Source organism: Massilia orientalis, from assembly GCF_030411975.2.
In the GTDB taxonomy this organism is placed as follows: Bacteria; Pseudomonadota; Gammaproteobacteria; order Burkholderiales; family Burkholderiaceae_D; genus Telluria; species Telluria orientalis.
Window position 1 is genome coordinate 57,118 of the sequence record NZ_JASNRB020000001.1, and the last position, 57,538, is coordinate 114,655.

The window sequence follows — 57,538 nt, forward strand, 5'->3', positions numbered from 1 at the left end:
CGCTGGCCGCCTGGCGCGCGGAACTGCCGATGGCGCCGCTGCCGGACGATCTCGTGGGGCCGATGGCCGCGCGCATCGCCGCGGGCGCCCGCGCGCAAGGACTCGCGTGGCGCAAGCTGGACAAGATGATCCGCCCGGCCGCGTGCCGCACCGGATGCTGGCGCTGCGTCTACGGGTGCCCGTTCGGGGCGAAGTGGTCGGCCCGCGAGCTGGTCGACGACGCCTGCAGGCACGTCGCGCGACTGGTCACCGATGCGCACGTCACGCGCGTGCTGGTGGAAGATGGCCGCGCCGTGGGCGTCGAAGCGAAAGTCGGCGGGCGGATGGAGACCTTCCGCGCCGGCCTCGTCGTGCTGGCCGCGGGCGGCATCGGCAGCCCGCGCATCCTGCGTACCTCAGGCCTGCTGGCAGGGCCCGTGCCGTTCTTCAGCGACCCCGTCGTGGCCGTGATGGGCACGGTGGACGGCATCGAAGGCGGCGGCGCCGAGGTGCCGATGGCGGCCGGGCATTACGATCCGGAGGCCGGCATCAGCCTGGCCGACCTCACGCTGCCCCGCCCCATGTACCAGGCGTTCGCGGCGCAGGCGGGCCGGGTCGACCGGTTGTTGGCACACGACCGCACGCTGACGATCATGGTCAAGATCCGCGACGAGATCAAGGGCAACGTCGGCCCGCGCTGGGTCGACAAGACGCTGGCGCCGGGCGACCGGCGCCGCTTCGATGCCGGGATCGCGCAGGCGCGCGCCATCCTGGAAGCCGCCGGCGCGCGGCACATCTTCGCCAGCCACCACTTCGCCGCGCATCCAGGCGGCACGGTGCGCATCGGACAGGCGCTGGACGCGGACCTCGCGACGGCGACGCCCGGCCTGTACGTGTGCGATGCGTCCGTCATCCCCGAACCGTGGGGCCTGCCGCCCACCCTCACCCTGCTGTGCCTGGGCTGGCGGCTGGGCCGTCACCTGGCGCGGGTCAGCGCTTCACGGGCAGCGTCGCCGTCAGCTTGATGTCGGCAGACGACTCGCCCACCATCAGCTTCACGGGCACCGGCTCGACCTCGAACCGGCCCGCCTGCGTGTTCCAGTACGCGAGGCGTTGCGCCGCGAGCGGGATGCGCACCGTGCGCGTCTCGCCCGGCTTCACGTTCACGCGCCGGAAGCCGACCAGCGCCTGGCGCGGCCGCTCGACCTGAGACTTCGGCCACGCGGCGTACAGCTCGACGACGCTGTCGCCCGCCACCTTGCCCGTGTTGGTCACGTCCACGTCGACGTCGACCGTGCCGTCGGCCGCCAGCGCGGGCGCGCTCGTGCGCAGCTTCCCATACTTGAAGGTCGTATAGGACAGCCCGTGCCCGAACGGGAACAGCGGCTGGCCCTTGAAGTACATATAGGTGCGGCCGTGGCGGATGTCGTAGTCCATCATCGGCGGCAGCTGCGATTCCGCCGCCGGCCACGTCGCCACGAGCTTGCCGCCGGGGTTGTAGTCGCCGAACAGCACCTGCGCGAGCGCCGTGCCCTGGTCCTGCGACGCATGCGCCATCTGCACGATCGCGGGCACGTGCTCCTTCGCCCAGCCGATCGTGTACGGGAAGCTCGACACGAGCACCATCACCGTGCGCGGATTCGCCGCCAGCACCTGTTTTACCAGGCCTTCCTGCGCGAGCGCCAGGGTCTCGCGGTCGCGCCCCTCGCGGCCGTCGCCCGGGTCGGCGCAGGGCTTCGTGCCGGCGTCGGTCCACTCGTGCGCCATGTTCGGACCGCAGGTCGGGTCGTTGCCGACGACGACGATGGCCACGTCCGCGTCGCGCGCCGCCTTCACGGCCGCGCCCTTCGCATTGTCCGGCGCGTAGTCGACCTTCACGCCCGGCCCGACGGCCGCCTTGATGCCGGCCAGCGCCGTCACCGTGTACGGCGCGGTACCGCCATACCAGTCCCAGTGCACGCTGTCCGCATGCGGCCCGATCACGGCGATGCGCTTGACGCGCGACTTCGCGAGCGGCAGCGCGCGGCCGTCGTTCTTCATCAGGACGATGGATTCCAGCGCCATCTTCAACGACACCGCCTTGTGCGCCGCGCTGTCCCACGGCGCCGGCCCGTCCTTGATCGCGGCATACGGATTGCCGGCCGGCGGGTCGATCAGGCCCAGTTTGATCGTGGTGCGGAACTTGCGCGCGAGCGCCTCGTCGAGATCGGCCACCGTGATGGTGCCCTCCTTCAGCGCGGCGCGCAGCTCGTCCTGGTATTTGTCGAGGTACTGGTTGATGCCGGCCTTCAGGCCCGCGACGGCCGCCGCCTTCTGGTCCGGATACCGTTTATACAGTTTCACCAGGTTGCCGATGGCGCCGCCGTCGCTCGAGATCACGTCCGCGTTCCACTTCCCGATCACGAGGCTGCGCAGCACCGGGTGCACGCCCATCGGCGTCCCGTTCCACGCGTTGTACGACGCCATCAGGGCGCGCGCGCCGCCGTCCTCGAACGCCATGCGGAACGGCGCCGCATAGTATTCGTGGAACTGGCGGTCGTCGAAATCGGACGTCGAGTTGCCGCGGCCGTTCTCGTTGCTGTTGGCGAGGAAGTGCTTGAGGAGCGCCGCGCCGCGCCAGTATGTCGGGTCGTCTCCCTGGATGCCGCGCGTGAACGCCGTCGCCATCGTCCCGACGAGGAATGCGTCCTCGCCATAGACTTCCTCGCTGCGGCCCCAGCGCGGGTCGCGCGCGAGATCGGCCTGCGGGCCCCATTGCATCAGCATCGGGTGCCTGTACTTGCCGCTTTGCGTGATGTAGCGGGCTTCCGTCGACTGCACGGCGCCGGCCTGGCGCACGAGCTCCGGGTCCCAGCTCGCGCCCATGCCGGGCGGCTGCGGGAATTGCGTCGTCGGGATGGGCTCGCGCTGGCGCTTCGATTCGCCGCGCTGCACGAGGCCGTGGATGCCTTCCGTGCTGCCGAAGCTGGGGATGCCGAGGCGCGCGACGCCGGAATCGGTCGACAGTGCGGCGATCTTTTCGTCGGGCGTCATCAGCGCCAGGATGTTGGCGATGCGTTGTTGCGGGGCCAGGTTCGGGTCCTGGAACGGGTAGGTCGCCGCGTGGGCGGTCCCGGCGCACAGTGCGGCGGCGAGGGCCGCGGCGCGGAGGATGTTCGTCTGCATGCTGTCTCCTTGTGTAAACGTTTTTTGTTAGCGCGAACATCCAAATCATACCCCGGATTGAAACCGTTTTCACAACACCGGGCCGCAAGTTCGTGTCCGGCGCTAAAAGTTTCTTGCGCGCCGTAAAGACATCAGTACAATCGATGTGCATACAAACAGGAGACAGCATGACTTATGAACGCATCGTGGTCCTCGGCGGCGGCACGGCCGGCTGGATGGCCGCGACGGCCCTCGCGACGGGCCTGAAGGGCACGACGGTGGAACTGGTGGAATCGGAGGACATCGGCACGGTCGGCGTCGGCGAGGCGACGTTCCCTTCGATCCGCAACTACCACCAGATCCTCGGCATCCCCGAAGCGGACTTCCTGCGCGCGACGAACGGCACGTACAAGCTGGGCATCCGGTTCCGCGACTGGCGCGTGAAGGGCGAGGACTATTACCACACGTTCGGCGACTTCGGCATGCTGAACGGCCCCGAGTCGCTGTGGGGCCAGTACCGCCGGCACCCGCGCGCCAACCTGCCCACGTTCGGCGAGCAATGCCTGCCGACCGTGATGGCGATGAACGACCGCTTCTGCGCGCCCGGCAAGGACGCCGCGAATTTCAACTACGCTTACCACTTCGACGCGAACCTGTACGCCCGCTTCCTGCGCGACATCGCGCTGAAGCGCGGCGTGCGCCGCACCGAGGGCAAGGTCGTCGACGTGGCGCGCCGGCCGGACGGCGGCATCGCGTCGCTGAAGCTGGACGACGACCGCGTCGTCAAGGGCGACCTGTTCATCGACTGTTCCGGGTTCGCCTCGCTGCTGCTGGGCCGCACGCTGGGCGAACCGTTCGTCGACTTTTCGCACTGGCTGCCCGTCGACCGGGCATGGGCCGTGCCGTCCGCCCCCGTGGGCGACACCCTGACGCCGTACACGCGCGCGACGGCGCTGGACGCCGGCTGGGCATGGCGCATTCCCCTGCAGGACCGCACGGGCAACGGCCACGTGTTTTCGACCCGCTTCATCGACAAAGAAAAGGCCCGCGACCAGCTGCTGCAGCAGCTCGACGGCGAAGCGCTGGCGGAGCCGCGCCTGCTGCGCTTCACGACGGGGCACCGCGCGAAATTCTGGTCGCACAACGTCGTCGGCATCGGCCTCGCGACGGGCTTCCTGGAACCGCTCGAATCGACCAGCATCTACCTGGTGCAAGTGGGCGTCGGCCGTTTGATGACCCTCCTTCAGCGGGGCGGCCCCGTCGCGCTCGAGCTCGTCGACACGTACAACACGGGCCTCACGCGCCAGTTCGAACGCATCCGCGACTTCATCCTGATGCACTACTGCCTGACCGCGCGCCGCGACACCCCGTTCTGGCAAGCCATGGCGGCCGCGGAGCTGCCCGAGACGCTGGCCTACAAGCTGCACGCATGGCGCGAAACGGGCGTGCTGCACCAGTACGACGAGGAAGGCTTCGACGGCCACAGCTGGCTCGCGATCCACGCGGGCATGCAGAACTGGCCGGCGCGCAGCGATCCGACCCTCAAGCTGATTCCCGAGGAACAGTCGCTCGACTGGGTGCGCGAGCGCGCGAGCCAGCTTGCGACCGCCGTCGCGACGGTGCCGACGCATCGGGAGTATCTGGCAAAAATCCTGGGTCGCTAACGTGTAAATGTCGTTCCCGCCATGCTGGACCACGGAATCCGGTACATTCGACGGACCGACTTCGCGAACTCGGTATGGGTTCCCGCGTTCGCGGGAACGACGGTCAGGCTGCAGCCAGCTTCTCCATCCACGCACACAACATATCCGCCAGCCCATCCGCGTACGCCACGATCTCCCCCTCCGTCCGCGGTCGCTCCGAAAACTGCTTGCCGACCGCCGACAGCGTATCGGTGAGCAGGTCCGCCGCCAGCGCCCGCGGGGCGTCCGGCGCCCCCGGCAGCGCCTCCGCCAGGTACGTCCGCACGGCCTCTTCCCCCGACTGCCGCACGGCGCGCGCCTCGGGCGCATCGCGGTACAGCGGCGCCGCGTCGTTCAGCGCCACGCGCATCGCCGCCTCCTCGCATTCCGACCGCACGAACGCGTGCACCAGTAACCGCAACCGGTCCAGCGGCGGCCGCGCCGTATCCGCGAGGATGGCGGACAGCATGGCCGTCGTGCGGCGCCATTCGTCGCTCTGCAGGCGGAACAGGATCGCGGCCTTGTTCGGGAAGTACTGGTACAGCGACCCGACGCTGACGCCCGCCTTTTCCGCCACGCGCGACGTCGTGAAGCGCTGCGCCCCCTCCGCCGCCAGAACCTGAACAGCCGCCTCCAGCACGGCGGCCACGAGCTCATTGGAGCGGGCCTGTTTCGGTGCCTTGCGAGAGGCGATCTGGGGGCGGCGGCGTTCGGTCATCGGGGGCGTTGGGAATGCGAATGGAAAACCTGAAGGATTCTTCGCATAATAACCGGACCCATTCACCACCACAAGGAACCACGATGACCACCCTCGCCACCGATCCCGTCGCCCCGCTGCTCGCGCGCCTGTTTGCCGAGGCCGATGCCGAATCGCCGCTGGCCGCCTGCCGCGACCTGGCGGAAGCGGAACTGCAGCGCCTCATGCGCAGCAAGACGGATTACCGCGACCTGTACGGCCGCCTGAAGGACCTCGCCCTGCCCGTCTCGCGCGGCACCGGCGTCCTGCTCTACATGCTGGCCCGCTCGAGCCGGGCCCGGACGATCGTCGAATTCGGCACGTCGTTCGGCATCTCGACCATCCACCTGGCCGCCGCGCTGCGCGACAATGGCGGCGGGCGGCTGGTCACGAGCGAATTCGAGCCGGCGAAAGTCGCGCGGGCGCGCGCCAACCTGGCTGCCGCGGGCCTGCTCGATCTCGTCGAGATCCGCACGGGCGATGCGCTGCACACGCTCGCCGGCGGCCTGCCGGACGCGATCGACCTCGTGCTGCTGGACGGCGCCAAGGCCTTGTATCCCGACGTCCTCGCGCTGCTGGAACCGCGTCTGCGCCCGGGCGCGGCGATCGTCGCGGACAATGCCGACCACAGCCCGGACTACCTCGCCCGCGTGCGCGCGCCGGCGTCCGGTTACCTGTCGATGCCGTTCGCCGACGACGTCGAACTCTCCGTATGGACCGCCCGCTGACGCGGTCGCGCCGAATACAATACGCCGAGGCGTATAGTGCCTATGCATAGGATGCATGGTTCGCCGCGCGCCTTCGGCTCTAAGCTTCTCTACTCATAACGATGAGACAACCCGGTGCCGCGTCCAAGCAACGCGCGCCGGGGCCGATAACATAGAGGAGCAGCAGCCATGTCACAGCCTCAACTCCAGCGCGTCGAGCGCGCGGAGACTTTCACGTCCCCACCTGCCGCCAGCGGCAAAATCGACCGGTACTTCCAGATCTCGGCGCGCGGCAGCACGCAGCGGACGGAGGTGGTGGCCGGCGTCACCACCTTCCTCGCGATGGTGTATTCCGTGTTCGTCGTGCCGGGCATGCTGGGCCAGGCCGGCTTCGACGTCAGCGCGGTGTACGTGGCCGTGTGCCTGACCGCGGCCTTCGGTTCGTTGTTGATGGGATTCTGGGCGCGGCTGCCGATCGCCGTCGGCTGCGCGATCTCGCTGACCGCCTTCACCGCGTTCGGCCTCGTGCTGGGCAAGGGCCTGACGCCGGCGATCGCGCTGGGCGCCGTGTTCCTGATGGGCGTGATTTTCACGGCGATCTCCATCACCGGCGTACGCTCGTGGATCCTGCAGAACCTGCCGTCCGGCGTCGCGCACGGCACGGGCGTCGGCATCGGCCTGTTCCTGCTGATGATCGCGTCCAGCGAAGTCGGACTCGTCGTCAAGAACGCGGGCGCCGGCCTGCCCGTCGCGCTGGGCCAGATCACGTCGTTCCCGGTCCTGATGAGCATCCTGGGCCTGGCCGCGATCTTCGGCCTGGAACAGCGCAAGGTCCCGGGCGGGATCCTGCTCGTCGTGATCGCGATTTCCGCCCTCGGCCTGGCCTTCGATCCGAAAGTGCACTTCACAGGCATCTTCTCGTGGCCGCAACTGAGCAGCCCGGGCCACGCTTCGCTGATCGGCGCGATGGACGTCAAGGGCGCGCTCAGCATGGCCGTGCTGCCCAGCGTGCTGGCCCTCGTGATGACCGCCGTGTTCGACGCCACCGGCACCATCCGCGCCGTCGCCGGCCAGGCCGGCCAGGTCGATGCGCGCGGCTACATCCACAACGGCGGCAAGGCCCTGACGGCCGATTCGGTCAGCTCCCTGTTCTCGAGCCTCGTGGGCGGCGCACCGGCGGCGGCCTACATCGAATCGGGCGTCGGCACCGCGGCCGGCGCGCGCACCGGCCTCACCGCCGTCGTCGTCGGCCTGCTGTTCCTCGGCCTGATCTTCTTCTCGCCGCTGGCCGGCCTGGTGCCCTCGTATGCCACCGCACCGGCGCTGATGTACGTCGGCCTGCTGATGCTGAGCAGCGTGGCGCACATGAACATGGACGACAAGCTCGATGCGCTGGCCGGCCTCGTATGCGCCGTGTTCATCCTCCTCTCATGCAACATCGTCACCGGCATCATGCTGGGCTTCTGCACCCTCGTGATCGGCCGCGTGCTGGCCGGCGAATGGCGCAAGCTGAACTTCGGCACCGTCAGCATCGCCCTCGCGCTGGCCGTGTTCTACGCGGGCGGCTGGGCCATCTGACTCTCCCTCTCCCGGCGGCCGTTCGTCCCCATCCGCGGGATCCGGACGGTCGCCGCGCGGTCAACCGCGGCAGGCCTTCCACCGTTCTCTCCCTGTGATCCTCGATGCGCCCGAATCCGGCCCAGCCGTATCGTACGCCGCAACTTTACGAGATTGTGTAACCTAAGTGACAACTTCTTACTAGGAGAACATCATGAAAGCCACCACCATTTCGAGCATCATGCTTGCTGTCGCCGTGCTGGTCACGGGTTGCCACAAGGCCGAGGACAAGAACGGCATGGGCCCGGCCCAGGAAGCCGGCAAGGCCATCGACGACGCGGGCGCCAAGGCCGCTGCCGAGTCGAAGGAAGCCGCCGCCAACGCCAACGCCGCCGCCCAACAGGCCGGCGAGAATGCGAAGGAAGCCGCCCACGAGGCCAACCAGAACGTCAAGGAAGCGGCCGACCGCGCCGGCGACAAGATGCAGCAGGCCGGCGCCGAAGTGCGCCAGGAATCGCATGAAGCCGCGCAGAACGTGAAGGAAGGCGCGAAGGACGCGACGGCCGCCACGGGCCGCGGCCTGGAACGCGCCGGCGAGAAGCTGCAGCAGGCCGGCAAGTAACGCATTGAACCGGGGTCCGTTCGCGAAGACAGGTATACTTGCTGGATGCGTATCCAGCTCTTCTCCGACCTTCACCTAGAACGCGACCCCGGGTTCCAGCCGACCATCTTCGCCGACACGGACGTCGTCGTCCTCGCCGGCGACATCGGCTCGTACCAGGCCCGCTCGCGCCTGGACACCGACGACTTCGGCCTCGGCCGTTTCGCCCCGGCCACGACGGGCGCCGCGGCGCGCGTCCTGTACGTCCCCGGCAACCACGAATTCGACGGCCTCGATTTCGCCGCCACGCACGCGCGCCTGCGCGCGACCTGCGCCGCGCTGGACATCACGTGGCTCGACCGCGAGATCGTCGCCCTCGGCGACGTCCGCTTCATCGGCACGACCCTGTGGGCCGACTTCGACGCCCTGGCAGGCTCCGAAACCGACATCGGGCGCCAGCTCAAGCAGCGCGACAAAGCGTTCCGCGCCGCGAACTACTACCTGTCCGGGAACACGACGCTCGTGGATGGCGTGCCGCTGCTGGCGGAAGGCCAGCGGGAACTGTCATTCGCCTGCCAGGCCTGGCTGCGCGACGCACTGGCGACACCGTTCGACGGCACCACGATCGCGGTCACCCACTATGCCCCGACCCTGCGCAGCGCCGACCCGCGCTACGGCATCAAGCCCGGCACGGCGGGGTTCTGCAATGCGCTGGACGACCTGCTGCCGTTCGCGGACGTGTGGATGCACGGCCACCTGCATTGCGCGAACGACTATGTGGTCGAAGGCACGGGCTGGCGCTGCCGCGTGGTCGCGAATCCGCTCGGGTATGCGAACAAGGGCGAGCAGGCGGCGTTCCGCGAAGATCTCGTGATCGAGGTCTGATCAGCGCACACCCTGGTACATCAACCCGCTGTCGTTCAGCCCGAACCTGAACTTGCGGTTCATGGCGATGATCTCGGCGCCCGCCAGCAACGTGGGCCCGTACCCGTGCGCCGCCTTCACGCTCGTCGGCCGGTACGCATAGAACGCGGGATCGAACGCCATGCCCGTGCCCACGCAAATGCCTTCTACCTGCCCGTTCGGCTGCACCTTGCTCGCGACCGCGTTCCACGCGAGGTTCGCCATCGGCCCATAGGCCTGCGCGTCGACATAGCCCCGGTTCACGGCGCGCGCGATGGCGTACGCGTAGATCGCGGTGGCGGACGTTTCCTGGTACGTGTCGTTGCGGTCGATGAGCTGGTGCCAGAAGCCGTCCTTCGTCTGGTAGCCGGCGAGTCCCTTGACGTGCGCGCGCAGCTGGTCCAATACCGCCTTGTAGTCCTTGTGCGTCTTCGGCAGCACTTCCAGCACCTCGACCATCGCCATCACGGCCCAGCCGTTCGCGCGCGCCCAGTGCATCTCCGGGTGGTCGCGCAAGCCTTCGACATAGCCGTGCATGTAGATGCCGAGGTTCTTGTTGAACATGCGCTTCGAGAACTGCAGCACCTGGCGCGCCGCGTCGTCGTAGTAACGCGCATCGCCCGTCGCCTTGCCGAGGTACGCGATGGTGGGCACGCCCATGAACATGTCGTCCAGCCACAGCGTATCGGGCAGCGGGCGCATTTTCACGCCGCCGCGGCCGTCCGGACCGCCGCGCGCCAGGGTGCCGTCCTTCAGCCGGTATTCCTTCTTCGTGACGAAGTCGCCGCAGATCGGGATCATCTGCGAATAGTCCACCGGCGACCCCTCGAGCTTCGCCTTCAGGAAGCTCTGGCACAACGCACCGGCGTCGTCCAGCGCGTGCGGATTCAGGAAGCTCTTGATGGGCGCGGCGGCATGCTCGCGGTCGGCCAGCACGAGCGGCAGATACGTCTTCGTCAGCCGGGACAGCAGTTCGTGGCGCTTGAGCGCGTAGTCGGTGTAGCGGCGGTCGCCCGTCGCGGCACCGGCGGCCAGCATGCCCGAGTAGGTGACGCCCCATTCATAGCTCGTCAGGCGGAAGTCGCCCGGCTTCAGCACGGCGTTCGCGTTCGGCGTGGACAGGTCCGTGATGGGCGCGCCGGTGCGCTGGTCGATCACCTCGGCCGGCGTGACCTTGTCCAGGTAGTCGAACACGCGGTCCAGCACGGCCTTGACCTCGGCCGCATCCATCGCGCGGTAAGGCGTCGGGTAATGCACGTCCAGCGCGTGCAGCATGGCGTCGGCCGCTGCCGGCCCCTTTTCCTGCGGGGCCGGCGCCTGTTGGGCCGACGCGTGCAGCGCGCAGGCGGCCAGCACCCCCGCCACGCAGGGCTTCAAACGGTTCTTCAAGCATGTCTCCTGTCAGTCGAGTCGTTGTATTTTCAGGTCGTCCACCGCCTGGCGCGACCACGTCGTGCGCAGCCCGAACCAGCCGGACGTCAATGGATGCGGGTCGCGATACGTGAACCACGTATTGCCGTCCACGCGCACGCGCGTGCAGCCCTCGTACACCGCGATCTCGATGCGGTAGTCGTGGTCCGGTTCCAGCAAATGCGCGCCGTCGGTGTACTCGGCGACCAGTTCGCGCCGGCCCCCGCCATAGCGGCGCAGGCGCGTCGTCGTGTTGTGGTTGCCGCCGATGCCCACGTAGTACAGCGACAGGTCGTCGTAGTCCTCGAACTTGCCGCTGCGCCTAAAGGGGTCGGCGCGCCGCGGATCGCGCGCCATCCAGAACACGTTCAGGTCGGACAGGCGGTCGTTCTTCCCGCCGTCGACGAGCACGCGGCGCGTAAAGCTGATCAGGACATTGCCGTACAGCGGACGATCCAGCCACACGGTGGCGCCGCCGTCGACGTCCATCACGAGCCGCCCGTCCCGGTTCTCGACGGCGTTGCCCGGCGTGCGCGCATACTCGGCCACCCAGCCTGCCAGCGGCTTGCGGAAATCGTCCTGGAACAGCACCGCGCCGGGCCGGCCCCATGCGGTGCAGTCGTCGGCATGCGCGGCGCCGCACAGCGCCATCCACAAGATCAGTGCGGACCTCATTGGGCGGCCAGCGCGCGGTCGGCGAAATATGCGCCCAGCGGATTGCCCGGCAGCGCCTTCAGGCCGGCCACGACGCGCTCCGCGTTGAACTCGGCGCCCGCCGCATTCGTGTGCGTGCGCGCGTCGGCGAACAGCGTGTCCACCTTGGCCGCGCCGATCCGCCTGTAGCCGTCGGCCACGAGCAGCGTGAGGTCCATGAACAGCGCGCCGTCGGCCTCGGCGACCTCGCGGTCCCAGTCGGCGAACGTCGCGAAGTCGCGGCCTTCCTGCCACCGGTCGCGGTGGGGCACGGGGGACACGAGGACCACGGTGGCGCCCTTCGCCTTCGCATCCGCCACGTAGCGCGCCATGTACCAGCCAAAGCTGTGCACCTGCTCCTTCGTGCCGTCCGGACGCGTGTCCTCGACGGTCTCCGCACCGGTGCCCGGCGCCGACGCGCGGTTCTTCATCGCCGGGTCGCCGATGCGGCCGCCGTCGTTGTGGCCGAACTGGATCAGCACGACGTCGCCGCGCTTCAACTCGTCGCGCACCTTGTCCCAGCGTCCTTCCGTGAAGTAGGTGCGGCTGCTGCGGCCGCCGATCGCCGCGTTCACCACGTTGATCCTGCGGGCATCGAAGTACGGGGCGATGCGCTCGCCCCAGCCGATGGCGCCGTTCACGCCGCCGCTCTTCACCGTCGAATCGCCGACGAGGTACAACGTGGGCAGGCTGGCGTCGCGCGGTGCCTCGGCGCGCACCGAGCGCGCGTCGACGACGGGACGGTCGTCCTCGCGCACGGGCGGCAGCGGATTCACGGGCGCCCGGGGCTTCAGCCACGCGGCGATGCGCGGATCGCCCAATGCCTTCATGCCCTCCACCGCGACTTGCGCATTCAGGACGGCGCCGGCCCAGTTGGTGTGCGTGTGCTCGTCCGGCGTCGTCTGCGGGAACAGCTGGACGACGGCGTCCTGGCCCAGCGCGTCGTAGCGGCGCGCGATGCCCTCGTTCAGGTCGATGAAGCCGACATGCTCCGCCTGCGCCACCGCCGCGGCCCAGCCGCCGTACGTGTCGCGGTCGCGCTTCGCGTGGCCGGCCGCATCCCACTGCTTGTGCGGGATCGGCGAGCAGATGACCGGCGTGGCGCCCTTCGCGCGGATGTCGGCCACAAATTTGCGCAGGTACCAGCCGTAGGTGTGCACGGTCTCGTGCCTGTGCGTGAGGAGGTTGTCGATCTCCTCCGTCTCGTCGCCGATGCCGCGGATCGTGCCGCGTGCACGGCTCGTGTCGTTGACGGCGCCGGCGTCGTTGTGACCGAACTGCATGACGACGATGTCGCCCCGCCTGACGAAGGCCAGCGTGCGCTCCCAGTGGCCGCTTGTGATGTAGGTGCGGCTCGAGAGTCCGCCGACGGCGCGGTTGACGACGTTCACCTTGGCCGGATCGAACCAGGCGGCGACCGGATTGCCCCATCCCCACTGGCCCGCCGCGCCCTTGCCCTGGCCGTCGTCGCGGCCATTGCGGACCGTCGAATCGCCGATCAGGATCAGCGACGGCAGCGCTGGATTCGCGGGCTCCGGCAGCGTGACCTGGGCGCGGGCCGGGTCGGTATTGACGGCGGCGGGCAGCGGTTGGGCGTGGACGCTCGCGATGGCGAGGAGGATGAGCACGGCGTGGAGCAGTCGGCGCAGGGCAGGATGCAGCGGCATGGCAGGAATCCGTTCGTTGTTCTGTTCTGCGTTGCATTCTATGCTCGCGCCGTCCGCCGTCAAAACGGGTGCGACTAAAGAATCAGGAAAATGATCGGTTGTGCGCAGCCGCCGCTGCAACAATGATCGGATTCCAACAACAAGGAGACCGTCCATGCGCCCATACGCCGTATTCACGTTGTGCTGCGCCCTGCTTGCATCCGTCGATGCTTGCGCGGCCATCGGCCAGCGCTTCCCGTCCGAACGGAAGGAAGTCGTCGATCCCGTCACCGGCACCCGCCTGACCTTTCTCACGAGCCGCCCGCATGGCGATTCGAAGATCTACCAGACGCACCCGCAGTGGACGGCGGACGGCCAGTGGCTGATCTTCCGTTCTCGCCTGGCCGGCAACGAGGCGATGGCGGTCAATGAAAAGACCGGCGACATCGTGCAGGTCACGGAAGGCGGCTACGAGGGCATGCTGAACGCGGCCCGCAAATCGATGAAGCTGTATTTCCTGCGCCGCGCGGGCGATGACCGGCAAGTCGTAGAGGTCGACCTCGCGCGCGTGCTCGCGGACAGCGCGGCCGGCCGCATGGGCGACGCCGCCAGCTACCAGCGCGTGGCCGCGACCCTGCCGGCATCGATGGAAGCCTATGGCGACACGGCGCTGGACGCCGACGAGGAATGGCTGTACGTCCGCGTCGGCCCGCACGAGGCGGCGCGCCACCTGGCGCCGGGCACGAAGCTGGAGCCCGCGTTCGGTCCGCGCAAGATGGGCGCCGGCCCCGCCGGCATCGCGCGCGTGAACGTGCGTACGGGCGAGGTGCGCCACGTCGTGTCGGTGCCGTTCCAGGTGGGCCACATCCAGGCGAATCTGTGGAATCCCGGCGAGATCGTGTTCTGCTGGGAGACGGGCGGCAAGTCGCCGCAGCGCACGTGGACCGTGAAGGCGGATGGCAGCGGCCTGCGCCCGCTGTACCCGGAAGCGCCGTACGAATGGGTGACGCACGAAGCGGTGATCGGCAAGGACGAAGTGGCCCTCGCCATCATGGGCCACCGCGCGATCCCCGGCGCGGCGGCCGCGGTGGACGCGCCGGGCACCGACGTCGGCGGCGCGAATCCCGGCCAGGACGACGGCTGGGGCCGGACGGGCACGCGTGAAAAGCCGAGCGGCCTCGCCATCGTCAACCTGCGCACGCGCCAGATGCAGATCGTCGGCCAGACGCCGTCCGGCAGCGGCTTCTGGCACGTGCACGGGTCCAGCGACGGCCGCTTCGCCGTCGGCGACGATTTCAGCCGCAGCCTGTACCTGATCGACCGCGCCTCGCACGAGATGAAGTTGCTGACGACGGGCCACAAGACGACGGCCGCCGACCACCCTCACCCGACGTTCAGCCCGGACGGCACGCGCATCGAGATCCAGTCCGCGATGCTGTCGGCGGATGGCCGCACGCTGAACATCTGCATCGTGCCGGTGCCGGAAGCATGGCTGAAACGCTGACCGTCCTACAGCCGTTCGACGCGCAGGTTACGCAGCTCGTACGGCGTACCTTCGAGCTGGAAGCCGATGCGGCCGGTCGCCGGCTGCGCGATCGTGACGGCGTTCTGCGCGACGCCGTTGATCGTCACGTCGATGCAGCCGCCGCGCACCAGCACGTCCATGTTGTTCCACTCGCCGGGCGCACGCTCGCTGTCCGCGGCGACGTGCGCCTTGATCGGCGGGTAGGCGCCCGGCGCCGTCGTCAGCGGTTCGTCGAACGTCGCACCCGCCATCGGCAGCAGGTCGCCGACCGCACCGTGCTTGGTCTGCACCTGGATACTGTAGGGCCAGACGCCGTCCTTCGGCCCGGACGCCACGTGCAGCAGCACGCCGCCGTTGCCCGGCTTGCCGGTCCAGCGCCATTCCACGTGCAGGCGATAATCCGTGTACGTGTCGCGCGTGGCGATGAAGCCGGACGGCTTGCCCGCCACCGCGATGACACCGTCGGCGCGCGGCTGCCAGACGGTGTCCAGCGCGGCGGCCGGCGTCGTCACGATATCCAATGCGCCGAGCGGACCATCGACGTGCGCCGGCGTCGACGCACACCCCAGCAAACCCGCGCACAACAGTGCGCTGCCCAACCATCCAAGCTTTACCATGTCAGGACCTCAAATGAATCGTTCGAATGAAACCAGGAGACGCACCATGAAACTCGTCGCCGGCACCCTGCTCGCCGGAGCCGTCGACGCCGCCTTCGCCGCGCCGCAAATTCCCGCCACGGCCACGATCCCGCTGTGGCCCGAGGGCGTGCCGGATGCGAAGCCCGGCCTCGGTCCGGAACACGTCGACGACGGCCGCGTGTCCAACGTGAGCGAGCCGACGTTGACCGTGTACGGCCCCGCCGTCGACCGCCCGAACGGCACCGCCGTCATCATCTGCCCCGGCGGCGGCTACGTGCGGCTGTCCACGGCGCGCGAAGGCGAGCAATACGCGGCTTGGCTCGGCACCCTCGGCATCACGAGCTTCGTACTCAAGTATCGCATGCAGGAGTTCGGCCACCCGGCGCCGCTGCGCGACGTGCTGCGCGCCGTCCGCCTCGTGCGGTCCCAGGCCGCACGGTACCACATCCGCCCGGACCGCATCGGCGTGATGGGCAGCTCCGCGGGGGGCCACCTCGCGGCGAGCGCGGGCACGCTGTACGACCACCCGCTGGGCCGCACGGGCGCGGACCTCGACAAGATCAGCGCCCGGCCCGACTTCCTCGTGCTGATGTACCCGGTGATCACGATGGACGGCCCGGCGGTGCACGCCGGTTCGCGCAAGGCCCTGCTGGGTGCCAACCCGTCCGCGGCCGATGTGCGGCTGATGTCGGTCGAGCAGCAAGTCACGGCCGCCACGCCGCCGACACTCCTGATCCACACGCAGGAAGACCAGACGGTGCCGGTCGAGAACAGCATCCTGTTCTACCAGGCGCTGACGCGGGCGAAGGTGCCGGCCGAGATGTATCTGTTCGAGCACGGGTCGCATGGGATGGGAATGCGGGCGGGGCTCGGAACGGCGTCGGCGTGGCCGAAACGGGCGGAGGAATGGCTCAAGGCGCGCGGCCTGCTCGACCCCGAAGCAAGCCGCAAATGAGCCATCACGGCAGGTGGAAGACCTGCCGCAGCGGCCATTCCTTCGGCCGGTTCCCCGGCTCCACCTCCATCAGCGGCGCCATGGCATCCCACCAGCGCCGCATGACGGGATGCTCGGGCAGCGCGGCGACCGTATGGCCGTCACGCAGCTTCAGCACCGCGAACAGCTGCAACGACGCCTCGTCGAGGAAGATCGAATAATCGTAGATGCCGGACGCGCGCAGCAGGTCCGCCAGTTCCGGCCAGATGTCGTCGTGGCGGCGCTTGTACTCGTCCACGTTCCCCGGCTTGAGGCGCATGATGAAGGCCCTGGTCTCGGTCATCGCGCGCCTCCCTGCGCCATGCGCTTCAGTTCCGCCGCCGCCAGCATGAAGCCGCCGACGCCGTAGTCGTAGCTGGACGAAGGACGGTAGAACGCCGGTTCGGCGCCCGTCTGCTGGATATTGCCGACGCGGCCGTCCGCATACACGTTCTTCAGGATCCCGGTCCAGGCCTTCGCGATCACGGGCCGGTACTTCGCGCCGTCGAGCAGGCCGTGGTTCACGCCATACGCCATGCCGTACACGAACAGGGCGGAGCCCGAGATTTCCGGCAGAGGATATGTCTTCGGATCGAGCAGGCCCGCATGCCACAGGCCATCCGCGCCCTGCAGCGACGCGAGCTTTTCCGACATTTCGCGCAGCTGCTGCACATAGAAGCCGCGCTGCGGATCGTCCGCCGGCACGTAGTCCAGCACGCGCGCCAGGCCGCCCATCACCCAGCCTTCGCCGCGCGACCAGAAGATCTTCCTGCCGTTCGCCTCGCGCTTGTCCTTGTAGCTGGCGTCGCGCGCGTACAAATGCTCGTCCTTGTCGTACAGGAGATCGTACGTGCGCTTCCAGTTCAGGTGCATGTAGTCGAGATATCTACGCTCGCCCGTCGCCTTGAACATCTTGGCCCACACGGGCGGCGCCATGAACAGCGCGTCGCACCACCACCACGGGATGCGCGGATCGTTGGGCTTGAGCGTCGCCAGCGGCAGCAGGTCGTCCATCTCGGCCTTCGTGAGGCGCAGCATGCCCGGGTTCTTCTCCTGGAAGTACAGGTCGAGATAGGTCTGCGCGATCGACAGGTCGTCCGCGTTCGGCAGGCGGTCGCGCTCCTGGAAGTCGAAATGGCGCGCCATCGCAAGCATCGCGTCGCGGTATTTCGGGTCGCCGGTCGCCTCCGAGGCGGCCATGAAGCCCGTGTACATCACGCTCTCCGTCCAGATGCGCGAGAAGTAAGGCTGCGAGCGCGCGAGCTGCCAGTCGGCCACCTTGCGCAATGCCTTGTCGATCGCGGCGGGCGTCAGCTCGGGCGACAGGTCCGTCGCGAGCGGACCCGCGTCGGCCGGCGCGTCGCCGAAGTGGCGGCTGATGTCCTTGTCGATGATGGCCTGCATGGCGGGCGTGGGTTGCGGGTAGCCGGTCGTCTGCGCGAGCGCCGGCAGCGCCAGCGCGAGGCTTGCGGCCAACAGGGTGAGTCGTCGGGTCTTGATCATGTCGTTCTCCATTTTTTATTGGCCCGCACCCAGCAGCTTGACGGGGCCCAGCAGGCCGGCCGGCTGCGGTGCGATCAACGCCGTATCCTGCGGGACGAAGCGCTGGCCAAAGCGGGCCGACAGCAGCCGGTAATCCGGTAGCGCGTGGCCCGCCAGCGCATTCAGCGCAAGATTGGCGACGCGCACCTCGATGCGGTTGCGGCCCGGCTGCAGGAAGCCCGTGACGTCGACGGCATACGGCGGATGCCACACGGCGCCCGCAAGGCGGCCATTGACAACCACCTGCGCCGCTTCGCGCACGGGACTGTCGAACATCGCGAGCATGCCGGCCGGGACTTTCGGCGCCGATTCCAGCGGCGTGCCGGGACCGAAATCCAGCACGAGCCGTGACGATCGCAGTTGCGCGGCCGTGAGCTCGACGTCTTTTTCGTAGGTGGCGACGCCCGAGAAATAGCGCGTCGCCTCGTCATCCGTCCACGAGCGCAGCGCGGCGAGACGTTGCGCCTGCGCCTTTCCGGGGAAGCGCAGGCTCCAGTCGCGGCCCAGGTCGGCGATCTCCGTCGTGGCGGCCACCGGCGCCGGCGCCGACGGCAGCGCATCCGCCAGCACGAGCACGCGCGATTCGTACGGAGCCAGGTCGAGCGACGCCGGCAAGGTGGCCGCCGTCATGCGGCCGCTGTCCGGGTCGATCCACGCGGCCGTCTTGCGCACCGCCGCGAACGAGGCCTGCGCATGCACGGGCCGGTTGCTCGTATTCGCGATGAAATAGATGTCCGCGTCGCGCAGCTTGCGGCGCACGAAACCGACGTCGGAGGCCTGCGCCGACAGCTTCATGTCCGGCGCCAGCACGGCCTGCAGCGCGGCGCCGACGGCATCGTCGTGCGCGACGGTCCGCACGTTCGGGCTCGTGAACAGCGCCTTGGCCTTCGCCGCCACGGCCGCGGACACGCGCGCCGCATCGCGATAGCCGGGCGCCAGCGAGGGCGCGCCGCCCACCGCGACGATGTGCCCACCGCCGCGCACGTACGCCGCCAGCTTGTCGATCACCTCGGGCGCGAGCCGCGTCACGTGCGGCAGTACGAGCACCGGGTGGCGCACACCCAGCGCCAGGACCGCGTCGGCATCGGTGTAGTCGAGGTTCTGGCCCGCGTCGAGGATCTGCGCCGTCAGCGCCGGCGTCACGTGCGTGTGCATCTCGGCCGACAGCGACACCTTGCCCGGCACGAGGGCCGCATACACGTCGTCGTTCGGCAGCAGCACGGCAACCTGGTTCGCGGGCTCGCCCTGGCGCATCAGCCAGCTCATGCGGGTCAGATAGCCCGTCACCTGCGGCATCACGTTCCACCACGGGTTGTGGTCGTTGAACACGGCGGCCGCGTAGAACGCATACCCGGGTTCGATCGTGCCGGGCGGCGTGTAGGGCCAGCCGTGGCCGATGAACTGGTTCACGCCTTGCAGCAGCATGCGGTCCGCCTCCACCTTCATGTCCAGCGGCGTCGCGGCGAACGCGGGCGAATGGAGCCACGTCCACGTCTCCGCCGAGATCACGGGCCGGCCGTACAGGTGACCCGCCGACGTGGCGAGGCGCGTGAACGAGAATTCGCGGAACTGCGGCCCTTCTCCTTCGGGCAGCGCGACGAGGCGGTTGCTGGACAGCGACACGGCCGGCTCGCCATACGTCTGCGAACGGAATTGCGTGCCGTGCTGCCTCGCCCAGTCGTCGATGGGCGTCAGGTAGCGCTCGTTGACGAGTTCCGTCTGCGTCAGCGCCCAGTCGCGGCGCAGCGCGGGCGCGTCCGGCCCCTGCCCCGTGAACACGGCCGGCAGGTGCGGCACGATGTCGTAGCCGCGCCGGCGCTTGAACTCCGCCGCGAAATCGTCGGTCCAGTCGGTGTTGTAGACCTCCAGGCTGTCCGAGAACACGGCATACGGCGGCGCGTCGCCGAACGCTTTCATCAGGGGCTCGGCGACCACGGCGAGGTGATGGTCGACGGCCTTGCGGCTCAGGTGGTCCAGCACGAAGCCTTCCGCACCCAGCGCCGCGCGCTTGACCTGCTGGCCGGTGCGGCTGGCGATGTACACGACGACCTTGCGGGGCGCGTCGGCCGGCGCGATCGCCGCGCGGCCGTCGGCACCCGCCTGTACCTGCAGCGGTTTCAGCGACGCGGGATCGACGCCCGAGCCGACGAAGGCCGCGATCGGCTTTTCGCCGCTCATGACGGCCGGCAGTGCGAAGCTCGCCGCACCGACCGGCACGTCGACGACGGCCTGGCGCAGCCGCGCCGCGGCCTCGCCGACCGTGACATGCGGGCCGCCGTACGGCCAGCCACTGGCCAGGGTCATGTCGACGCGCATGCCGTTGGCGCGGCCCGTGCGGTTGGCGAAGCTCACCGCATCGAGGAATTCGGGAGACAGATACGGGACGTTGCGGATGCCGCGCGCGGCATCGTCGAGCTCCATCGGATACACGGGCTGGATCTCGAAACCGCCGATGCCGCCGGCCTTCATCGCGAGGATCTCGCGTTCCAGCTCGGACTTGACGACCGCGGGGCCGAACCACCACCAGCGCATCATGGGGCGCGCGTCGGGCGGCGGGGCCTGCAGGTGTCGGGCGACGTCGGCGAACGTCGTGGACGGGCCGGCCGCGTGCGCGGCGAAGGCGCACGACAGGGCGAGCGCCAGTAAGGGCTTGCTCATGGGGGGACTCCTGGAGCGACTGATCAATAACCAACGTCGTTCCCGCGCAGGCGGGAACCCAAGTGTCGCGTGAACACGCGCAAAATTGGGCCCCCGCCTACGCGGGGGCGACGGTCATTCACACGATCCCGCTGCTGCTCGCCCCCGCCTTCGCCGGCCGCGCGCTCGCGACCTTGTCCCGATACCCGCTGGCCCGGTAGCACGCCACCGGATCGGCCGCGCCGCCCGAGCGCACGCGCGCCATCGCCAGGATGGGCGACACGTCCGTGCGGAACGCCTGCTTCAGCGCCTGCGCCGACAGCAGCACGTCGTTCGATTCCTGCAGCGCCGCCAGTTGCGCGCGGTCGACCAGCGCGGCCTGTACGTACGCGCGCTGGACTTCCACCGCGCTGTTCATCAGGCTCTCCACCGGGTCGGTCACGTTGTGCGACTGGTCCAGCATGTACGCCGGCTTGAACGCCGGGCCTTCGCGCAGCGCCGCGTCGGCCAGCTCGTTGAAGACCAGGAACAGCTGGAACGGGTTGATCGAGCCGGAGTCCAGGTCGTCGTCGCCGTATTTACTGTCGTTGAAGTGGAAGCCGCCCAGCTTGCCGAACTGCGCCAGACGCGCGACGATCATTTCGATGTTCGTGTTCGGCGCATGGTGGCCCAGGTCGACGAGGCATTTCGCCTTCGGACCCAGCGCCGTCGCGCACGCGAAGCTCGTGCCCCAGTCGGCGATGGTCGTCGCGTAGAACGCCGGCTCGAACAGTTTATGTTCGATGAAGACGTTCCAGTCGTCCGGCAGCGCCGCGTAGATCTCGCGCATGCTGTCCAGGTAGCGCTCCAGCGCGCCGCGCAGGTTGTGCTGGCCGGGGAAGTTGGCGCCGTCGCCGACCCATACCGTCAGCGCCTTCGACCCGAGTTCGCGTCCGAGTTCGATGCATTCGATGTTGTGCTTCACGGCCTGCGCGCGCGTGGCGCTGCTGTTCGCCGTCAGGCTGCCGTATTTATACGTGTGTTCCTGGTTCTGCTGGTCCTGGAAGGTATTCGAGTTGACGGCGTCGAAGGCGAGGCCCAGGTCGTCCGCTTTCTGGCGCAGCTCCTTCGCATCCGTCGGGCGGTCCCATGGGAAGTGCGGAGAGACCGCCGGCGTGGCGCGGGTCAGTTCGTTGATGACGGCGCAGTCGTCCAGTTTTTCGAACACGTTGCGCGGCTCGCCGCGGCCCGCGAAGCGCGCGAAGCGGGTGCCGCCCGTGCCCACGCCCCAGCTGGGGACCGCGACCGCGAAGCGCTGCGCGAGGGCCGTCAATGCCTCGATATCCTGGCCGCGGCGGGCCAGCATGCCGCCTAGCGCCTCGTAGTCGGCTTCCAGCCGGGTCGCCAGCTGCGCGTTATGGTCGGCCACCAGACCGGCATCGATGAGGGTCGTCATGTTGTCTCCTGTCGTCGCGGCACCGCGCCCGGCGGTGCCGCTGTTCTTCTGAATTGATATTATCGCGTGAATGCCGCGGCGTTGCCGGCATCCACGTTCAGCACGTTGCCGGTGCTCTTGCCCGACTTCTCGCTGATGAAGAAGTACACGGCTTCCGCGATATCTTCCGGGAACACGCTCTTCTTGAGCATGCTGCGCTTGCGGTAGAACTCTTCCACGTCGTCCGTGTCGATCTTGTTCGACGCGGCGCGCTCTTCCTTCCACTTGCCGTCCCAGATGCGCGAGCCGCGGATGACGGCGTCCGGATTGACGACGTTGACGCGGATGCCGTGTTCCGCGCCCTCCAGCGCGATGCAGCGGGCCAGGTGGATCTCGGCCGCCTTCGCCGTGCAGTACGCCGACGCGCCGGCCGACGCGACGAGGCCGTTCTTGCTGCCCACGAAGACGATGCTGCCGCCCAGCTTCTGCTGCTTCATGATCTGGAATGCGTTGCGCGACACGAGGAAGTAGCCCGTGACGAGGATGTCCTGGTTGCGCTTCCAGACCTCCAGCGACGTCTCGTCCAGCGGCGCCGCGGAGGCGATGCCCGCGTTCGACACGAGCAGGTCGACGCCGCCGAAGCGCAGCGCGGCGGCGGACAGGATACCGCCCACCTCCTCCTCGCTCGTGATGTTGGCCTGCACGGTCGCGACGTTGTCCTTGCCGGCGACCTTGACGAGGTTGTCCCGTGCGCCTGCCAGCGCATCGGCATCGATATCCGTCAGCATGACGCAGGCGCCTTCCTGCAGCAGCTGGCGCGCCACGGCCTGGCCGATGCCGCCCGCGCCGCCGGTCACCAGGGCGATGCGGCCCGCGAGGCTCTTCGGCTTCGGCATGCGCTGCAGCTTCGCTTCTTCCAGCAGCCAGTATTCGATGTCGAACGCTTCCTGTTCCGGCAGGCCGACGTACTCGTCGACACCGTTCGCGCCGCGCATCACGTTGATCGCATTGACGTAGAATTCGCCGGCGATGCGCGCCGTCGCCTTGTCCTTCGCGAACGACAGCATGCCCACGCCCGGGATCAGGTAGATGATCGGATTGGCGTCGCGGATCTTCGGCGACGTGTCGCGCTTGCAGCGCTCGTAATACGCGGTGTAATCGGCGCGGTAATCGCTCAACGCCTGATCGAGACCGGACACCAGACGATCAAAATCGGGCGCGGCCGGGTCGAAGTCCAGCACCAGCGGGCGGATCTTGGTGCGCAGGAAGTGGTCCGGGCAGGACGTGCCCAGCGCGGCCAGCGGCGCGAGGTCGGCGCTGCAGACGAATTCCAGCACGGCGTCGGAATCGTCGAAGTGGCCCAGCTTGAATTCCTGCTGGCTGATCTTCCCGCGCAGCAGCGGCATCAGGCGGGCGACGAGCGCCGCACGCTGCTCGGCCGGCAGCGCTTGAGCGACCGGGCCGCCGAACACGGGCTGCTTGACGTTCGCGGCCAGCCACTCCTCGGCGCGCTTGATCATCGCGAGCGTCGTCTCGTAGCACGACTTGGCGGTATCGCCCCACGTGAACAGGCCGTGGCCTTCGAGGATGATGCCCTTCAGCTGCGGCTGCTCCTGCGACAGTTTCTCGAGCTTGAGTCCGAGATCGTAGCCGGGACGCTGCCACGGCAGCCATCCCAGTTCGCCTTCGAAGATCTTCTCGGTCAGCGCGCGGCTGTTCCTGCACGCGGCGATCGCGATCACCGCGTCCGGGTGCATGTGGTCGACGTGGCGGCGGTCGATGTAGGCGTGCAGCGGCGTGTCGATCGACGCGGCGCGCGGGTTCAGATCGAACGTGCAGTGCGGCAGGTAGCCGACCATCTCGTCCTCGTGTTCCAGGCCGCGGTAGCGCTGTTTCAGGGCCTGCAGTTTGTCCATGTACAGGGTCGAGAAGCCGTCCAGCTTGATCGAACCCAGGTCGCCGCCGGAGCCCTTCACCCACAGCACGTCGACCTGCCCGCCCGTGAGCGGATCCGTCATGACGATCTTGGCCGACGTATTGCCGCCGCCGAAGTTCGTGATGCGCAGGTCGGAACCGAGCAGATTGGAACGGTACAGCAGCAGCTCGGGCTCGCTCAGCGTGGCGGCGTGCTGGTCGTCCCAGCGCGACGTGATCGGTTCCTTGTGGGAGGTAGCGCTCATTGCACCCATAAATACGTCTCCATGTGTTTGCGTTGTGTGTCGTCTGGCCCGCGCCGTGAACCACGGTCGCGGCATCCGGCACAGTAGAATTCAGCGGCCCAATCAGTGTCAACGCGGAATCGATCAACATCGTGACCAAGAGCGATTTAATCATTTAGTTGATCGAAACGCGCATTTGAGCGCGCCGCGGCGGCCAAATAATCAATCGTTTGATCATTTAACGATTGACGGGCTTTCAACTCCTCATTACTCTTTTTCCCAGACGGCGCGACCCACGGTACGACGCTGTTCCCGCCGCACAACTACATAAACGGCATAGGAGGAGACACATGGTGAATCACAAACGCCGCAAGCGTTTGCTGAAACTGCTCGCCGAGCACCAGACGGCGACGGTCCAGCAGCTCGTCGAATGGCTCAACGCGTCACCGGCGACGGTCCGGCGCGACATCAGCTGGCTCGCAGCCCGCAACCTGCTCACCCGCACCCGCGGCGGCGCCGAGAACCTGCTTCCCAAGAAGCGCCAGTTCCCGCTGTCGAGCGAAACGTTCCAGAACAACATCCAGTGCTACGCCGCCCGCAAACGGGCCATCGCCCGCCACGCGGCCGGCATGTGCACCGACGGCGAAACGATCATCATCAACGGCGGCACGACGACGTTCATGATGGCCGAGTTCCTGGCCGACAAACACCTCAAGATCCTGACCAATTCGTTCCTGATGGCCGAGCGCCTGCTCGTCTCGAGCGAGAACGAGATCATCGTCCCCGGCGGGAAGGTCTACCGCGAGCAGAACGTGATCCTCTCGCCGTTCGACAACGACATCACCCAGCACCACTACGCCGGCAAGATGTTCATGAGCGTCTACGGCCTGTCGCTGCTTGGGCTGATGGAAGCGGACCCGCTGCTGATCCAGGCGGAGAAGCGTTTGATCAGCCAGGCGGAGGAACTGATCGTGCTGGCCGACAGCTCCAAGTTCGCGCGCAAGGCGGGCCTGATCCTGTGCGGCCTCGATCGCGTATCGACCGTCATCACGGACACCGGCGCCTCCGACAAGGCCGTACAGACGCTCGAGCAGTACGGCGTCAAGGTCGTCACCGTTGAACCGGACGAAGTGGCGCCGAACGTCGGGGCGCCTTTTTTTAATCCGCAGTTCGACCTGCAATCCGCCGCGCTGTTCCACCTGGACGCGCAGCTCGACCCGCGGCTGGACGCGCAACTGGAGGCCACACATTGAAGCTTAAAACCACCCTGCTCGCGCTGGCGGCCGTCGGCGTCCTGGCCGGTGTCGCCGGCTGCGCCGAGAAGAAGCCGGAGAAGACGCGCATCGCGATGGTCGTGAAGAACCTCGGCAACGGCTTCTTCGACGCGGCCCACACGGGCGCCGACGAAGCGGCGAAACAGCTCGGCGACGTCGAAGTGATCTATACAGGTCCGACGACGCCCAGCGCCGAAGGCCAGATCGAGATCATCAACTCGCTGATCAGCCAGAAGGTCGACGCGATCGTGATCTCGGCGAACGACCCGAACGCGCTGGTGCCGATCGCGAAGAAGGCGATGCAACGCGGGATCAAGGTCGTCTCGTTCGACAGCGGCCTCGCGCCCGAAGGCCGGCAGATGCAACTGAATCCGTCGAACGCGCAACTGATCGGCGAGAAGCAGATCCAGATGGCGGCCGACGAGATCGGGGGCACGGGCGAGATCGCGATCCTCTCGGCTTCCGCGCAGGCGACGAACCAGAACATCTGGATCGGCGTGATGAAGAAGGTGCTGGAAAAGCCCGAGTATTCGAAGATCAAGCTGGTGGCCACCGTGTACGGCGACGACCAGTCGGACAAGAGCTACCGCGAGGCGATCGGCCTGCTGCGCAGCCATCCCGACCTGAAGGCGATCATCGCGCCGACCACCGTCGGCATCGTCGCGGCCAGCAAGGCCGTGGCGGACGAACACCTCGTCGGCAAGGTCTACGTGACGGGCCTCGGCCTGCCGTCCGAAATGGCGGGCCATGTGAAGAGCGGCGCCGTGAAGGAATTCGCGATCTGGAATCCGATCGACCTGGGCTACGCCGCCACCTACGCGGCCGACCAGTTCGTGAAGGGCAAGGTCGAGGCGAAGCCGGGTGCCAGCGTGTCCGTCGGACGGCTGGGCAGCGTGACCTTGGATGCCAATCGCGAGGCTGCGTTGGGGCCGCCGTTCACCTATAACGCGGATAACGTCGACAAGTTCGCGAAGTTGTTCTAAGCCGCTACCTTCTGCACGTCGTTCCCGCGAAAGCGGGAACCCATACTGAACGACCGAAGTCAGCTCAGTATGGATTCCCGCGTGCGCGGGAATGACGGTGCTTACGCCGACTACTACTTATGCCAGCCACCCAAACACCCCCGGTCCTCCAACTGACCGGCATCAGCAAGCGCTTCAACGGCATCCATGCCCTGAACGGCGTGAACATCACGATCCGCGCCGGCGAATGCATGGCCCTGATCGGCGAGAACGGCGCCGGCAAGTCCACGCTCGTGAAGACGCTCACGGGCATCTATCGTCCGGACGCCGGCACCCTGTCGCTCGACGGCAAGCCCGTTTGCTTCGCGAGCCCGCAGGAAGCGATGGCCGCCGGGATCACCGCCGTGCACCAGGAGACCGTCATGTTCGACGAACTCTCCGTCGCCGAGAACATCTACGTCGGCCGCCAGCCCGTACGGGCGGGGCGTATCGACTGGGCGCAGATCGAGCGCGAGGCGGAAGCCTTGTTCGCCCGCCTGGAAGTCGCTCTGCCCGTGAGGGCGCGCGTGAAAGACCTGTCGGTCGCGCAGCGCCACTTCGTCGAGATCGCGCGCGCCCTCGCCCAGGATGCCCGCGTCGTCATCATGGACGAACCGACGGCCGCGCTGTCGCAGCGCGAGATCCGGGAGCTGTACCGCATCATCGACCAACTGAAAGCGGCCGGCACCGCCGTCATCTTCATCTCGCACAAGTTCGACGAGATCTTCGAAGTGGCCGACTGCTACACCGTGCTGCGCGACGGCCAGTTCGTCGCCGAGGGGCGCCTGGCCAACATCACGGAACAGGAACTCGTCGCGCTGATGGTCGGCCGCGCCGTGCACCAGGCGTATCCGAAGGCGGAGGCCGAGATCGGCGAGCCGCTGCTCGTCGTGCAGAACCTGTCCCATCCCACCGAATTCGACGACGTCAGTTTTACCTTGCGCCGCGGCGAGATCCTCGGCTTCTACGGCCTCGTGGGCGCCGGCCGCTCCGAGGTGATGCAGGCGCTGTTCGGCCTGACGCCGGGCGTCTCCGGGTGCGTCACGCTGGACGATCGGCCCGTGATGGCGCGCTCGCCCAGCGAAGCCATCGCGCTGGGCATCGCCTACGTGCCGGAAGACCGCCAGCACCATGGCGCGCACCTGACGATGCCGATCCAGCACAACATCACCCTGCCGATCCTGTCGCGCATCGGCTTCTTCCTGCGCGGCCGCGGCAAGCAGGAAGCGACCATCGCGCGCCACTTCGCGGAACAGCTGGAACTCAAGGCGAGCCACCTGACGCAGCACGTGGCCGAGCTCTCGGGCGGCAACCAGCAAAAGGTCGTCCTCGGCAAGTGGCTCGCGACGGACCCGAAAGTGATCATCCTCGACGAGCCGACCAAGGGCATCGACATCGGCTCGAAAGCGGCCGTGCACCGCTTCATCAGCCAGCTCGTGGCGCGCGGCCTGTCCGTGATCCTCGTGTCGTCTGAACTGCCGGAAGTGCTGGGCATGGCGGACCGCATCGTCGTCATGCATCACGGCCGCGTGCAGCGCGAATTCCTGCGCCTTGATGCGACGCCGGAAGCGGTCGTCGCCGCCGCATCCGGCTTGATCACGGAGGCTGCATGAACATCCTGAAACAACGCGAACCGCTGCTCGCGGCGATGGTCGTGCTGCTCGTCGTGGCCGTCGGCCTGCGCGCACCGGTCTTCCTGTCGGCCGGCTCGCTCGCCAACCTCGTCACGGACAGCACGCTGCTCGTGATGCTGGCGCTCACGCAGATGCTCGTCATCGTCACGCGCGGCGTCGACCTGTCCGTCGCCTCGAACCTGGCGCTGTCCGGCATGGTCGCCGCGATGCTGGGTGCCCATTATCCCGGCTTGCCGCTGGCGCTGATCATGCTGGCGGCCGTCGCCGTCGGCCTGGCGCTCGGTCTCGTCAACGGCTGGCTGATCGGCTTCCTGGAACTGCCGCCCATCGTCGTCACGCTGGGCACGATGAGCGTCTACCGCGGCGCCGTGTTCGTGCTGTCCGGCGGCGCGTGGGTGTCGGCGCACCAGATGCCGCCTCACTTCATCGCGTTCCCGCTCGACCGCCTGCTGGGCCTCCCGAACCTCGTGTGGATCGCGGCCGCCACGCTCGCGCTCATGGCCTGGATCGCACGCAGCACCCGCTTTGGCCGCGACCTGTACGCCATCGGCAACGCGCCGCAATGCGCGGGCTACATCGGCATCCCGAGCCACCAGCGCCTGCTCGGGACGTATGCGCTGTCCGGTGCCGTCGCCGGCCTGTGCGGCTACCTGTGGGTGGCGCGCTATGCCGTCGCCTACACGGAAATCGCCTACGGCTTCGAATTCACCGTGATCGCCGCGTGCGTGATCGGCGGCGTCTCCATCGGCGGCGGCGTCGGCACGGTGCTCGGCGCGACGCTCGGCGCCTTGTTCCTCACCGTGATCAGCAACGCGCTGCCCGTGCTGCAGGTGTCGCCGTTCTGGCAAAGCGCCCTCACCGGCCTCGTGATCCTCGTCGCCGTCCTGATCAACGCCCGCGGCGCCGGCCGCCGCAGCCGCCAGATCCTGCCGCTGCACGGCACGGACGCCCAACCCAAACGGAGTGCCGCGTGAACCCGACCACCACCATGCCCCCCGAACCCAAATCGTCCTCGCGCTACACGATCCTCGACCGCGAAACGCCGCGCCTGAAAACGATCCTCGGACGCTGGGAAAGCCTGCTGGCCATGCTGTTCGTCGTGGTCTTCGTCGCGAACAGCATCGCGCTGCCGCACTTCCTGGACCTGTACAACCTGCTGGACGGCACGCAGAATTTCAGCGAGAAGGCCTTGATCGCACTGCCGATGGCCTTGTTGATCATCTGCCGCGAGATCGACATCTCCGTCGCCGGCACCCTCGCGCTGTCGTCCGTCGCGATGGGCCTGGCGAAAGGCGCCGGCTTTCCGGCCGAAAGCCTGCCGCTCGTCGCGCTGGCCACGGGCACCGCGTGCGGCTTCCTGAACGGCGTGCTCGTGACGCGCTTCGCACTGCCGTCGATCGTCGTCACGATCGGCACCGTGTCGCTGTACCGCGGCCTGGCCAGCGTCGTCCTGGGCGACAAGGCGTTCACCGGCTATCCGCAGCTGATGGCCGACTGGGGCCAGGGCTACTTCTTCGGCATCGTACCGCGCGAGTTCGTCGTGCTGCTCGTGTGCGCCGCGCTGTTCGCCGTGCTGTTGCACACGACGAGCTGGGGCCGCCGCATCTACGCCATCGGCAACAACCTGGAAGCGGCGCGCTTTTCCGGCATCGCCGTGGACCGCTACCGCCTCGCGCTGTTCATGCTGACGGGCGCGATGGCCGGCCTGGCCGCCTTCCTGCTCACGGGCCGCATCGGCAGCACGCGCCCGAACATCGCCACCGGCTGGGAGCTGGAAGTGATCACGATGGTGATCCTGGGCGGCGTCAGCATCGCGGGCGGCGCCGGCACCATCGCCGGCGTGATGCTGGCCGTGCTCACGATGGGCACCGTCACGTACGGGCTGTCGCTCGCCAACATCCCCGGCATCTACATGACGATCGTCGTGGGCGTGCTGCTGCTCGTGACCATCGCGCTGCCGAAGCTCCTGCGCATGCGGCGCGCGCGGAGCGCATGATGACGGACGCCCTGATCGTCCTCGACATCGGCAAGACGAACGCCAAGCTGGCGCTGATCGACGCCGGCGGCAAGGTCATCTCGGAGCAGCGTCGCCCGAACGCGGTGCTTGCGGATGGGCCCTATGCGCACCTCGACACGGACGGCCTGTGGGACTGGCTGCTCGCCACGTGCCGCGGGTTTGCCGCGCGGGCGCGCGTGTCGGCCATCGTGCCCGTCACGCACGGCGCGACCGCCGCGCTGGTCGACGACGCGGGGCTCGTGCTGCCCGTGCTCGACTACGAGGCGGAGCTGCCGGGCGCCGAGTACGACGGTCCGTCCTACGACGAGACGCTGTCCCCGCGCCTGCCGGCGGGCCTGAACCTGGGCCGCCAGCTCGCGTGGCTGCAGGCGCGCTTCCCGCGCGAGTTCGGGCGCACGAAGCACATCCTCACGTATCCGCAGTACTGGGCCTGGCGCCTGTGCGGCGTGGCGGCGTCGGAAGCGACGTCGCTCGGCTGTCACACGGACCTGTGGAACCCGCGCACGCAGGCGTATTCGAGCCTCGTCGGCCGCATGGGCTGGACGGACCTGATGCCGCCGCTCGCGCCTGCGCACGCGGCGCTGGGCACGCTGCGGCCCGGGATCGCGGCCGCCACGTGGCTGCCCGCGGACTGCCAGGTCCTGTGCGGCATCCACGACAGCAATGCGTCGCTGCTGCGCTACCTCGGCCGCAGCGAAGGCACGGTGCTGTCGACGGGCACGTGGATGATCGCCGCGGCCTTCGGCAGCGCGCTGGACGGGTTGCGCGAACGGGCCGACATGCTCGCGAACACGAATGCGCTGGGCCAGCCCGTCGCGTGCATGCGCTTCATGGGCGGGCGCGAATTCGGCGAGCTGGCGGGCGCCACGCCCACGCCCTGCGGCGTCGATACGATCGAACGCCTCGTCGCGCAAGGCACGCTGGCGCTGCCCTGCTTCGCCGCGACGGGCGGGCCGTTCGCGGGCCGCAGCGGCCGCATCGAGGGCCCGCCGCCCGCGGACGCGCAGGAACGCTATGCGCTCGCGACGCTGTACTGCGTGCTCATGACGGATTACTGCCTCGACGCGCTGGGCGCCGCGGGCCCGCTCGCCGTCGAAGGCAGTTTTACGTCGAACCCGTGGTTCGGCCCCCTGCTCGGGGCGCTGCGCCCGCAGCAGCCGGTGTCGTATTCGGACGATGCGAGCGGCACCACGTGCGGCGGGTGGATGCTGCGTTATCGCGATGCGGCGCCACCGGGGACCAGCACCGCGATCGCGCCTTGCGCGCCCGCCGGACTGGCGGCCTACCGGGCCCGCTGGCGTGCTGCGCTCGGGTGACGGCCGTCACGGGCGCCGGGTGGACCGGCGTCATGCGAAGCCGCACTCCAGGCGCGCGACCAGGTCGGGCAGCGGCAACGGCCGGCAATACAGGTAGCCCTGCATGCACGGGCGCCCGTTCTCGCCGAGGAAGCGCGCCTGTGCCTCCGTCTCGATGCCTTCCGCGACGACGCGCAGGCCCAAGTGGTCGGCCATCGCGAGGATGGTCTGCACGATCGCCGTGCCGTTGGCGTCGTGCGGCGTGTCGCGCATGAAGCTCTTGTCGATCTTCAGTTCGTACAGCGGCATCTTCTTCAGGTAGCCCAGGCTCGAATAGCCGGTGCCGAAATCGTCGATCGAGAAGCGGATGCCCAGCGCGGCCAGTTCGCGCATCTTGGCCGTGATGACGTCGAAGTCTTCGACGAGCAGCCCTTCCGTCACCTCGAACACGAACGCGTGCGGCGTCACGCCCGAGTCCTCGAACGCGGCGCGCACCTGGGCGACGAATTCGGGCTGGCGGAACTGGCGCGGGCTGACGTTGATCGACAACTGCAGCGGATGCCCGGCCGCCTCCAGCGCCAGGCGCGCCTCGCAGGCCTGGCGCAGCACCCACAGGCCGAGGGGGACGATCATCCCGGTCGTTTCCGCCACGGGGATGAACACGTCGGGCGGGACGAACTTGCCGTCGGCGCGGCGCCAGCGCATCAGCATCTCCGCGCCCACCGGCTGGCCCGCATGGTCGACCTGCAGCTGCAGATGCATGGACAGTTCGCCCTTGTCGAGCGCCGCGGAGAGGTCGCGGCCCAGCGTCAGCTGGCGTTCGGCCGCGGCCAGCATCGGCGTCTCGAACACGGCCACGCCGTTGCGGCCGGCCGCCTTGGCGTGATACATGGCGAGGTCCGCATCGCGCAGCAGGTCGGCCACGGACTGGCCGGGGCGCGTCGGCAGCGCGACGCCGATGCTGGCCGTCGAATGGTAATTCTGGTCGTCGATGACGACGTCGTCGGCCAGCGCGACGCGGATCTTGTCCGACACCGACAGCGCCGCGGCCGTGGCGGCGGCGGGATCGGTGCCGAGGCCGTCGAGCAGCACGACGAATTCGTCGCCGCCCAGGCGCGCCACCGTGTCGCCCTTGCGCACGACCTGGCCCAGGCTCTTCGCCGTGTGCTTGAGCAGCGCGTCGCCGGTCGCATGGCCGCGCACGTCGTTCACGTGCTTGAAGTTGTCCAGGTCGATGTACAGCACGGCGCCGAGCCCGCGGCCCGCGTTGGCCGTTGCCACCATGGCGTCCAGCCGCTCCGTCATCAGGCGTCGGTTGGGCAGGCCCGTGAGGACGTCGTAGTACGCGAGGCGGTGGATCGCGTCGGCCGAATGGCGACGCTCCGTGATGTCGCGGCCGACGACGACCCAGTGGCTGATCCGGCCCGCGTCGTCCGTGAACGGCATGAGTTCCATCTCGACCCAATAGGGGTCGCCGGACTTGGTGTAGTTGACCAGTTCCGCCGTCGCGGGCTGGCCGGTGCGCATGGACTCCACGATGCGTTCGACGACGGCCGGATCCGTGCCCGGCCCATGCAGCACGCGCATGCTGCGGCCGACGATGTCGGCGTCGCTGTAGCCGGTGCGGCGCTGGAACGCTTCGTTGCTGAAGATGATGGGCTGGTCGCGGTCCGGTGTGTCGACGGCGCGCGCGATCAGCACCATGTCGTTCAGGCGCGCCAGCGCGGCCGACGTCAGGCGCAGTTCGGCGTTCACCGCCTGCAGCGCATCCTTCCCGCTCTCCAGCGATTTGGCGAAGCCGCGCACCTCGTCCAGCGAACGCGATAACCCCTTGAGCAAGGTGCTGCACGTGAGCGTCAGCAGCGCGCCCACGCACGTGAAGTTCAGCGCAACGAGGAGCGACACCACCAATGGGTCATGCCCCATGTCGACGACCGAGGCCTGGAAGTGCCCGATACCGATGACGAGGATGACGGCGCTGGCCGCGAGTGCCGCCAGCGCGGGTGCGGTACCGAGCAGGATCGCCGCCATCACGGGCGGCGCCATCAGGTAGTTCTGGCTGACCGGTCCCACCTTCAGCATCAGGCAGATGGCCACCATGTAGATGATGGCGAGGAAGTTCAGCACGCGGAAGGTGTACGGCAGGCGCTTCAGGCGCCACAGGACGAACAGCCAGCCCAGCGCGGCGCCGTCCATCGCGGCCACGGTCCATACGCCCTGGCGCAGCACGACGAACGCGCTGGGGATGGCTGCGATGGTGCCCAGGACGAGCACTATCGACAACAGGCGCGAGAAGATCCGCGCGCGCCATTGTGCGATATCGTCAAACCCTAGCATCAAATTGTATCCTCGCGGCGCGGCCGGAAAGGTCCGGCCCGGTCAATGTTCTCGTGAGGCAACATTGTACGGCCCGGACCGCTAACTGTCACGCGGGACACTATCAGGTGTTGCTGACTTGTGACTGACAGTTCAGCAACTACGGCCCGGCCTGACCCTTTACCGCGTCGCCGGACACCCCGCCGTGGACGGCACGCAACACCTCGAGCCGCACCGGTTCCAGCGCATTGGCGGAATCGCCGTCGGTCGTGACGGCGAGCGCGATCGTATTGTCGCCCTGCGGGTGGAGGATACCCGGCGGGATCACGAACACCCGTTGCGGCCCGACGTGCGCGATGAACTGCCCGACATTCCAGCCGTTGACGAAGACGAGCGCGCGGTTCTCGCGTCCGGAGCGCGGGCGCGTGGTGTCGCCGAACGCGAGGCCCAGCTGGACGTCGTGCCCGCGCGGCAGGTCCAGCTTCACCTGCGTGCGCAGCCAGTACGTGCCCGGGGCCGGCGGCGCGTCGCCCGGCCGCGCGGGCGTCCACCCCTGCCCCGGCGCGCCCGGCAGATGCCAGCCCGCCCGTTCGCCGTACAGGCCACCGTCGTTGTACGGACCGCGCACGCGGTCGGCGATGTCCTCGCCGCCCTGGTTGCCCTGGATGCGCCAGCGGATCGGCACAGCGAACCGGCGTCCGCCTCTGGACGTCAGCGACGCCGCGATCAGGCCGCGCGCCTCGCGGTGGGCGTCGTCCGCCATCAGGTCCCAGTTGTGCGAATCGTTGCGGACCATGACCGCGACGACGTGCGGCCCCGGCGCGAGCTTGCCGAGGTCGAAGCGCACGGTGTCCGTCGTCTCCGGGAACGAGCGGCCCGTGTCGAGCTCGTGCTGGCCCAGGAAGCGGCCGTCGACCCACGCCTGCAGCATGCCCGCGCCACCGCCGCCATAGAAGAGTTCCAGCCGGTTCGCGGCAGGATCGCTCGTGTCGAAGCGGCCGCGGTACCACACGTCGCCATGATGGAAACCGTAGTCGCTCATCGCGAGCGTGGGCTGGCCGCGCTCCGGCAACGTCCACGTCTGCGCGGCCGACGGCCGGTTGTCGGCCTGCACCCAGGTGCCATCGTCGAAGCCGGGCTGCGCCTCCGGACTGTCCATGCGCCGGGTCCAGGCCGCGGTGCGGAGGTCCGGGACGGAAACGGGCGCCGGGCCGGCGAGCGGCTCCATGCTGCGCAGGCTGCCGTCCGGCTGGCGTGCCGTCGCGAGGGCGGCGCCGTTGAACGAGACATGGGCGATGTCCGGTCCCCAGATCTCGAGCGGACCGGCGGCCGCCGTATCGCCCGTCAGGTGCAGCCGGCCGCCCTCGATGCGCGCGGTGCGCACGAGCGCCGGCGTCAGTTCGAGGACGCGGCCGGCCGGCGTCTCCTGCATCCAGAAGCGCTGCGACGTGCCCTCGTCCGCGATCAGGAGCAGCAGCGGCGCGCGTCCGCCGCCCGTGATGCGTACCCGCGCCAGGCCGGTGTGCGCATACGCGAGCTTCAGGTCGCCGCGCGCGGCGTCGAACGCCGTGCGCACGTCGCCCGCCAATACTTCGACCTTCGGTGCCGATGTGTAACGCAGCACGGTCTCGCCGTTCTCGCCATCGCGGCCGTGCAGCAGCACCACGTCGCGCGCCCCGTCGCGCAACTGCGCCTGCAGTTCGGACGTGGCATACACGAGGTGCTGGCGCTCCAGCGCGTAATCGGCCAGCAGCATCTTCGCGTCCTGGCCGTTCAGGCGCGCGGCGATCGTGTACGTGCCGTCGCGCGTGGCGACGTCGAACGAGAACGCATCGTCCGTCAGCAGGTCGGATGGACCGTGCACGGCGAACAGCACGTGCGTGCCGAGCTGCGTGTTGACGTTGTGGTAGAGCCGCACGCGCGGATTCGTCGTGCGGATTTCCGGTCCCTTGTCCATGCGCGCGAGCACCGGCCCGGCCGCCTGCACGAACATGCCCTGCTGCTTCAGCGCCAGCGCCTTCGGCCGCAGGCCGCGGTCTTCCGCGATCGGGGCGCCGTAATCGTACGACGTGTACACGATGGGCCCCGGCAGCCAGCCCCACGACGTGCCGCCGAACGCCATGTAGATGTTGTGGAGCGTGATGCGGTTCATCAGGTTCGTCCCGTAGAACACGCGCTGGTAGCCCTTGCCCTGGCGTTCGGCCGTGCACGCGTACGTGCCGTTGGAACCCCAGTAGTCGAACCAGCCCGCCCCGATCTCCGCCACGAAGCCGGGCGTGCCGGGGGAGCTGAGCGCGCCCGCCTTCGGTCCCGGCGTCGCGTAGATGCCCCAGTCCGGCGCCTTGTTCGGGCCGGCCGGATTCGCGTGGACGTCGCAGGCGCCGCCCGGATAGCCGTCGAACGCGTACAGGTCCACCGGTCCCGGATTCGCCCACGGCGCGGACGATGCCGTCGGCGTCCAGTCCGGGAGCCGGCCGGCCGCGTTGTGGAACAACGGCACCGTGATGCCGTCCGCGCGCGCCTTCGCGGCGAGGTGCGCCATCTGGCGTACGTGCTTCGGCTCCACCTTGCCCAGTTCATTCTCGAGCTGGTAGGCGATCACCGTGCCGCCGCCCGTCGTCGCCTGGTGGCGCGCGATGATGGCGTCGATCTGCGTCATCCATTCGTCGACGGCCGCCAGGTAGGCCGGATCGTCCGTGCGCGCCTCCGCCCGGTTGCGGAACATCCAGCCGGGGAAACCGCCGCCGGACAGCTCCGCATTGACGTACGGCCCCATGCGCGCGATCACGTACATGCCCTCTTCTTCCGCGATCTCGAGCGCCCGCTCGACGTTGCGCACGCCGGAAAAATCGTAGACGCCCGGCGCCGGCGAGTGGTAGCCCCAGTCGAAGTAGAACGACACGCCGTTGAACCCCACCGCCTTCATCTTCTGGATCACGTCGCGCCACTGTGCGGGATCCGGCAGCCGGAACGGGTGGATCTCGCCGGACCACACGACGATCCGCTTGCCGCCGACCGTCAGCGAGTACGGGTCCCAGCCGACCTGCCGCGGCTTGCCGCGCGGGCGGACGGCGGCGGCGACATCCTGCGCCCGGTCGGCCAGCACGTCCGGCGCGGCCACGCCGGCCGCCACGCCCGCCAGCGGACGTTTCGCCGACCACGTCTTCATCCCATCGGCGCTGTCCGCCTGCCACGCATGGCCCGCCGCGTCGGCGAACACCACGCGCCAGCTGCCGTCCGGCCGGCGCGCGAGGCCGACGCCGGGTGCCGCCCGGCCCAGCGCATCGAGCGTCCGTTCGATGGTCCACGGTCCCGCCAGGTCGCGGGCCCGCGCCAGTTCCAGGACGCCGTCCGCGCGCCGGCGCGCCAGCGCCACGTAACCGTCGCCATCCGCGGCGACGGCCGCATCCTCGTACTTGTCCTGCAGGCCCGTCAACGCAAGCGGCGCCGGCGCGGCTTCCGGCGCCAGCAGCGCGGGCCCGCGCGGCAGCGCCACGACGAGTCTCAGGCCGCCGTCTCGCGCGCGCATCCAGCGCGGCGCGCGCGCGGGGCCGGGCATCGGCACGGTGCGTTCGAACGTCCAGTGTTTCAGGTCGCTCGAGCGCGCGAGGCCGATCTCTTTGCCGGCCCCTGCCACGTACGCCACCCGGTACTGGCCGTCGTGCCGCACGAGCGCCGGCTCGCGCAACATGCCGCGCGGCGGCGCATACGCTTCCGACGCCTGCGTGACGAAGGTCGTGCCGTCGTCCGAACGGAAGATGCTCAGGCGGTCCGGCAGGCCAGGCGCCACGGCAGCCATCAGCCATGTCGTGTCGGCCCGGTGCGCCCGGTCCCCGGTGCGGGCCGCCGTATCCGACGCCTGCGGAATGCCCAGCTCCTGCGCAACCGCGGGCGCGCAGGCGAGGACGGCGGCGGCGAGCGCCGCGTACAGACGGCGGCCGCTCATGCCCGCACGTCCGCGCGGTTGTCGAAGCCTTGCACGTGCTCGGTCACGACCGGTGTCCCGCGCACCGTGCGCACGGCCACGTCGCGCAGGCGCACGTCGCGCACCGGCAGTTCCGCCTCGCCCTTCACGAGGCAGACGAAGCCCGCATCCTCGACGCGGACGCCGGCCACGAACAGGCCTTCGATCGGCGTGAGGCGGCGCTCGAGCGTGGGCACCAGCGTCTTCCACTGGTACAGCACGTCCGTCTCGACCGCGAGCACGCCGCCCTTGATGCGGGTGGCGCTCACGTTCGTCATGTGGATGTTGCGGACAAAGCCGCCGCGCCGTTCGTTCGTCTTCACGTACAGCAGGTTGTTGATGGTGCCGGGCGCCGGGGAATCCGCGTGGTCGACATGACAGTCGTCGACGAACACGTTCTCTACCCCGCCCGACAGCTCGCTGCCGATCGCCATCAGCTGGTGGCCGTTCTTGATGCGGCAGCGGCGCATGACGATATTGCGCGACGGGGCGTCGAGGCGCCACGCGTCGCGGTCGCGCCCCGACTTCACTGACACGGCATCGTCGCCCTGGTCGAACGTGCACTGGTCGATCAGCACGTTCCGGCTCATCTCCGGATCGACGCCGTCGTTGTTGTGGCCGTGCGCGGCGATGTCGACCCGGCGGATCACGACGTCGCGGCACAGGTAGGGATGCAGCACCCAGAACGGGCTGTCGACGATGTGGATGTCCTCCACGAGCACGTGGCGGCAGCGGTTGAACTGGATGAAGTGCGGACGCAGGTTGGCCTGGCCCGCCGTCATGTCGCGCCGCTCCACCGGCACGCCGTCGCGGCAGGCCATGTTGTACAACGCGACCAGCGCATCCATGTGCGCCTGCGGCCGCGCATACCATTGCTTCCACACGTCCAGCCGCGCGCGCAAGGTGCCGCGGCCCGTGATGGCCACGTTCTCGCAATCGTAGGCATACACGAGCGGCGAATAGTTCATGCATTCGAGCCCCTCCCAGCTCGTGGACACGGCCGGCAGGTAGTCGCGCGGATCGGGCGAGAAGAGGAGTGTCGCGCCGTCTTCCACGTGCAGCGCGACATGGCTCTTCAGGTGGATGGGGCCCGTCGGCCACGTCCCCGCCGGCACCACGACGACACCGCCGCCCGCCGCATGCGCCGCCGCGATGGCGCGCGCGAGCGCGCTGCCGGTCGCTGCCTGGTCGTCGTGCGCGGCGCCGTACGTCGCGATGTCGAAGCGGGGCGCGCCCGAGAAATCGGGCACGGCGATGGCGGGCATCGCGAACGGCGCGTCCACCCGGACGTCGGACCGCGGCAGCGTGCCGGCGGATCTCGGCAGGAAGGCCTGGCAGCCGGCCAGCACGGGCATGGCAACGCCGGCGCGCAGCAGCGCGCGCCGTGAGAGGGAACTGGGCACTGAACGTCTCCTTTGATTGTGCACCGCGCACGCGGTGAGCGCATATTGTGCCGCCTGCGCGGGCACCGTTGTCGATTCGCCATGCAAGCGCTCAACAACGTGATTATTACCGCGATCGGACCGGATCGACGGTTCGTTCGAGCATGCTTGGCGCTACCATGCCCCCGTCAATATGACCGCACGAGTCATCGATAACGACATGGAGACTACAACGATGCGTTTCACCGCAACCCCTCGGAACATTCATCCTCTTTCACCCCGCAGCCGCATCAGTATCGGCGTCCTGGCGATGCTCGCTTCGCTGCATGCACAAGGCCAGGAGACGGCCGCCGCGGCCGATGCGGCGCCTGTCGCCACGACCGCCGCCGACAGCAAATCGCCCGACAGCGTCGTGGTCGTGACGGGCTTTCGCGCAAGCCTGAACAGCGCGCTGAACACGAAAAAGAACAGCGACGGCATCGTCGACGTGATCAAGGCCGAAGACATCGCCAAGTTCCCCGACGCGAACCTCGCGGAATCGCTGCAGCGCGTGCCCGGCGTGGCACTGGCCCGCGGCGACGGCGGCGAAGGCAAGCAGATCACCGTGCGCGGCCTGAACGCGGGCTTTACGCGCGTGCGCATCAACGGCATCGAGGGCGTGGCGGCGACGGGCGCCTCGGACATCAACGGCAGCACGAACCGCGGCCGCGGCTTCGACTTCTCCGTGTTCGCGTCGGAGCTGTTCAACAGCCTGGAAGTGCGCAAGACGTCGGAAGCGGACATCGAGGAAGGGTCGCTGGGCGCCACCGTCGACCTGCGCACGGCGCGCCCGTTCGACTTCAAGGGCCGCACGTTCAGCATCGGCGGCCAGGAAAGCCACAACTCCCTGAGCGGGAAGACGCAGCCGCGCGTGACGGCGCTGCTGTCGGACCGCTGGGACACGGGCTACGGCAAGGTCGGGGCCCTGCTCTCGGCCGCGTACTCGAAACGGCGCGCGACGGAAGAAGGCTACGAAGCGGTGGAACTGCTCAGCGCCAGCAACGACGGCGGCTTCTGCTCGCCCGTCGGCGTATCGCCGCAGGTCCCGGGCAACGACGCCGTCAAGGGCATCACCGCAACGACGTGCGGCACCGGCATGCCGCGCACGACCGATCCGGCCGCGTACAACAGCGTCATGGGCCGCAAGGACAATTACGGCGGCACGGTCGCGAATCCGGCCGCCGGCTCCGGCGCGTTCGCGCCGCGCATCCCGCGCTACCGCCGCTCGCAGACCGATTACGAGCGCACCGGCATCACCAACTCCTACCAGTGGCGCAATGCGGACAGCGAACTGAATCTGGACCTCATGTACGGCAAGTTCGCCAATAAACGCTACGACAACTACATCGAGGCGATCTCGTTCGGCCGCAACCTGGGTTCGAACGGCAAGCCGCAGACGTCGATCCTGGACACGCACTTCGACCAGAACGGCAGCTGGGACTACGGCAAGTTCAACGGCGTGGACGTGCGCACCGAAGGCCTGCTGGACGTGTACACGACCAAGTTCCGCCAGCACGTGCTGTCCGGCAGCCACAGGTTCAGCGACACGGTGAAGGCCGACTTCATGGCCGGTAACTCGAACTCGAACCTGAACGAGCCGATGCGCGCCACCGTGCAGTTCGACGCGCCGAACGTGAACGGCTTCTCGTGGGACTTCCGCGACAACCGCAACGTCCCGACGCTCAACTTCGGCATCGACGTGAGCAATCCGGCCAACTTCCAGTTCGCCCCGCAGGATGCCGCCGGCAACGTGCGCGGCATGTTCGTCGGCCGCTACCTGGACACGACGAACAAGCTGCAGACCCAGGCCGCCAACGTGCACTGGGAGATCAACGACCACCTGACGAGCCACTTCGGCATCTCGGCCCGCAAGAACATCTGGACCAACTACGAGGTCGGCAACAGCGCGAATGCGGTCGCGCTGCCGGCCGGCGTGTCGATGGCCGACATCTCGCGCCAGATCAGCGGCTTCGGCTCCGGCCTGGGCGGCACCGGCGTGCCGGGGTCGTGGACGGCCGTCGACCTGCAGAAGTTCCTCGGCGTCGTCAACACGGAATGCCACTGCGACGCCGTGCCGGGATCGCAATACAACTACCTCGCGCAGACCAACCGCCGCGTGGAAGAGAAGATCAATGCGCTGTACGGCATGGTCGACTTCAATTACGACCTGTTCGGCGTGACGTGGCGCGGCAACGCGGGCGTGCGCGGCGCCGAGACGACGGCCACCTCGATGGCGATGATCAACGTGCAGGGCCAGCTGCAGCCGAATACGGGCACGAAGAAATACCGCGACTGGCTGCCCGCCTTCAACCTGACCGCGCAGCTGCCGAAGGACGTGTTCCTGCGCTTCTCGGCCGGCAAGACGCTGTCGCGGCCCGAGTACACGGACCTCGCGCCGAATGCGACCGTGTCGCCGATCTCGCAATCGGTCTCGATCGGCAACCCGAACCTGGACCCGATCCGCGCCAACACCTACGACCTGCAGGCCGAGTGGTATTACGCGAAGAACGCGATGGTCTCGCTCGGGCACTTCCGCAAGGACATCAAGAGCTTCATCCAGAGCGTCAACGAGCGCGTGCCGTACAACACGCTCGGGCTGCCGAACGAACTCCTGATCCTGAACGGCTGCTCGCTGACGGGCGCCCCGATCTGCCAGACCTTGCCCACGACGGAAGTCAACGTGAGCCGCAAGGTCAACACGGCCGGCGGTCCGCTGAAAGGCTGGGAATTCAACCTGCAGGCGCCGTTCAGCTTCCTGCCCGGCTTCTGGAGCAATTTCGGCCTGCTCGCCAACGCGACGCGCGTGAAGTCGCGCATCACGTACATCACCCGCGTGGACAACCCGGCCACGCCGGCGAACGAGCAGCTGACGCAGGTCGCGGACTTCACGGGCCTGTCGCCGCGCACCCACAACCTCACCCTGTACTACGAGGATGCGAAGTTCAGCGCGCGCGTGTCGGCCGCGCACCGCTCCAGCTATATCTATGCCGTGCTGGGCGACGTGGCGGGCCACGACTACACGATGGTCGACGGCTCCACCAACATCGACATGAGCCTCTCGTACAACATCACGCCGCAACTGCGCGTGTCGCTGGAGGGCCAGAACCTGAACGACACCCCGCTGCGCTACGGCCGCGACACGCAGCGCAACGACACGCTGCTGTACGTGCACTCGGGCCGTTCGTTCGTGCTGGGACTGAACTACAAGTACTGACGATGCGCGTGTGAGAAAGTGCGATCCTCGGGGCGCGGCGATCTGGTATGCTTTCCGTTTCACTGCCAGTCCGCCGCGCCATGTCCTTTTTCGCACGTTACGCACGCTTCCTGTCACCGGCCTGCATGCTCTTCCTCGCCGCCGCGCGCAGCGTGGACGCGGTGCGCTCGGGCGCGGCCGCCGACTGGCTCGCGGGCGTCGGCTTCGCCGGCGTGGCCGTCATGCTCCACCTGACCCTCGGCGCGGCGCACCGCAAACGTCTCGCGGATGCCCGCCAGGACGGCAGCGCCTGAATCGTGCAAGGAGGCTCCATGTACACCCTGTCCCGCGTCACCCCCATCCTGCGCATCTTCGACGAAGCGAAGGCGCGCGAATTCTATATCGACTTCCTCGGCTTCAAACTCGACTGGGAACACCGCTTCGAGGGCGGCGACTTCCCCGTCTACATGCAGGTGTCGCTGGGCGACTGCGTGCTGCACCTGTCCGAGCACTACGGCGACGGCAGCCCCGGCGCGTCGATCCGCATCGCCGTGCGCGACCTCGACGGCTACCAGGCCACGCTGCTCGCGAAATCGTTCAAGTATTCGCGCCCGCACATCCAGACGATGCCGTGGGGGACCCGCGAGATGACGATCCGCGATCCGTCGCACAACCGGCTGTCGTTCGAGGAGCCGGTTGCGGAAGCCGACGCGTCGTAACGCTGCGCGTCACGCCTGGCCGTCGACGGCGGCCGGCACCTCGCCTTCTTGACGTCCCTTTACAGTCACCCCGGCACCACCCCGTCGATGCCGACGATGCCCCGCTGCGCGGCGACGACGACGGCCTGCAGTCGCGCCGACACGCCCAGCTTGCCCATCAGATTGCGCAAATGCCAACGCACGGTGCCGACGCCGATGCCCAGGTCGCGCGCGATCTGCTTGTCGCAGCGGCCGCCGGCCAACAGGCGCAACACGTCGGTCTCGCGGCTCGTCAGGTGCTCGCGGCACCCGCCGGCCTCCAGGTGCTGGGTCACGCCCGGGCTGTAATGCCGGTCGCCGGTCAGGATGCGCCGCACGGCGTACCGCAAATCCGCCGGATCGGCGTCTTCGAGCAGGTAGCCCGCCACGGCGGCCGCGCAGGCGCGCAGCACGTCCGCCTCCTTGTCGCGGTGTGTGACGATGAGGACCTGCCGGCCGCGCGCGAGGGCGAGGCCCGTGTCGTAGTCGGCGATGACGAGGTCCGCGCCGGCCGCCGCGCCGGGTTCGGCGTCATGCGTCGTCACCCGCCAGTCGGGGTCGTGCAGCGACGCCGCGAGGCCGGCCGTCATCAGCGGCCGCGCGTGCATCACGTGGATCTTGCTGCCATTCTGCATGCGCGTCAGCCGAAACGCACGTCGCTGACGGCGATGGACACGACCAGCGGATCCGGCGCATGGCCGCCGTCCGGATTGCGCACATGGATCAGGTGCCGGGTCGGCAGCGCAATGCTGTCGACCGTCGTGTAGTCCGAAAAATAGTGCACGGCCGGGGTGCCGCCGTTGATGTCGACGTCGTAGTCGTGGCGGCGCAGCTTGTAGTCGGCGCCGACGTAGAACGTCTGCACGCGGCTGTGCGTCGCGATCGTGTCCGGGTAGGTGACGCGCAGGCGGTGCCAGCGCTCGCCGCTTTCTTCCCAGGCCGGCAGCTCCTCGAAGCCGAAGCCGGGTTCCGCGAACGCGAACGGCAAGGTGAGGTAGTTCCACATCGCATAGCCGACGAAATAGGCCAGTTGCAGGTCCGACCATGGCGTCTCCAGGCCGAAGCCGGCGAACGAGGCGCGCGGATCGTCGAGCACCTCGACGACCTGGCCGTCCACCGTCTCGATGACGGCCCGCCGCGGCGTCACGGCCGTGCGGCGGTCCGCGGCGCCGAACGGCGCATGCGATGTCCACTGTTGCTTGAGGTCGATCTGGACGTCGACTTCGTCCAGCTTGCCGCCATGTCCTTTCAGCGGCCACAGGATGCCGCCCTGGCTCAGATGGGCCGACAGGCGGTCGTGCGATTGCCAGCGCGCCAGGCCGCCGTGGGCTTCGAGAATCTGTTCGATCAGCGTGTTCATTGTTGTTTCCTTATTGGGTTGATTCAGGGCGCGTCCGGACACGGCAGCCCCGCGTCCGCCCACGCGACGAGGGCTTTCACGAAATCGTCGTGCGACAGCGCGGGCGTGGTGCGGCCGCCGCCGGGCTGCCACGCCCACAGCACGAGCGGGTCGGACCGCATGTGTTCCACCACCTCGCGCGGCGTCTTGCGGTTGCCGTTGCGGGCCGGATCGCGCATCCGCAGGCAGACCGCCTTCTTGTCCAGTCCCTGCCACGTCATGCTGCGCGGCGCCAGGTGCCAGTCCTTCACGCCGGGCACGCGCCCGTCCGCGGAATTCGCCGCCTGGTGGCAGGCCTGGCAGCGCAGCGCGGCCGAGCCGTGGCCATCCGCCCCGCGCACCACCTGCTGCGCGTGGATGACGCCCCGGTCTTTCTGGCGGGGCGCATCGGCCTGGTGGCAGTTGATGCAACGGGGGCCCATCACGACGCTCGCCACGGGGTCGAACAGGGCGGCGTCGCCAGCCTGCGCGATCAGGGGCATGAGCAACAGCGCCAACAGCTTACGCATCGCCTGCTGCCCGGTGGATCGCGAGCCGGATGCGCTGGTACGTGCCGCAGCGGCAGATATTGCCCGACATGGCCTGGTCGATGTCCGTGTCGGTCGGCTTCGGGATCGCTTTCAGCAGCGCGGTGGCGGCCATGATCTGGCCGGACTGGCAGTAACCGCACTGCGGCACGTCCAGCGCGGCCCAGGCCTTCTGCACGCGCTGGCCGACTGGTGTGGCACCGATCGCTTCGATGGTCGTGATCTTGTGCCCGGCCGCAGCCGAGATCGGGGTCACGCAGGCGCGCACGGGCTGGCCGTCCAGGTGCACGGTGCAGGCGCCGCACAGCGCCATGCCGCAGCCGAACTTGGTGCCGTTCAGGTGCAGTTCGTCGCGCAGCACCCACAGCAGGGGCGTATCCGGTTCGGCCGTGACGGCCTGCCGTTTGCCGTTGATGGTCAATGTGGTCATGTTCGTTCCTCTATTCAGGCGGTGGGCAGGGTTGCGCCGATCGGCAGCTTGCGGATGCGGCGGCCGGACAGTGCGTACACGGCGTTGGCCAGCGCCGGCATCAGCGCGGCCGTTCCCGGCTCGCCCATGCCGCCGGGCGCGTTGGTGCTGGCGACGATGTGCGTCTCGACCTTCGGCGCCTCGTGCATCCTCAGGACGCGGTAATCGTGAAAATTGCTTTGTTCGACGCGGCCGTCGCGGAAGGTGATGTCGCCGTACAGCGCGCCGCTGATGCCGAACACGATGGCGCTTTCGACCTGCGCGCGCACGGTGTCGGGATTCACCACGGCGCCGCAATCGACGGCGCAGACGACGCGCGGCACGCGGATCTCGTTCTCCGGGCCGGCCACCGCGTCCACGACGAGCGCCATGTAGGTGCCGAACGCGAACTGCACGGACAGCCCGCGCCCGGCGTCGCCCGCGCGCGGCCCCTGCCAGCCGGCCTTTTGCGCGGCCAGTTCCAGCACGCGGCGGGCGCGCGGGTCGTTGCCGAGCAGGTCGAGGCGGTAGCGCAGCGGGTCGGCGCCGGCGGCCGCGGCCAGTTCGTCGATGAAGCTCTCCACCACGAACACGTTGTGCGTCGGGCCGACGCCGCGCCAGAACGCGGTCGGGATGTTCCGCGGTTCGTGGCGCACGTACGAGACGCCGATCGCGGGGAAGGCATACGGCGGCGCCTCGGCGCCATCCATCGTCTCGTGGTCGAAGCCGTTCTGGAACGCGGGCGGCATGAAACGGCCCAGCACGGACGATCCCGTGACGTGGTGCGTCCACGCGACGACCTTGCCCTGCGCATCCAGGCCCGCGCGCACGCGGTCGTAGAAATACGGGCGGTACATGTCGTGCTGGATGTCCTGTTCGCGGCTCCACACGACCTTGACCGGGTGCGGCACCTCGCGCGCGATCCGCACCGCGCGCTCGACGCCGTCGATCTCCAGCCGCCGCCCGAAGCCGCCGCCCAGCAGGTGGTTATGCACCGTCACGCGCTCCTCGGGCAGGCCGGTGACCCTGGCCGCGACGGCGCGCGCACGGGTGATGACCTGCGTGCCGGTCCAGATCTCGCAGCTGTCCGGCTTCACGTGCACGGTGCAGTTCATCGGCTCCATCGCGGCGTGCGCGAGGAATGGCAGTTCATAGGTCGCCTCGATCACGCGGGCGGCCTTGTCCAGCACGGCCTCCGGGTCGCCATCCGAGCGCACCTTCGCGCCGGCACCCCGGGCCGCCCTGGCCATGTCGGCCACGATGTCATGCGTCGCCAGGCCGGCGTTCGGGCCGTCGTCCCAGCGTGGCGCCAGCGCGGCGATGCCCTTGTTGGCGGCGCCCATGTTGTCGGCGACGACGGCCACGCAATCGTCCAGCTTCACGACCTGGCGCACGCCGGGGATGCGCAGCGCGGCCGCGTCGTCCGCGCCGGCCAGGCGACCGCCGAACACGGGCGAGATGGCCAGCGCGGCCACCTTCATGCCGGGGACGACGGCGTCGATGCCGTAGCGCGCCGACCCATCCAGCTTGCCGGCCGTGTCGAGGCGTTTCGCCGGCGTGCCGATCAGGCGGAACGCGTCCGCCGGTTTCAGGACGACGTCCGCATCCTTCGGCAGCGGCAGCTTCGCGGCGGCGTCGACCAGCTGGCCGTAGCGCAGCCTGCGCCCGCTGGGCACGTGCAGCACGGTGCCCCGCTCGGCGCGGCACGACGCCGGATCGACGTTCCAGCGGCCGGCCGCCGCGCGCACCAGCAGCACGCGGGCCGTGGCGCCGGCGCGGCGCATGGGTTCCCACGCGGCGCGGATCGTCGTGGAGCCGCCCGTCACCTGGAAGCCGAGGGCCGGGTTCGCGAATCTGGCGTCGTCCGGCGGCGCGTGTTCGAGCACGACGTCCTTCAGGTCGATCTCGAGTTCTTCCGCGATCAGCATCGGAATCGACGTGTACGTGCCCTGCCCCATCTCCACGTAGGGCATGGTCAGGATCACCTTGCCGTCGGGGCGGATACGCACGATGGCGTTGGGGGCCAGGCCGGCACCGGACGCCAGCGCGGCCGCGCCCGCGAGGGGCAGCGCGAACTGGAGCAGCAGGCCGCCGCCGGCGGCGGCACCGGCCGCGAGGAAGCGGCGCCGGGATAGGGTGGGATGGGACAAGGTCTTCTCCTGTGGACGGGTTACCAATCATTGTAGAAAGGCAAGGACCCCGTCGTGGGCCATCATCGGGGCGATCCGGGCCATCGCCCCCCTGTCTTTGGATAGGGGTCAGGCCGCGCGCCGGCGCAGGTCCTGCGGGGTCTGCCGGTACACGCGCGCGAGCGCCGTCCGCATCCGGTCCGCGCTCGTGAACCCGGCTTCGCGGGCGACCGTGTCCAGCGGCAGCGCGGAGCTCTCCAGCAACATGCGCGCGACTTCGGCGCGCATCGTCTCGATGGCGCGCGCCGGCGACTGTCCCGTCTCCGCGCGGAATATGCGGGTGAAGTGGCGCCGGCTCATGTGGACCTGCTCGGCCAGTTCGTCGATCGACAGCGGCAGCCGCAGATTGCGGCGCGCGTAGCCGAGCGCCGTGCGGATGCGGTCCGACTTCGGCCGCATGTCCAGCAGGTTGGACGATTGCGTGTCCGCGCCGCTGCGCCAGTGGTACAGCACGAGCCTGCGCGCGACGGCGAGCGCGACGTCCGCACCGAGATCGTCCTCCACGAGCGCGAGCGCGAGGTCGATCGACGCCGTCATCCCGGCCGAACTCCAGATCTTGCCGTCGCGGATCCACACGCGGTCCGGGTCCACGCGGATGGCCGGATGGCGTGCCTGCAGGCCCGCCGCGTGCATGGCGCGCACGGCGACGAGGCGCCCGTCCAGCAGCCCGGTCGGCGCCAGCAGCGCCGTGCCGTTGCAGGCGGTACCGACGCGGCGCGCGCCGGTGGCGGCCCGGCGCAGCAGCGCGACGGTGTCGGCGTCCGGGACGATCGGGTCCGCCGCGCCGAACACGAGGACGGTGTCGAACGCGCCGTCGGCGTCGCGCCACGCGTGCGTCTGGAGTGTCGCGCCGGCCGCGCTGCGGACAGGCGTGCCGTGCGCGGACACGATGCGCAGGTCGTAGGGCGTGCCGCCATACTCGTCGTTGGCCAGGTCGAATACCGTCATGGCGCCGAGGTCGACGAGCTGGAAGCCGGGGAACAGGAAGAATGCGATCGGTCGGTTCATGGTTCAGGCAGATGATCGCGCACCCGGCGGCGGGCGTTCGGACGAATTTCCCTCGTTGCCGGACATGCGCGCAGCCCGACGGGCAAAGCATTGCCGACCCAATTGCAGGACTCGTCGTCTCCACGCCCGGCGGCACCTGGACACCGTGCAGGCCCGGGCACCGGTACAGTGCCGGCCGCAATCGGCCGACTGTGCCTGTCGACGCCGCCGCGGCTTGCGTAGACTGGGCTCATCCCAACAACGCGAGACCCGCATGGCACGCCACCCATTCAAGACCGTCGACGTCTTCACCGCCACCCCGTTCCTGGGCAATCCGCTCGCCGTCGTGTTCGACGCCGACGACCTGTCCGCCGCGCAGATGCAACGCATCGCCAACTGGACCAACCTGTCCGAAACGACGTTCGTGCTGCGCCCGACGCAGAGCCGCGCCGACTACCGCGTGCGCATCTTCACGCCCGGCGCCGAACTGCCGTTCGCCGGCCACCCGACGATCGGGACCGCGCACGCGCTGCTGGAAGCCGGCCAGGTCGCGCCGCGCGACGGCGTCCTGGTGCAGGAATGCGCGCGGGGGCTGGTCCGGCTGGACGTCACGCACGCAGGCGATGGCGCGCGCTGGATCGCGTTCGAACTGCCGGCGACGGCGATCACGCCGCTGGATGCGGCGCAGGCGGACGAGGTGGCGCGCATCCTCGGCACGCCGCTGGCCGGCAGCGCCCCGCCCTGCCTCGTGGATGCCGGGACGCGGTGGATCGTCGCGCAGCTGCCGGACGCCCGCGCCGTGCTGGCCGCGACGCCCGACCTGGCCCGCATGAAGGCGCACGATGCCGCGACCGGCAACACGGGCGTGATCGTCTTCGGCCCGCATCCCGACGGCGCCGCGGCGCGCATCGAGGTCCGCGCATTCGCTCCCGCGCACGGCGTGGACGAAGACCCCGTCTGCGGCAGCGGCAACGGGTCCATCGCCGCGTATTTGCGGCACACGGGCCAGGCCGACGCGTTCGGCCGTGATTTCCTGTCCAGCCAGGGCGCGGCCGTGGGCCGGGCCGGGATCCTGCGCCTGGAAATCGCCGACGATGCGATCCGGGTGGGCGGCAACGCCGTCACCTGCGTCGACGGCCACCTGGCGTCCTGAGGCCTTGATCGAACCGCCGCGCCGGGCTACGCTGGCGGTTTCGAACACGGCACGGAGGACGCGCATGGCAACGGACAAGAGCTTCATCGACTACGTCGCGGAAGTGGTGGGCTTGGGGGCGCGGTTGACGCACCGGAAGATGTTCGGCGAGTACGCGCTGTACGTCGACGACAAGGTGGTCGCCTTCGCCTGCGACGGCAGCCTGTTCGTCAAGCCGTCCGACGCCGCCGCACGGCTCGCGCCCGACCTGCCGCAAGGGCCGCCCTACCCCGGCGCCAAGGACTATCCCATCGCGGACGAATTGCAGGACGACCCGGAGGCGCTGCGCCGCCTGCTGCTCGAGACGGCGGCGGTCATGCCCCCGCCCAAGCCGAAGAAGCCGGCCGCACCGCGGGCAAAACGGGGAGCGGGCTGACCGCGCGATAGCACCGTCTGGCGCCCGGATACCGCCGTTCGTCGCAAACGGCGGGCCGGCCTCGTGCCGCTTGCGCTATCGTCCTCCGCACTCCTCAACCGGCTTTCGGAACAACCATGAACACGATCCGCGTCATCCTGTGCGCCACCGCCGTCCTTGCGACGACCACCCTTGCCCATGCCGGCCCCGCCGGCGAAACCCGTCGGAGCTCGACCATCTCGATCGATGCCCATGAAGGCGATGGCCCCGAGCGTTTCGGTCCGCGCCAGCAGCCCGCGTCGGGGAATCCTTATGTCCAGTCGACGAGCCGGTGGACCGAATTGATGTTGAAGGACGATACGGTGGTCATGCAGCTCACCGATTACGGCATGAAGCAGATCGGGGAGCCGCAGGACGCTCGCGACAAGGACGAAGGCTTCCTGGGCAGGATGCTGAAGACGATGGCGCTCAGCGGCGTCAGGCAGTTTCTCGACCACAGCCTGGCGCTGGCGCTGACCGACATGCGCTCCGCACTGGTTCGGCGCGGCGAAGTCGTTCTCGTCACGTGCCAGGGCAAGGAAGTGTTCAACAAGGTCAAGATCAACGACCAGGTACAGACCTATCCGCAGGATAAAGCGGAAGAGTTCGTCAAGGACATCAACCGGCAGCGGGAAAAGTTTCCCGCATGCGGGACCTAGGCCCGGCGCCGCGAGCGTTTATCGTAAGCGCGCGCATAACCGTCCACGACGTGCGCCGGCAGCATGGTCGCGATGCCGTGCAGGATGAGCGGCAGCAGCACGAACTCGTCGATCGTGCCGAGCACCGGCACCGCGACATTCAACGGCTCCGCCGCGAACAAGGCCAGGCCGGCCAGTGCCGGCACCAGCCACCCGGGGCGATGTTCGTGCCGGACGGCGTACCACAGCAGGCGCAGGTCCTGGCCGGCGACGGTGCGCCACAGTGCGATGATGCGTTTCAAGGCGGGCCTCCATGGCTTCGCACGTTACGGTAATCCGTACATGGGTCGTGCTGGGCCCGAACGCAATAGGCCACCGAAAAAATCACTGCGAACCGCCCGCTCCTCAGCTCGCTGAAGTGTCGGCGTCCTTGTTCGAGTCGAGTCCCCAGTCCTGCCAGTCATCGCCGAATAATTCGACCGGGTGCTGCGTGCGCACCGAACCGTTTCCGCATGCGAGTGAATCTGCAGGGCAATATTTGTCGCATCCCCAGCAAACGCGTTCCGGGTGTATCGGATAGATGGGAAATTTTTTTGCCATGCATCGAGTATGGTGATTTGGATCGTGATTTTCCTTAATCTAGGTCAACTCATTCCGAAACCAAACAGGGTCGCTCGATCGATGCCGGTCGTGACCGTTCGTGACTTTTTCGTTTCAGGAAGCTGCTATGCTCGACTGGCCATGATCTTTACAACCCTGGAGCCAAATTGCGAAACGTCATCCGTGCTATCTTCCTCGCCATACTTGTATCCGGCCCGAGTGCATACGCCGCCGATTCAACGAAAGAACTGGACTGGTCCTCGTTTAACCTGGAAGGCGCGCGCCTGCAATTAGTCAGTCCGAAGGACAAGGACCGCTCTCTGGAACTGTATTTTGGAAAAAACGGCAATCTGGTCACGACCAGCTGCATCAAAGACACCTGTACTGGTCCGTTGCTGGTCTGGAAAATCGAAAATAACCGCCTCAAGACGGGATTTGCACCGACGGAAGGCGACGCGCTGATCAAGGTCACCGGCAACCGGCTCACTCTGCGGGAGGCGTCCGGAAAGATCGTCGTGTATGACATCAAGGGCAGGCATTGATCCTGCGCTCCGGCAGACGCCAGGGTCACCATGCGAATCTTCTCTACCCCGCTTTCCCGTGGAATGGTACTGCTCCTGATGCTGAATGCCATTCCCACCTACGAAACGATGTTCGACAGCTACCGGCCTTCCTGGACTGCCCTCGGCAGGGACGATCTGGAAGACAGGACCGGCACCTTCGTGCGGCTGAAAGAGGACGTCGTGTTTGCCATCAACCTCGACAGCTTTGACGTCCGCTTCAAGGAGCGTTGGCACCGCCTGCGGATCGGCTACCCGTTCAGTCCCATCACAATCGACGTCGAGCAAAGAAAGAAGCAGGTCCAGGGACGTATCGAGACGAACTGGCTGTTCATGCGGCTTGGGATCACCGGCATCCTGTGGGCCTTGTTGGAGTCGTGTCTATCGCTCATGAAACGTGAGCGCCGTGTCATCCGCGACGATGCCGCCACGCGTGGCCTGAACAACTCCTTCATGCACGGCGCCGCGGCATATTCTGCGTTCGCGTCGGCGCCGCTCTTCCATGACAACCTGACCTGGTTGGTGGCCGCGATGGTCTGCGTGTACGCGGGCTGGCACCGGCGGGCGTACCTGGCCTCGTTCCTCGGTGGGATTGTCGTGGCCGTCGTCGGCTGGACCACCATCGGCGCCTTGCGTTCGCCCGACGTCGGCGCAAACACCTTCCTGGTAGTCCCGCTCGGGTTGCTGGTCCTCCTGCCGCCAGCACTTGCGGCTTATGTCGTTGGCCGGGTCGCCTTCATGATCGTGCGCCGACGCGGCGACCGCATGCGACGTGACGCTTGACCCATGCACCGATCCGGCGCCGTCACCGTCCCGCCCGATAGCTGCAGGTCTTCAAGGAACCGTGGGCAGGATCCCCGAACGTGGCGTTCGAGCACGTCACGGGACCGGTCAACACCTTGGTCACGTTTTTGGTTTCGGTACCGTAACGCACCCGATTGGTACCGCTGAGCAGGCAGATGGCGCCCTCGCCCGCACACGGCGTCCAGGCGCTCGCCGCGGCGGTTTTCGCCGGGGCAGCCGGCGCCGCCGTGGTGACGTCGGCATAGCTGCAGCTCTTGGCCAGGCCGCGCGCCGGGTCGCCGAACACGGCCGTCGTGCAGGGCGTCGATGCGGTCACGATCTTCGACGTGTACACGCCCTCGCTGCCGAAACGCACTTCACGCGTGCCGCTGAAGCGGCAGACCTTGCTCTCCGCGGCGCATTCCGTCCAGGCGACCGCTTTCGCACGCGCCGGAGCGCCCGGCACCTCGAAGGCGCCGAGGTCCAGCACGCCGGACGCGGGGCGCCCTTCGCCCGACGCGACGTCCTTGTACTGCCCCGTCGGCGCCAACGCCACGCCGGCGGCGGACTTGCCCGGGTCGGTGCCCGCGCCGATCACGAGCGCGCTGGCAAAGCGCCGCAAGCTGCCGGTCGAACGATCGGCGAAGTCTGCCGCGAAAGCGCGGTAATTGTTCTTCAGTATTGCGCTGGACTGCGTACTGAGTGTGCCGTTGCCGACGAAGATGTTGTTCTGGATGAGCGCGGGCGTCGATACCTTGCCGCTGACGAACAGGAACGTCCCGCCGGCGAAGTCGTTCACCACGGTGTTATTGACGAAGTACAGGTCCTGGCCCGGATTGGTCGCACCTTCCTCCCCGTACGCCACGATGGACGGATTCTGGTTGGCCGCCGGTTGCTGGATGACGTTGCCGATGACGTAGGATGTGCCCGCGTTCGGGAGGTCGATCTCGTAGCTCGGCTGGCCCGAGGCCGTGCTGCCCTTGTCGCCCGGATTCGTGCTCGAGAAGCGGTTGTAGACGATCGTGTTCGTCATCGCGCGCGACTTCAGGTTGTGGCCGACGTTCGCATCGTGCGAATAGTTGTAGCGGAAGGTCAGGCTCCTGGCCTTGCCGATGTACAGGTTGTGGGTCTGGCCATCGCCGAAGCCGTTGTGACCGAACTCGGTGTATTCGATGAGGATGTCGCTGTTCTCGTTGTGGCCGCTGAGAATGCCGTTCTCGTTATCGTGCAGGAAGCCGTGACGCAACGTGAAGTTGGTGCCCTCCAGGCGCAGCGCCGCACCGTTCTGGTCGGCGACCTTCGCGCCCGTCATCTCGACGTTGTCGACGACGATGTCGTTGCCGGTCACGACCCACGTACCCTTGCCGCCGTTTTCCTTGCCGGCCGCATCGATCCGGGGACGGCCGTTCACGCCGCGGATGGTCAGGCCGTTGCGGGCGATCTTGCAGGCGTCGCCCTTGTACGTGGTGCCGCCTTCGATCTCGATGGTGTCCCCGTCCCGCGCGGCGGCGACGGCGGCGCACGGTGCGGAAAACGCCTTGCCCGGGCCGACGGACAATGTGGCGGCGGAAGCGCTGGCGCTGACGGCCGCGGCCAGCAACATGGCGAAGATCGGGCTGGGAACGATATGCATGAGGCGAGCTTAACACGGCACGGTGTCGAATATGATTACCGAACGCTGTGACAATCCACGCATTTCGCGGCCAGGCTTTCCGATACTCTGCTCAGCCAGGAGGAAAGAATTGAAGAGAAACCTGTTCATCCTGTCGATCTTGCTGTCGCTGGGGCTGGCCGGTACCGTCGTTGCCCTGCCTGACCTCTTCCGGCCCGACCTGTCGGTCGACGGCACGACGCGCGCACAAACGATCGATACGCTGGTCGCCCGGCTCGACCAGCACTACGTGTTCCACGATAAGGCAAAGCAGATCGAAATGTTGCTGCGACAGCGCCAGCATGATGGCGCGTACGGCGCCATCACAAGCGGCGAGCAGTTTGCCGCACAGCTCACGGCCGATATGGCGTCCGTGGCCCACGACCTGCACATGAAGGTGAAGTTCAGCCCGAAGCGGTTGCGTCCCGGCGTCGAGCCGGATGTCATGCCAAGGGCGGCGTCCGGCGCCGCCCGGGGCCAGCATGACGGAGTCGAGAACGCCGACCACCTGAGTCCCGCCATCGGCTATCTGCGGATATCGTCATTCCCGCCCCGTACCGCGGTGGCGGGAGCGTATGCGTCCGCACTGGACAAGCTGTCCGATACCGATGCGCTCATCGTCGATGTGCGCGACAACAGCGGCGGCGACCCGGCATCGGTGGCGCTGCTGATCAGCTATTTCGTCGACCGCCCCACGCGCCTGAACGACGTCTGGTCGCGCGATTCCGGGCGGACGACGCAGACCTGGACCGAAGGCGCACTCGACGGCAGACGCTATGGCGGCACGAAGCCTGTCGCGATCCTGGCCGGCCCGGGGACGGCGTCCGCCGGGGAAGATTTCACCTATACGATGCAGGCGTTGAAACGCGCCACCGTGGTCGGGGCACGGACGTGGGGCGGTGCCCATCCGATAGCGTTGTATCGCCTCGGCGAGCATTTTTTTGCCGCCATCCCGCATAGCCGCACCATCAGCCCGATTACCCGCACGAACTGGGAAGGCGCGGGCGTCATCCCGGATGTCGCCGCGCCGCCCGCCGCTGCACTCGCGGTGGCGCAAGACATGCTGCGGAGGCAGCTGGACGCGGCCCCGTCTCCATGAGAAAACTCATCAAATTCGTGCTGTTCGCGTCGGCGCTGGCCATTCCCGTCCGCGCGCTGTGCGCGTCCGCGTGGGTGAACCGCGCCTTCGTCGGCGCCGGGGGCCATGTGCAGATCGACGACGGTGTCTATGCCGCGCGCGGTCTGCCGCCCGAGGCGCGCCAGCGTGCCTTGACGGCCCTGCACGCCGCCCGCGGGCGCATCGCCGCGACGTTTGGCGTACCGGTGGCGCGGCCCATGACGAACATCGCGGCCGATGACCACGAAGCAGCGCGCTTCGGCCTGGCGGACGACGTCCCCGGCACGGCATTCATCTCGCCGTTGCGTACCGAGGTGGTGCTGAACCTGGCGCACTTCAGCATCGACGTCACGGCCCACGAGCTGATCCATGCCGAAGTGGCGCAGCGTCCCGGGTTCTGGACGCGGGTCTTCGAACTGCCCGTATGATTCGACGAGGGTGTCGCCGTGCAGCTCGACCGGCGCGAGCCTTACCTCGTCGAGTGCGGCGCCATCGGTGCGCAGCGCATCCGCGAGGTGCGGCGGCTGACGCAGGGCGCGCGTTTCGGCGACGTGTTCGGGCCGGGAGTACACGCTCCCTTGTCGCCAGGACAACATTGACCGTACACTGCAGGATGCGCCAAACGCACGTCCAGACCCTACATCACTCATATCGATTGCACCATGTCCTTCAGACCTCCCCGACTCGCTGGGCTGATCGTGATGTCGATCTCACCATCCAAGACTCGCTGACGAATGACTTCCTTTAGCCCCCTGCTGCGCACCGCTGTCGCAGCGCTCGTGTTCTTCGGCCTCGACCGCCTCTCCAAGATCGTCATCGTCGAGCGGCTCGGCCTCGCATCCCTCCACAAGATCCCCGCCTGGCCCCCTTACCTCAATTTCGTGATGGCCTGGAACAAGGGCGTGAACTTCGGCTTGCTGAACGGGTTCGACGCCCGCTGGCTGCTGGTAGCGATCAGTATCGTCGCGTCCATCGCGCTGGCATTCTGGGTACGCAACAAGTCGGGGTGGCCGTTGCTGCTGGCGTCCGGCGCCATCATCGGCGGTGCGCTCGGCAATGCCTACGACCGGATCGTGTACGGCGCGGTGGCCGACTACATCAACGTGAGCTGCTGCGCGATCGACAACCCGTATTCCTTCAACGTCGCCGACGTGTGGATTTTCGGCGGCGCGATGTTCCTCGTCCTGGCGAGCGGTTCCACCAGGCACGGGAACGTTTAGTTATCGATATCATTTGCCGCGCAAGCTGTGCTAGGATGCGTGTTCGTTCATTATCCGACCACGAGCCGCCATGCACCTGACACGCCGTTTCTTCGCCGTTCTCGTACCCACTCTATCGCTCGCGCTGGCCGCCCAGGCGGCCGCGCCGGAGACGGGGCGGCCCATCGCTTCCCGCTTCAATGCGGACCCGTCGCCGCACTTCTTCCCCGCCGCGAAGGGCGACAAGTTCTACCTGTACGCGACCGACGACGCGTCGAACACCGGCAAGTACTGGGATTCCGTCACGTGGCGCCTGTACACGTCGCCCGACATGAAGACGTGGCGCGACGCCGGCGTGCCGCTGGCCGTCACGGTGTTCAAATGGGCGCGGCCGGATGCGAAGGCATGGGCGCCGGAAGCGGCCTACCGCAACGGCAAGTACTATTTCTATGCGCCCGTCGGCGGCGACAAGATCGGCGTGGCCGTCTCGGACCGCCCGGACGGCGGCTTCGTCGATGCACGCAAGGATCCGCTCGTCGACCGGGAACGCGACGTGAACGCGGGCGACGAGCCGATCGATCCGGCCGTCTTCATCGACAAGGACGGCCAGGCATACATGTACTTCGGCACGCGCGTGCCGAAGGTCGTCAAGCTGAAGCCGGACATGATCTCGCTGGACGGCCCGATCCGCATCGTGAAGATCGACGGCCTGTCCGCCTCCGACACAAAGAAGAAATATGGCGAGGCACCGTTCATGCACGAGCATAACGGCGTGTACTACTTCACGTTCTCGTCCGGCTGGCCCGGCCAGATCCTGTACGCGACCGCGAGCTCGCCGATGGGCCCTTTCACGTACCGCGGCGTCGTGATCGACTACCTGAAGATCTCGACGAACCACCAGGCCATCCTCGAACACGACGGCAAGAGCTGGGTGTTCTACCACGACGCCCTGCTGCCGGGCGGCGGCGGCTACCGCCGTTCGATCGCCATCGCGCCGCTCGAATACGGCGCGGATGGCTCGATCAGGCAGGTCGCGGTGAAGCCGGGCCAGCCGAA

The 57,538-nt window shown here is 68.2% G+C and carries 49 protein-coding genes (2 of these 49 running past the window's edge); 26 read left to right on the plus strand and 23 right to left on the minus strand.

The window, feature by feature from the left end; all coding sequences use genetic code 11:
• Positions 1 to 1,004, plus strand: the 3' portion of a protein-coding gene (locus QPK29_RS00275; protein ID WP_371769221.1) for a GMC family oxidoreductase N-terminal domain-containing protein. The gene continues 316 nt to the left of window position 1, outside the view; 1,004 of the gene's 1,320 nt are visible here — the last part of the coding sequence; its start codon lies off the left edge, out of view; it ends in the stop codon at positions 1,002 to 1,004.
• On the opposite strand, the gene QPK29_RS00280 is transcribed toward QPK29_RS00275, so the two are convergent.
• Positions 970 to 3,144: a glycoside hydrolase family 3 C-terminal domain-containing protein gene (locus tag QPK29_RS00280; protein ID WP_371769222.1), complete on the minus strand. Its 2,175-nt coding sequence runs from the start codon at positions 3,142 to 3,144 to the stop codon at positions 970 to 972. The genes QPK29_RS00275 and QPK29_RS00280 overlap by 35 nt on opposite strands.
• Positions 3,145 to 3,311: 167 nt before the next feature.
• Here QPK29_RS00280 and QPK29_RS00285 point away from each other — a divergent pair, with 167 nt between their 5' ends.
• A complete protein-coding gene (locus QPK29_RS00285) occupies positions 3,312 to 4,787 on the plus strand; it encodes a tryptophan halogenase family protein (RefSeq protein ID WP_371769223.1) in 1,476 nt (491 codons plus the stop codon).
• 103 nt (positions 4,788 to 4,890) lie between these two features.
• Here QPK29_RS00285 and QPK29_RS00290 read toward each other — a convergent pair whose 3' ends face one another.
• Complete coding sequence (locus QPK29_RS00290) at positions 4,891 to 5,445, minus strand: TetR family transcriptional regulator (RefSeq protein WP_371769224.1); 555 nt, start codon at positions 5,443 to 5,445, stop codon at positions 4,891 to 4,893.
• Positions 5,446 to 5,606: 161 nt separating this feature from the next.
• Here QPK29_RS00290 and QPK29_RS00295 point away from each other — a divergent pair, with 161 nt between their 5' ends.
• The 4 genes from QPK29_RS00295 to QPK29_RS00310 all read left to right on the plus strand — a co-directional run bounded on the left by QPK29_RS00295 (position 5,607) and on the right by QPK29_RS00310 (position 9,291).
• Complete coding sequence (locus QPK29_RS00295) at positions 5,607 to 6,269, plus strand: O-methyltransferase (protein WP_371769225.1); 663 nt, start codon at positions 5,607 to 5,609, stop codon at positions 6,267 to 6,269.
• A gap of 168 nt (positions 6,270 to 6,437) precedes the next feature.
• On the plus strand, positions 6,438 to 7,826 hold the full coding sequence (locus tag QPK29_RS00300; protein ID WP_056125549.1) for an NCS2 family permease: 1,389 nt from the start codon (positions 6,438 to 6,440) through the stop codon (positions 7,824 to 7,826).
• A 193-nt stretch (positions 7,827 to 8,019) separates the two neighbouring features.
• A complete protein-coding gene (locus QPK29_RS00305) occupies positions 8,020 to 8,427 on the plus strand; it encodes a hypothetical protein (RefSeq protein WP_371769226.1) in 408 nt (135 codons plus the stop codon).
• 45 nt (positions 8,428 to 8,472) lie between these two features.
• Positions 8,473 to 9,291 (plus strand): metallophosphoesterase, encoded by an 819-nt coding sequence (locus QPK29_RS00310; RefSeq protein ID WP_371769227.1) that lies wholly within the window; start codon positions 8,473 to 8,475, stop codon positions 9,289 to 9,291.
• On the opposite strand, the gene QPK29_RS00315 is transcribed toward QPK29_RS00310, so the two are convergent.
• The 3 genes from QPK29_RS00315 to QPK29_RS00325 are packed head-to-tail and all read right to left on the minus strand — an operon-like array spanning position 9,292 to position 13,079.
• A complete protein-coding gene (locus tag QPK29_RS00315) occupies positions 9,292 to 10,698 on the minus strand; it encodes a glycoside hydrolase family 88/105 protein (RefSeq protein WP_371769228.1) in 1,407 nt (468 codons plus the stop codon).
• A gap of 12 nt (positions 10,699 to 10,710) precedes the next feature.
• Positions 10,711 to 11,394: a DUF6250 domain-containing protein gene (locus QPK29_RS00320; protein ID WP_371769229.1), complete on the minus strand. Its 684-nt coding sequence runs from the start codon at positions 11,392 to 11,394 to the stop codon at positions 10,711 to 10,713.
• A complete protein-coding gene (locus QPK29_RS00325; RefSeq protein WP_371769230.1) occupies positions 11,391 to 13,079 on the minus strand; it encodes a rhamnogalacturonan acetylesterase in 1,689 nt (562 codons plus the stop codon). The genes QPK29_RS00320 and QPK29_RS00325 overlap by 4 nt, the downstream gene beginning before the upstream one ends.
• A gap of 154 nt (positions 13,080 to 13,233) precedes the next feature.
• Here QPK29_RS00325 and QPK29_RS00330 point away from each other — a divergent pair, with 154 nt between their 5' ends.
• A complete protein-coding gene (locus tag QPK29_RS00330; protein WP_371769231.1) occupies positions 13,234 to 14,562 on the plus strand; it encodes a TolB family protein in 1,329 nt (442 codons plus the stop codon).
• Positions 14,563 to 14,567: 5 nt separating this feature from the next.
• Here the strand turns inward: QPK29_RS00330 and QPK29_RS00335 are convergent, their stop codons facing one another.
• Complete coding sequence (locus QPK29_RS00335) at positions 14,568 to 15,200, minus strand: 3-keto-disaccharide hydrolase (protein ID WP_371769232.1); 633 nt, start codon at positions 15,198 to 15,200, stop codon at positions 14,568 to 14,570.
• 46 nt (positions 15,201 to 15,246) lie between these two features.
• Between QPK29_RS00335 and QPK29_RS00340 the strand changes: the two genes are divergently transcribed.
• A complete protein-coding gene (locus QPK29_RS00340; protein ID WP_371769233.1) occupies positions 15,247 to 16,176 on the plus strand; it encodes an alpha/beta hydrolase in 930 nt (309 codons plus the stop codon).
• A 4-nt stretch (positions 16,177 to 16,180) separates the two neighbouring features.
• Here the strand turns inward: QPK29_RS00340 and QPK29_RS00345 are convergent, their stop codons facing one another.
• From QPK29_RS00345 to QPK29_RS00365, 5 genes are all read right to left on the minus strand, one after another.
• A complete protein-coding gene (locus QPK29_RS00345; RefSeq protein ID WP_371769234.1) occupies positions 16,181 to 16,498 on the minus strand; it encodes an L-rhamnose mutarotase in 318 nt (105 codons plus the stop codon).
• Positions 16,495 to 17,697 (minus strand): glycoside hydrolase family 88/105 protein, encoded by a 1,203-nt coding sequence (locus QPK29_RS00350; protein ID WP_056125531.1) that lies wholly within the window; start codon positions 17,695 to 17,697, stop codon positions 16,495 to 16,497. Before QPK29_RS00350 ends, QPK29_RS00345 begins: the two co-directional genes overlap by 4 nt.
• A gap of 15 nt (positions 17,698 to 17,712) precedes the next feature.
• Positions 17,713 to 20,394 carry a glycosyl hydrolase gene (locus QPK29_RS00355; protein WP_371769235.1) on the minus strand — a complete coding sequence of 894 codons (2,682 nt, stop codon included), beginning with the start codon at positions 20,392 to 20,394 and terminating at the stop codon, positions 17,713 to 17,715.
• Between the two features lie 118 nt (positions 20,395 to 20,512).
• The gene (gene rhaI / locus QPK29_RS00360) at positions 20,513 to 21,808 is read right to left on the minus strand and encodes an L-rhamnose catabolism isomerase (RefSeq protein WP_371769236.1); all 1,296 of its coding nucleotides are present in this window, start codon (positions 21,806 to 21,808) and stop codon (positions 20,513 to 20,515) included.
• Positions 21,809 to 21,867: 59 nt separating this feature from the next.
• Positions 21,868 to 23,976 carry a bifunctional rhamnulose-1-phosphate aldolase/short-chain dehydrogenase gene (locus QPK29_RS00365; RefSeq protein WP_371769237.1) on the minus strand — a complete coding sequence of 703 codons (2,109 nt, stop codon included), beginning with the start codon at positions 23,974 to 23,976 and terminating at the stop codon, positions 21,868 to 21,870.
• Between the two features lie 320 nt (positions 23,977 to 24,296).
• Here QPK29_RS00365 and QPK29_RS00370 point away from each other — a divergent pair, with 320 nt between their 5' ends.
• From QPK29_RS00370 to QPK29_RS00395, 6 genes are all read left to right on the plus strand, one after another.
• The gene (locus QPK29_RS00370) at positions 24,297 to 25,199 is read left to right on the plus strand and encodes a DeoR/GlpR family DNA-binding transcription regulator (RefSeq protein ID WP_371769238.1); all 903 of its coding nucleotides are present in this window, start codon (positions 24,297 to 24,299) and stop codon (positions 25,197 to 25,199) included.
• Positions 25,196 to 26,203, plus strand: a complete 1,008-nt coding sequence (gene rhaS / locus QPK29_RS00375) for a rhamnose ABC transporter substrate-binding protein (RefSeq protein WP_371769239.1) — start codon at positions 25,196 to 25,198, stop codon at positions 26,201 to 26,203. Before QPK29_RS00370 ends, rhaS begins: the two co-directional genes overlap by 4 nt.
• Before the next feature lie 119 nt (positions 26,204 to 26,322).
• A complete protein-coding gene (locus tag QPK29_RS00380; protein ID WP_371769240.1) occupies positions 26,323 to 27,834 on the plus strand; it encodes a sugar ABC transporter ATP-binding protein in 1,512 nt (503 codons plus the stop codon).
• A complete protein-coding gene (locus QPK29_RS00385) occupies positions 27,831 to 28,829 on the plus strand; it encodes an ABC transporter permease (protein ID WP_056329870.1) in 999 nt (332 codons plus the stop codon). The genes QPK29_RS00380 and QPK29_RS00385 overlap by 4 nt, the downstream gene beginning before the upstream one ends.
• Positions 28,826 to 29,851 (plus strand): ABC transporter permease, encoded by a 1,026-nt coding sequence (locus tag QPK29_RS00390; protein WP_371769241.1) that lies wholly within the window; start codon positions 28,826 to 28,828, stop codon positions 29,849 to 29,851. The genes QPK29_RS00385 and QPK29_RS00390 overlap by 4 nt, the downstream gene beginning before the upstream one ends.
• Positions 29,851 to 31,188, plus strand: coding sequence for an FGGY-family carbohydrate kinase (locus QPK29_RS00395; RefSeq protein WP_400189706.1), 1,338 nt, complete (start codon positions 29,851 to 29,853; stop codon positions 31,186 to 31,188). The genes QPK29_RS00390 and QPK29_RS00395 overlap by 1 nt, the downstream gene beginning before the upstream one ends.
• Before the next feature lie 30 nt (positions 31,189 to 31,218).
• Here QPK29_RS00395 and QPK29_RS00400 read toward each other — a convergent pair whose 3' ends face one another.
• From QPK29_RS00400 to QPK29_RS00410, 3 genes are all read right to left on the minus strand, one after another.
• Positions 31,219 to 33,504, minus strand: coding sequence for a putative bifunctional diguanylate cyclase/phosphodiesterase (locus tag QPK29_RS00400; protein WP_371769243.1), 2,286 nt, complete (start codon positions 33,502 to 33,504; stop codon positions 31,219 to 31,221).
• Positions 33,505 to 33,643: 139 nt separating this feature from the next.
• A complete protein-coding gene (locus QPK29_RS00405; protein WP_371769244.1) occupies positions 33,644 to 37,429 on the minus strand; it encodes a beta-galactosidase in 3,786 nt (1,261 codons plus the stop codon).
• A complete protein-coding gene (locus QPK29_RS00410; RefSeq protein WP_371769245.1) occupies positions 37,426 to 38,850 on the minus strand; it encodes a glycoside hydrolase family 28 protein in 1,425 nt (474 codons plus the stop codon). The genes QPK29_RS00405 and QPK29_RS00410 overlap by 4 nt, the downstream gene beginning before the upstream one ends.
• 289 nt (positions 38,851 to 39,139) lie before the next feature.
• On the opposite strand from QPK29_RS00410, the gene QPK29_RS00415 reads away from it, so the two are divergent.
• The 3 genes from QPK29_RS00415 (at position 39,140) to QPK29_RS00425 (ending at position 42,780) form a co-directional block, all read left to right on the plus strand.
• Positions 39,140 to 42,082 (plus strand): TonB-dependent receptor, encoded by a 2,943-nt coding sequence (locus QPK29_RS00415; RefSeq protein WP_400189707.1) that lies wholly within the window; start codon positions 39,140 to 39,142, stop codon positions 42,080 to 42,082.
• Positions 42,083 to 42,162: 80 nt separating this feature from the next.
• Complete coding sequence (locus tag QPK29_RS00420; protein ID WP_056125508.1) at positions 42,163 to 42,375, plus strand: hypothetical protein; 213 nt, start codon at positions 42,163 to 42,165, stop codon at positions 42,373 to 42,375.
• A gap of 18 nt (positions 42,376 to 42,393) precedes the next feature.
• Positions 42,394 to 42,780: a glyoxalase superfamily protein gene (locus tag QPK29_RS00425; protein WP_056125505.1), complete on the plus strand. Its 387-nt coding sequence runs from the start codon at positions 42,394 to 42,396 to the stop codon at positions 42,778 to 42,780.
• Positions 42,781 to 42,845: 65 nt separating this feature from the next.
• Here the strand turns inward: QPK29_RS00425 and QPK29_RS00430 are convergent, their stop codons facing one another.
• From QPK29_RS00430 to QPK29_RS00455, 6 genes are all read right to left on the minus strand, one after another.
• Positions 42,846 to 43,433, minus strand: coding sequence for a LuxR C-terminal-related transcriptional regulator (locus tag QPK29_RS00430; protein ID WP_371769247.1), 588 nt, complete (start codon positions 43,431 to 43,433; stop codon positions 42,846 to 42,848).
• A 5-nt stretch (positions 43,434 to 43,438) separates the two neighbouring features.
• Positions 43,439 to 44,158 (minus strand): hypothetical protein, encoded by a 720-nt coding sequence (locus QPK29_RS00435; RefSeq protein ID WP_371769248.1) that lies wholly within the window; start codon positions 44,156 to 44,158, stop codon positions 43,439 to 43,441.
• A 23-nt stretch (positions 44,159 to 44,181) separates the two neighbouring features.
• Complete coding sequence (locus QPK29_RS00440) at positions 44,182 to 44,706, minus strand: hypothetical protein (protein WP_371769249.1); 525 nt, start codon at positions 44,704 to 44,706, stop codon at positions 44,182 to 44,184.
• Positions 44,699 to 45,154: a (2Fe-2S)-binding protein gene (locus tag QPK29_RS00445; RefSeq protein ID WP_371769250.1), complete on the minus strand. Its 456-nt coding sequence runs from the start codon at positions 45,152 to 45,154 to the stop codon at positions 44,699 to 44,701. Before QPK29_RS00445 ends, QPK29_RS00440 begins: the two co-directional genes overlap by 8 nt.
• A 14-nt stretch (positions 45,155 to 45,168) precedes the next feature.
• Positions 45,169 to 47,322: a xanthine dehydrogenase family protein molybdopterin-binding subunit gene (locus QPK29_RS00450; protein ID WP_371769251.1), complete on the minus strand. Its 2,154-nt coding sequence runs from the start codon at positions 47,320 to 47,322 to the stop codon at positions 45,169 to 45,171.
• A 108-nt stretch (positions 47,323 to 47,430) separates the two neighbouring features.
• Positions 47,431 to 48,369, minus strand: coding sequence for a GlxA family transcriptional regulator (locus QPK29_RS00455; RefSeq protein ID WP_371769252.1), 939 nt, complete (start codon positions 48,367 to 48,369; stop codon positions 47,431 to 47,433).
• A gap of 253 nt (positions 48,370 to 48,622) precedes the next feature.
• On the opposite strand from QPK29_RS00455, the gene QPK29_RS00460 reads away from it, so the two are divergent.
• From QPK29_RS00460 to QPK29_RS00470, 3 genes are all read left to right on the plus strand, one after another.
• Positions 48,623 to 49,501 carry a PhzF family phenazine biosynthesis protein gene (locus tag QPK29_RS00460; RefSeq protein WP_371769253.1) on the plus strand — a complete coding sequence of 293 codons (879 nt, stop codon included), beginning with the start codon at positions 48,623 to 48,625 and terminating at the stop codon, positions 49,499 to 49,501.
• Positions 49,502 to 49,565: 64 nt separating this feature from the next.
• Positions 49,566 to 49,916, plus strand: coding sequence for a TfoX/Sxy family protein (locus QPK29_RS00465; protein WP_371769254.1), 351 nt, complete (start codon positions 49,566 to 49,568; stop codon positions 49,914 to 49,916).
• 116 nt (positions 49,917 to 50,032) lie between these two features.
• Positions 50,033 to 50,593 carry a hypothetical protein gene (locus QPK29_RS00470; protein WP_371769255.1) on the plus strand — a complete coding sequence of 187 codons (561 nt, stop codon included), beginning with the start codon at positions 50,033 to 50,035 and terminating at the stop codon, positions 50,591 to 50,593.
• Here QPK29_RS00470 and QPK29_RS00475 read toward each other — a convergent pair.
• Both QPK29_RS00475 and QPK29_RS00480 read right to left on the minus strand, forming a co-directional pair.
• On the minus strand, positions 50,590 to 50,874 hold the full coding sequence (locus tag QPK29_RS00475) for a hypothetical protein (protein ID WP_056125486.1): 285 nt from the start codon (positions 50,872 to 50,874) through the stop codon (positions 50,590 to 50,592). The two genes, QPK29_RS00470 and QPK29_RS00475, sit on opposite strands and share 4 nt — an antisense overlap.
• 103 nt (positions 50,875 to 50,977) lie before the next feature.
• Positions 50,978 to 51,172 (minus strand): DUF3079 domain-containing protein, encoded by a 195-nt coding sequence (locus tag QPK29_RS00480; protein WP_082577503.1) that lies wholly within the window; start codon positions 51,170 to 51,172, stop codon positions 50,978 to 50,980.
• 167 nt (positions 51,173 to 51,339) lie between these two features.
• On the opposite strand from QPK29_RS00480, the gene QPK29_RS00485 reads away from it, so the two are divergent.
• On the plus strand, positions 51,340 to 51,714 hold the full coding sequence (locus QPK29_RS00485) for a hypothetical protein (protein ID WP_371769256.1): 375 nt from the start codon (positions 51,340 to 51,342) through the stop codon (positions 51,712 to 51,714).
• A 63-nt stretch (positions 51,715 to 51,777) separates the two neighbouring features.
• Entirely contained in the window at positions 51,778 to 52,515 is a 738-nt protein-coding gene (locus tag QPK29_RS00490; RefSeq protein WP_400189708.1) for a hypothetical protein, read from the plus strand.
• Positions 52,516 to 52,537: 22 nt separating this feature from the next.
• On the opposite strand, the gene QPK29_RS00495 is transcribed toward QPK29_RS00490, so the two are convergent.
• Positions 52,538 to 54,148, minus strand: a complete 1,611-nt coding sequence (locus QPK29_RS00495; protein ID WP_371769258.1) for a right-handed parallel beta-helix repeat-containing protein — start codon at positions 54,146 to 54,148, stop codon at positions 52,538 to 52,540.
• A 109-nt stretch (positions 54,149 to 54,257) separates the two neighbouring features.
• Between QPK29_RS00495 and QPK29_RS00500 the strand changes: the two genes are divergently transcribed.
• From QPK29_RS00500 to QPK29_RS00515, 4 genes are all read left to right on the plus strand, one after another.
• A complete protein-coding gene (locus QPK29_RS00500) occupies positions 54,258 to 55,265 on the plus strand; it encodes a S41 family peptidase (protein ID WP_371769259.1) in 1,008 nt (335 codons plus the stop codon).
• The gene (locus QPK29_RS00505; RefSeq protein WP_371769260.1) at positions 55,262 to 55,711 is read left to right on the plus strand and encodes a hypothetical protein; all 450 of its coding nucleotides are present in this window, start codon (positions 55,262 to 55,264) and stop codon (positions 55,709 to 55,711) included. The genes QPK29_RS00500 and QPK29_RS00505 overlap by 4 nt, the downstream gene beginning before the upstream one ends.
• A 306-nt stretch (positions 55,712 to 56,017) precedes the next feature.
• Positions 56,018 to 56,503 carry a signal peptidase II gene (gene lspA, locus QPK29_RS00510; protein ID WP_371769261.1) on the plus strand — a complete coding sequence of 162 codons (486 nt, stop codon included), beginning with the start codon at positions 56,018 to 56,020 and terminating at the stop codon, positions 56,501 to 56,503.
• Positions 56,504 to 56,573: 70 nt separating this feature from the next.
• Positions 56,574 to 57,538, plus strand: the 5' portion of a protein-coding gene (locus QPK29_RS00515; protein ID WP_371769262.1) for a family 43 glycosylhydrolase. The gene runs 7 nt beyond the window's last position; only the first 965 of its 972 coding nucleotides appear in the window; it begins with the start codon at positions 56,574 to 56,576; the stop codon falls past the right edge of the window.

Coding starts and splice junctions, on each gene's coding strand:
- QPK29_RS00335 (WP_371769232.1), bottom strand. CDS start 15,200: ATGGTAAAGCTTGGATGGTTGGGCAGCGCACTGTTGTGCGCGGGTTTG.
- QPK29_RS00455 (WP_371769252.1), bottom strand. CDS start 48,369: ATGAACCGACCGATCGCATTCTTCCTGTTCCCCGGCTTCCAGCTCGTC.
- QPK29_RS00305 (WP_371769226.1), top strand. CDS start 8,020: ATGAAAGCCACCACCATTTCGAGCATCATGCTTGCTGTCGCCGTGCTG.
- QPK29_RS00460 (WP_371769253.1), top strand. CDS start 48,623: ATGGCACGCCACCCATTCAAGACCGTCGACGTCTTCACCGCCACCCCG.
- QPK29_RS00490 (WP_400189708.1), top strand. CDS start 51,778: ATGGTACTGCTCCTGATGCTGAATGCCATTCCCACCTACGAAACGATG.
- QPK29_RS00400 (WP_371769243.1), bottom strand. CDS start 33,504: ATGCTAGGGTTTGACGATATCGCACAATGGCGCGCGCGGATCTTCTCG.
- QPK29_RS00430 (WP_371769247.1), bottom strand. CDS start 43,433: ATGCAGAATGGCAGCAAGATCCACGTGATGCACGCGCGGCCGCTGATG.
- QPK29_RS00330 (WP_371769231.1), top strand. CDS start 13,234: ATGCGCCCATACGCCGTATTCACGTTGTGCTGCGCCCTGCTTGCATCC.
- QPK29_RS00505 (WP_371769260.1), top strand. CDS start 55,262: ATGAGAAAACTCATCAAATTCGTGCTGTTCGCGTCGGCGCTGGCCATT.
- QPK29_RS00420 (WP_056125508.1), top strand. CDS start 42,163: ATGTCCTTTTTCGCACGTTACGCACGCTTCCTGTCACCGGCCTGCATG.
- QPK29_RS00495 (WP_371769258.1), bottom strand. CDS start 54,148: ATGCATATCGTTCCCAGCCCGATCTTCGCCATGTTGCTGGCCGCGGCC.
- QPK29_RS00445 (WP_371769250.1), bottom strand. CDS start 45,154: ATGACCACATTGACCATCAACGGCAAACGGCAGGCCGTCACGGCCGAA.
- QPK29_RS00435 (WP_371769248.1), bottom strand. CDS start 44,158: ATGAACACGCTGATCGAACAGATTCTCGAAGCCCACGGCGGCCTGGCG.
- QPK29_RS00310 (WP_371769227.1), top strand. CDS start 8,473: ATGCGTATCCAGCTCTTCTCCGACCTTCACCTAGAACGCGACCCCGGG.
- QPK29_RS00465 (WP_371769254.1), top strand. CDS start 49,566: ATGGCAACGGACAAGAGCTTCATCGACTACGTCGCGGAAGTGGTGGGC.
- QPK29_RS00350 (WP_056125531.1), bottom strand. CDS start 17,697: ATGATCAAGACCCGACGACTCACCCTGTTGGCCGCAAGCCTCGCGCTG.
- QPK29_RS00345 (WP_371769234.1), bottom strand. CDS start 16,498: ATGACCGAGACCAGGGCCTTCATCATGCGCCTCAAGCCGGGGAACGTG.
- QPK29_RS00280 (WP_371769222.1), bottom strand. CDS start 3,144: ATGCAGACGAACATCCTCCGCGCCGCGGCCCTCGCCGCCGCACTGTGC.
- QPK29_RS00385 (WP_056329870.1), top strand. CDS start 27,831: ATGAACATCCTGAAACAACGCGAACCGCTGCTCGCGGCGATGGTCGTG.
- QPK29_RS00370 (WP_371769238.1), top strand. CDS start 24,297: ATGGTGAATCACAAACGCCGCAAGCGTTTGCTGAAACTGCTCGCCGAG.
- QPK29_RS00425 (WP_056125505.1), top strand. CDS start 42,394: ATGTACACCCTGTCCCGCGTCACCCCCATCCTGCGCATCTTCGACGAA.
- QPK29_RS00320 (WP_371769229.1), bottom strand. CDS start 11,394: ATGAGGTCCGCACTGATCTTGTGGATGGCGCTGTGCGGCGCCGCGCAT.
- QPK29_RS00470 (WP_371769255.1), top strand. CDS start 50,033: ATGAACACGATCCGCGTCATCCTGTGCGCCACCGCCGTCCTTGCGACG.
- QPK29_RS00285 (WP_371769223.1), top strand. CDS start 3,312: ATGACTTATGAACGCATCGTGGTCCTCGGCGGCGGCACGGCCGGCTGG.
- QPK29_RS00295 (WP_371769225.1), top strand. CDS start 5,607: ATGACCACCCTCGCCACCGATCCCGTCGCCCCGCTGCTCGCGCGCCTG.
- lspA (WP_371769261.1), top strand. CDS start 56,018: ATGACTTCCTTTAGCCCCCTGCTGCGCACCGCTGTCGCAGCGCTCGTG.
- QPK29_RS00380 (WP_371769240.1), top strand. CDS start 26,323: ATGCCAGCCACCCAAACACCCCCGGTCCTCCAACTGACCGGCATCAGC.
- QPK29_RS00395 (WP_400189706.1), top strand. CDS start 29,851: ATGACGGACGCCCTGATCGTCCTCGACATCGGCAAGACGAACGCCAAG.
- rhaI (WP_371769236.1), bottom strand. CDS start 21,808: ATGACGACCCTCATCGATGCCGGTCTGGTGGCCGACCATAACGCGCAG.
- QPK29_RS00440 (WP_371769249.1), bottom strand. CDS start 44,706: ATGCGTAAGCTGTTGGCGCTGTTGCTCATGCCCCTGATCGCGCAGGCT.
- QPK29_RS00480 (WP_082577503.1), bottom strand. CDS start 51,172: ATGGCAAAAAAATTTCCCATCTATCCGATACACCCGGAACGCGTTTGC.
- QPK29_RS00365 (WP_371769237.1), bottom strand. CDS start 23,976: ATGGGTGCAATGAGCGCTACCTCCCACAAGGAACCGATCACGTCGCGC.
- QPK29_RS00300 (WP_056125549.1), top strand. CDS start 6,438: ATGTCACAGCCTCAACTCCAGCGCGTCGAGCGCGCGGAGACTTTCACG.
- QPK29_RS00405 (WP_371769244.1), bottom strand. CDS start 37,429: ATGAGCGGCCGCCGTCTGTACGCGGCGCTCGCCGCCGCCGTCCTCGCC.
- QPK29_RS00340 (WP_371769233.1), top strand. CDS start 15,247: ATGAAACTCGTCGCCGGCACCCTGCTCGCCGGAGCCGTCGACGCCGCC.
- QPK29_RS00325 (WP_371769230.1), bottom strand. CDS start 13,079: ATGCCGCTGCATCCTGCCCTGCGCCGACTGCTCCACGCCGTGCTCATC.
- QPK29_RS00355 (WP_371769235.1), bottom strand. CDS start 20,394: ATGAGCAAGCCCTTACTGGCGCTCGCCCTGTCGTGCGCCTTCGCCGCG.
- QPK29_RS00415 (WP_400189707.1), top strand. CDS start 39,140: ATGCTCGCTTCGCTGCATGCACAAGGCCAGGAGACGGCCGCCGCGGCC.